Origin of the sequence: Psychrobacter sp. UBA3480 (assembly GCF_002377945.1) — a bacterium.
Lineage (GTDB): Bacteria > Pseudomonadota > Gammaproteobacteria > Pseudomonadales > Moraxellaceae > Psychrobacter.
Genome location: NZ_DFQV01000026.1, coordinates 11,404 through 69,074, shown reverse-complemented (window position 1 = coordinate 69,074; position 57,671 = coordinate 11,404). Strand labels below are relative to the sequence as shown.

The window sequence follows — 57,671 nt, the reverse complement described above, 5'->3', positions numbered from 1 at the left end:
TTTTAAGCTTAACAACGAATATAAGACGCTACTATAAACGGGTTTAAAAACATTCAAAGAAATACGCTTGACCTTACCATGATGTCAACCTATATGCTGTCACTATAGATTAAAAACAGAATTAAAAACGACAGAGGTTGTTATGAAAACAAAAAATACTAAAGCCCCTACTTATCAAGAAGTGCTGAGCATTGAAGGCATGAGTTGCGCCTCGTGTGTTGGGCGTATTGAAAAACAATTAAAAAGTATTGAGCACGTTGAAAACGCCGAGGTAAATCTTGCCACTGAACAGGCGACTGTTTACTCATCGCAGCCTGTAGATGTTGCCCAGTTAAACAAAGCGGTAGAGCGTGCAGGCTATAAAGTGACTGAAACCAAGCCTATCGAGCTATCTATAGAAGGCATGAGCTGTGCCTCTTGCGTTGGACGGGTCGAAAAATTCTTGGCCAAAGTCGCTGGCGTGCAACAAGCTACTGTAAACCTTGCGACTGAACGCGCTTGGATTAAAGGCGATGCTCAAATACAGATGAGTGAATTGATTGAGGCCGTTAAAAAAGCGGGCTACGAGGCCAAACTGGTAGAACAAGATCAAAGTGATCGACAAGATAAGAAAGCCTCGGAGCAAAATCAGCTTAAACGAGATTTGGGGCTTTCTGCGCTGTTGTCACTGCCCGTATTCATTCTAGCAATGGGCTCGCATATGATTCCCGCCTTTCATATGTGGGTAGTGAATAACCTCGGCACTCAGCAAAGTTGGTGGATACAGTTTGTTTTGACCACATTGGTACTACTTTTTCCAGGCCGACGCTTTTATCAAAAAGGCGTGCCAGCCTTATTGCGTTTTGCGCCAGATATGAATTCGCTAGTGGCGATTGGTACTATCGCAGCGTATGGCTTTTCTCTGATAGCGACTTTTATCCCGCAAGCGTTACCTGAAGGCACGGTGCACGTCTATTACGAAGCCGCTGCCATGATTGTGAGCTTGATTTTATTAGGACGCTATTTTGAAGCAAAGGCTAAAGGTCGTACTTCTGGGGCCATTCAGCATTTAGTAGGCATGCAGGCAAAGACTGCCCGTGTACAGCAAGATGGCAAAGTCATTGAAGTCCCTGTAGAAGATGTCACCGCAAAAATGATCGTTGAGATTCGCCCAGGTGAGCGTGTGCCTATCGATGGCGAAGTCGTTGACGGTCACAGTTATATTGATGAATCTATGATTACTGGTGAACCTGTCCCTGTGAAAAAACAAGCAGGTGATCAAGTAGTCGGCGGTACTATCAATCAAAACGGCACCGTGAATATTCGAGCAACGGCCATCGGTGAAGATTCTGTATTAGCGCAAATCATTCGTATGGTAGAACAAGCCCAAGGCTCTAAATTACCGATTCAAGCATTGGTGGATAAAGTCACCATGTGGTTTGTACCAGCGGTGATGTTTTTATCAGCATTAACCTTTATAGTTTGGTTGATTTTTGGCCCTGACCCTGCCTTAACCTTTGGTTTAATCAATGCGGTTGCCGTGCTCATTGTAGCCTGCCCTTGTGCAATGGGATTGGCCACTCCCACCTCTATTATGGTCGGTACGGGTCGTGGTGCAGAATTGGGCGTGCTATTCCGTAAAGGTGAAGCGCTACAAATGTTGCAAGACGTGAGCGTGGTTGCCGTTGATAAAACAGGCACATTGACTGAAGGCAAACCTACGTTAACGGATTTCCAAGTCCAACAAGGGTTTGAGAAAGAACAAGTCTTACGTGTGGTGGCATCGGTTGAAGCAAAGTCTGAGCATCCCATTGCCTTGGCCATTGTACAAGCCGCAGAACAACAGAATATTCAACTGCTTCCTATCACTGACTTTGAAGCGATGACAGGTTTGGGTATTCAAGCAAACGTGACAGGCCAAGTGATTCATATTGGCGCGGATCGTTATATGCAACAATTGGGGCTTGATGTTGCGCCTTTTGAACAAGATGCGCTACGTTTGGGGCAAGAAGGCAAAACCCCACTCTATGTATCGATTGATCAGCAATTGGCCGCTATCATTGCCGTTGCCGACCCTATTAAAGAAACAACTCATACCGCCATCGCTGCATTGCATCAGTTGGGCTTAAAAGTGGCCATGATTACAGGTGATAATCGCCATACCGCCCAAGCGATTGCCGCAAAACTAAATATCGATCAGGTAGTAGCAGAAGTATTGCCCGAAGGCAAGGTAGATGCAGTACGCCAATTGCAAGAACAATATGGCCGAGTGGCATTTGTTGGTGACGGTATCAATGATGCCCCTGCATTGGCTCAATCCGATGTTGGATTGGCCATTGGTACAGGCACAGACGTGGCGATTGAGGCGGCTGAAGTGGTGCTAATGTCAGGTAGTCTGCAAGGCGTGCCTACTGCGATTGCCTTGAGTAAAGCCACCATCAGTAATATCAGACAAAATCTGGCTTGGGCGTTTATTTATAATGTTGCTTTGATCCCGATTGCTGCAGGTGTCTTGTATCCCGCCTTTAGTATCCTGCTCTCACCCATTTTTGCGGCAGGCGCAATGGCGCTGTCATCTGTTTTTGTCTTAGGTAATGCGTTACGCTTGAAGTATTTCAAAGTACCCGTCATTACAAAGTGAATGTAGAATCGTAAAGGATATCCATATAGGGTTTAAACATTAATGCTTAAGCCCTTTCTAGGTTAGGAGGAAAAATATGAATATTGGTCAAGCATCAAAGCAATCAGGCATCTCTACCAAAATGATTCGCTACTATGAACAGATTGGCTTGCTAGAAACAGTCAATCGCTCGAACTCAGGTTATCGCTTGTATTCTAAAGACGATATTGACGACTTATGCTTTTTAAGACATTCTCGTGACTTGGGGTTCTCATCCAAGCAAATGAAGGAGTTACTGTATCTGCGTAAAAATGCCAATCGTCAGAGTGCAGATGTTAAGCAACTGACACAAGAGCATATTGAAACGTTAAACCAAAAAATCGCGCAATTGCAGGAGATGGTCGACTCGCTACAGAACTCTTTTGATCATTGCGCAGGCGATAATAATGCAGAGTGCGCTATTTTAGAGGATCTAGGGCAAGCTAAATAGAGCTCTTAACGAGCACTTCTCCACGAAGACGTTCTCGGTTATGTTGTTTTTTCACATCATTAAAAGAGAAGTGAGTATTAACACAGATCAAATATTAATAGTCATTTCAGTGCCATAAGCAGATGTTCGGAACTTTAACCTATAGTTATATCACGACTTCACTTAAGTGAGTTTTTATTCACCCCTTAAATCTAAATGTTTCACGCTGATTATTTCACTATTATCTTCATTTAGTTCAAATACTGAGTCAGTAAAGTCTAGTTCTGAAATTTCAGCATTAGCTCTTATCCCACTCATGTAATCAATACTGACATAGGCTGAAAAAACTTCAGTATGTTTCTTCACAATATCGTTACGCAGTACAAACATATAAACTTTATCTTCAGGATCCCACGGTGAGCGACCGTAATCAGCAATTGAATAATAGGCCTTTAGAACAACCTCAAAATCTATTTCATACTCAACATTCTCATCTGACACCGAAATTATATTCTTGTGATTTATACAAACTGACTCAATATCTATTTGGTATATTTCATCATCAAATTCATTCATCTCGTCTGAATAGAATTCTGATGAATCAATTTTCTCTTTGGCATTTTCAATTAATTCTTCTTTCAGCTGCTCAAGAATACTATCTGCAAATTTGACAGGTTCTTTCAACTCTTCTTCTTTACGAACAACTAAATCCAAGAGATCATCAACTCTCCTTAAATGAATCAAATTATCTAAAGTGTTCGCATATTTCTCCATATCACCATCATCACTGATGACATATAAAGTATGCCCTCTATCTTTGCTTACCTTAGCTACGGCTTCGAGAACAAAGGCATCAGGAAATTCAGATTTTTTATTTGCTCCACCGAAGGGAGGTTCTGATTTAAAATATTTATCGAAAACACTAGACGCATTAACATTTTTTATGTCAACAATTTCAGCTGAACTTTTATCAAGAAACTCTTCAAAACTTGCTAAAGCAATTTGGTAAATCTCTTCGGCTTTGACTTTCTCAAAAATTCCATGGCAAGCAAGATTAGGAGTATTTCTCAAGAACATTGCATCTTTTTGTATTTTCTTTATAGCTCTTGCTGATTCTTCCGATTTTAATAATAAATGAGCTTTTATTTCATTAATTGTAATTTGAGTAATAAGGAGATGGAGCCTTTCAGATTCAAGAAAATCACAAAGCTTACCTAACGCATGTTCATTAAATTGGAAATTTTTGCTTTCATACGCAGAAGTATCAATAAATACCAATCTACTCTCTAGTTCTGTGCTCATGAGTTACCTTCTTAATATAACGCCTCAATAACCAGCGCAGCCTTACTGCGTATGGGCTTTCAAGAGCGTAGTTAATTTGTTTGTTATGACTTGAAAGTTCAGTGTCTTTAACTTGATAGTAGGAATCATACCAATGCAGAGTGCACGAGTGGCCTTTTAAGAGCATCACCGAATTGTATCATTCTAGAAGATCTAGGACAGAGCAAATAACTTATATCAGATGTACGAGATACATGATGAGGCTAATACAAATACTCAGCACATAAAAAACCCTTTAAGCGACAGATGATGCTTAAAGGGTTTATATTTTGTCTTAACCAAAACTACGTTAACTGTCTTTAACTACGAGTTAACTCAAAAATAGGTTGCCCGTATTCAACTTTCTGGTCATTTTCAACCAAAACTGCCGTGACCACACCTTCTTTATTACTAATCACTGGCTGCAAACGGGTCAACTCATTAATGAAGCAAACGGTCTGACCTTTTTGAATATGGTCGCCTTCTTTGACCAAATTGTCTGTTGCATCGTCTTCACTTAAGTAGACCTGCCCCACATAAGTGGCACATACTTGCAAGACATCACTACCCTGTTGTTCAGGCTCATGAGTAGTCGTGGCCTCTATAGGACTAGCGCTAACATTATTCTGCGCACCTAGATTGTTAACCACCGTAATAGACTGCCCGTTGTCTGCAATCGTGACTTCGTGTAGCTGACTGCTTTCAACCAGTTTGACCACACGTGTTATTTGCTCTATATCCATAATACATTCCTTATCTTAATTTTTTAACTCATGCCCAGATATTTAGCAATGGTCATGACACTTAGGATACTCATCACGATGGCGATTAACCAACCAAATGCCGCAATCCAAATCGGATGCTTATAATTGCCAACGATATTTTTTCTGTAGGCGGCAATCAGAATGATGACCATAGCGATAGGTAGCACTAAGCCATTTAACGTACCGACCAATACCAATACTTGAGCCGGTTTACCGACAGTGGCAAACACCAACGTTGAGATAACGATGAAACCTATAATGAAGTAGCGTTTATAGGTCTCAATGAACGGATGAAAGTTGGTCATAAAAGACACAGAGGTATAAGCAGCACCAATCACCGAGGTCACAGACGCAGCCCAAATCACCATACCAAAAATAACTTTACCTGCGTTTCCTAAAATGTACTGAAACGGCGACATGGCTGGGTTGGCAGGATCCAATGCAAAGCCTTGAGATACCACGCCTAATACGGCAAGGAATAAAAATACGCGAATAACAGAGGCAATCAAAATACCAGAGACCGAGCTTCTGGTTACTGATTTTAAATTCTCTTCTCCGCTGACGCCTGCTTCTAATAAGCGATGCGCACCTGAGAAAGTAATATAACCGCCAACCGTACCGCCAACTAGCGTCACGATAGCCACTGCATCAATTTTGTCAGGCATGATGGTTTTGCTGACGGCTTCTGCTAATGGTGGATCAGATTTAAAGACCACATAAATGACCAATACAATCAGGATAAAACCCATTAACTGAGCGAATTTATCCATCATAGGCCCCGTTTCTCGGCCTAAAAATATGGCGACGGCAATCACACCACTAATCAGGGCGCCTGTGATGGGCGACATATTGAACATGGACTGCATGCCAAGTCCGGCACCGCCAATATTACCAATATTAAAAGCCAGACCACCCGCAATGATTAAGAACGCGAGCAAGTAACCGACACCAGGGAACACCAAGTTGGCGATTTCCTGCGCGCGTTTTTTGGAGACTGCGACTACTCGCCAAACGTTAAGCTGGACGCCGATGTCCATAACAATAGATATTAAGATAACAAAGCCGAAACTTGCCATTAGGCTTTCGGTGAATGTGGCCGTTTGGGTCAAAAACCCTGGCCCTACTGCTGATGTGGCCATCAGGAAGGCCGCGCCTAAAATGGCGGTATTATGTTTTTTTATGGTGCTCATAAACATCCTTGTTCTATATGGGATTATTTAATCAAATGATTAGGGCGTGTCCTCATTTTAAAAATGGTGGTAAAAATGAGATAAATTGTAGTCAAACAAGGAAAATAGCGCAGATAATATCGAGATATTAGTCAGCTATTTGACGCTGTTTGGCAAGATTTAGCCATTTTTAACCCATTTAGATGACCATCGATTGAATTGAGGACATGCCCTAGCGTGCGGATATTTAGTAGGCAGAGATAGTGATACCTTTGAGCTCTAGTTGTTTCTTTATTTCTTGCGCAAACAAAATGGCGTGTTCACCATCCCCATGTAGGCAGATACTTTGTGCCTCTACGGGTACGGTTTGACCGCAGACACTGGTGACAGTCCCTTCAGTTATCATCTGCAATACATGCTTAATCGCATCATCCGTATCGGTTATTAGCGCATTGTCTTTGCTACGAGAGACCAATGAGCCGTCTTTTTCATAGTTCCTATCGGCAAACACTTCTGATATCGAGGCTAAACCCTGCTTTTTGGCTGCTTTAACCAGATAACCACCAGACAGACCCATGACTTTTAGATTTGGATCAAATCGTTTGATTTCACTGGCCAAAATGTCTGATAAATCTTCATCAATGGCCGCTTGGTTGTACAACGCACCATGCGGTTTTACATAGTCCAAAGTCACACCAACCAAGTCACAGAGCGCTTTGGTTGCACCCAACTGATATGCTAACAAAGCACGATACTCAGATTCGCTTAATGGCTGATGAATACGGCCAAAGTTTTCTCTATCGTTTAGACCAGGATGTGCGCCTACGCTCACGTTGTTTTCTTTTGCCAATTGCAACGTGGCTAGCATCTCGCTGTAAGAACCAGCATGAAGACCGCAGCAGACATTGGCTGAGCTGACTATCGTCAATAACTTGTCGTCTTGCCCGCAGCCTTCAGCCACATCAGCATTTAAATCAATTTTCATTGGCATACTCCTTTATTTGATCGATGTAATGTTGTCTTTTCTGTTGTTCACGCAGCGCCTGCTCTAACGACACAACGACGAACTGACAGGCTTTGCCAAATCTAATCTGTGCCATCAGCCCTATGTCTGCGTTAATAACGGTTGCAATTTTAGGGTAGCCACCCGTCGTTTGCCCGTCTGCCATTAACACAATCGGTTGTCCTTGTGGTGGCACCTGAATCATTCCAATATCAACGCCATGTGAGCTCATTTCTACTGGCTTACTAAATTCAAGCGCTGCTGTCCCCTCTAAGCGGTAACCCATACGGTTGCTACTGCTTTGTAGTTTCCATGGCTGGGTCTCAAATGCTTGTTTAGACGACTCAGTGAAGCAATCATACTCACTGCTTTTTATCACTCGAATAACCTCGGTTGGGGCAAGTCGAGCCACCCCAATGACAGGCAGGCTGGATTCAGATTTTACCGTTAAGCTGTCATCGGCTTTTAAATATCTGCCTTCAAATCCGCCAAACCCTGCTTTGAGATTGGTGCTAACTGACTGCAATACTGGCTCGATATCAAAGCCGCCATGCACACATAAATAGGTATACATGCCTTGTAGCGGGCGCAAAAGTTTGAGCGTTTGCCCAGCTGTTGCATTGATACGCCAATAGCAAGGAACACGCTTGTCGTCTAGATAGGCCTCGTATAAAGAGCCTGTTAAGCAAAAGCTGACGCTTTCTTCAAACTGTATGGTTAGCTCACCGAGTGCTATTTCAATAGCGGGTTCGTTGGCTTCGTTTTTCATCAAAGCATTGCCGGCTTGTAGCGCCCAGCTGTCCATCACGCCATTTCTACCCACGCCCATGCTTCGGTAACCCAGTCGTCCCGAATCTTGAATACTGGCAAGGGCGCTTGCAGTTAAAATTTTCATTGATACCACCTGTTCATTTGTCTTTTTGATTCATGCATCTTTTATTTATCGCTTATTGATGAATATCAATCGCTTTAAATGTCAAAGTATCGCCTGCGTTAAGCAACGTCGGAGAAGACTTGGTTAAATCAAATAAAGCAGTATCCGTCTGGCCGAGTAACTGCCAGCCGCCTGGAGACTCAAAAGGGTACACCCCTGTCTGCTCGCCGCCGATACCCACTGAGCCTGCTGGCACTTGAGTTCTAGGGATGGCGTGTCTTGGGAAATACAGCGACTCAGACAAGCCGCCAAGATAAGGAAATCCTGGCTGAAAACCGATAAAGTAAACGGTATAAGTGGCTTTGGTATGTAGCTCAACAACGGCTTCGACCGAGAGTTTTAGCTCATTCGCCATGGCCGCTAGATCAGGGCCATATTTTCCACCGTAATGTACTGGTATCTCGACGTGCTTGCCATGGATGGTTTTTGAAGGGATGTCATTGAGCAAATCTGACAGCTTATCTTTAAAGGTAGTAAGCTCAGCCCAAGTTAATGGCACGATGAATACACTGAGCGTATTCATACCAATCACCACTTCGATGACTTCTGGCATTTTCTGGATGCTGTCTGATAAAGCCCAGCACTTTTGTTGTTTTTCTAAGGTGATCGGTTTAGGGAAAAACAACGCGAGATTGGTTTCACTGCATAGTTGCCATTGTAGTTCCATTAGCACGTGCTCCATTATTTTTATCTACTACAGTCAAATCATCTATAAATTGGATACGGTGTCAGGCTCGCTTAGTCTACTACTTGTAGTACTTTCACTCGCCTTCCTTGTATCCAAATTATATTGAACCGACTGTATCTTGATTCTGACGCTTCTGACGCTAATGTCAGATTTGGTTTTAATTTTTGCGGGTCAGACCTGATTTATATATTGTCTTGTATCCACTGTTCTAGATAATGGATGCTCATTTGACCTTCACAAAACACCTTATCCTCAAAGAGTCGCTGATGCAGACCAATATTGGTATCAATCCCGGTGATTTGCGCTTCTGATAATGCCGCACGCATTTTTTCTATCGCTTTTTCTCTTGAACGATCTTGTACACATATCTTGGCAATCAAACTGTCATAAGATGGCGGCACGGTGTAGTTCGACTCAGCATGACTATCTACTCTGATACCAAACCCTGCTGGCATGTGGCAGTAGTCTATGCGTCCAGCATTTGGCAAAAATGTCTGCGCGTTTTCAGCATTAATACGGCACTCAAAAGCGTGTCCGGTAATGGCGATATCACTTTGCTTGTATGCCAGTGGAAGCCCTGCCGCCACTCTGATTTGTTCTTGCACAATATCAACACCCGTCACCATCTCAGTGATGGTGTGCTCAACTTGCACACGAGTATTCATCTCGATAAAGAAGAATTCGCCATTTTCATATAGAAACTCAAACGTGCCTGCGCCTCTATACTGCATTTGCTCGCAAGCTGTGACACATGCTTGTCCGATTTTCTGGCGCTGCTCTTCAGTAATACCGGGTGCTGGCGCTTCTTCAATAACTTTTTGATGACGACGCTGCATAGAGCAATCACGCTCGCCTAAATAGATAGCATTACCGTGGGTATCGGACATGACTTGCACTTCGATATGACGCGGTGCTTGTAGGTATTTTTCAAGATAGACAATGGCGCTACCAAAATTGGCTTTGGCTTCTGTTTGCGTCATAGAAATCGCAGAGAGTAAGTCGGCTTCTTTTTCGACCACGCGCATCCCACGACCGCCGCCACCGCTTGCTGCTTTGATAATGACTGGATAACCAACGTCACTGGCAATCTTGATAACTTGCTCTGAATCAGCAGGCAATGCACCATCAGAACCAGGCACACAGGGCACGCCCGCCATCGTCATTTGTTTTTTGGCTTCAACCTTGTCGCCCATGTTTCTGATATTGTCAGCCGTTGGGCCAATAAAGGTGAGACCTGAGTCTTCAACCAAAGCGGCAAAGTCTGAGTTTTCAGACAAAAAGCCATAGCCTGGATGGATGGCTTGCGCATTGGTGATTTTTGCAGCAGAAACTAGCGCTCTTTGATTAAGGTAGCTGTGCGTGGCATTGGCAGGCCCGATGCATACTGCTTCATCGGCTAGGCGTACAGGCAATGAGTCTTTGTCTGATTCAGAATGGGCAATGACGGATTTAATACCCAACTGCTTACAAGCTCGGATAATACGTAGCGCAATCTCGCCGCGATTGGCAATTAAGATTTTTGTGAACATGTTTATTCCCTTAAAAATATAGTGTCAAATACAGTGTTTGTGCAGCGTCTATACAATATTGAGCGGCTTTAACTGTTTGGCTCTATAACAAATAAGGGCTGGGCATACTCTACGACATCACCTTCATCAACCAAAATCTCTTTAAGCGTACACGCAGTTTCTGCTTTGACCTCGTACATCATTTTCATGGCTTCAATGATGCATAGTGTCTGCCCTACTTCCACCTTATCTCCTACCTGAAAAAACACTTCTGCTGTCGGCTCAGAGCGACGATAAAACGTACCTAGCATAGGCGCTATTATTTGGGATTTCTCCACCTCTGTAGTCACAGTTTCATCACTACGATCACTGTCTACATTGGTATTATTATCCGTACTATTTTGAGTGGTTTCGGTTTGAGACTCTGAATGAGACGCCCTTGGGTTGGGAGTATGAGCGATATGATTGCCGCTACTTTGGTTGCCGTCAGATTGGCAAACGATAGAAATACGTGCATCACCATCAGTGAGTTCTAAAGATTTTATATCGGCGCATTCTGCAAGTTTGATCAGTTTTTCCAGATCCGTAAAATTGATATTCATATGATTGGCTATTCCATTAGAGTGAAAGTGAACAATTATTTTTTATAAAAAATTCGTACCTAGTGATGTATGTAAAGTGTGATTGTTGAACGATATGTGACAATTTATTGATTGGCTTATTAAAATAATAGTTTGAAATTAATTATCTCTATGCGTATTAAAAGCACTTTTGTCATCAGAAATTATAGAACTGCCAAGTCTTCATCTCTTGGGTCGCAGATAAACATATGTCCTGGTGAATGCGTTATCATCAGCTCTGGCTTACTAGTCATAGCGATACTTTGCGGCGTCACACCGCAAGCCCAAAATACAGGGACTTCGCCTTCTTTTATGATGGATGCATCACCAAAATCAGGCACATGAATGTCGGTTATACCGATGACACTAGGGTCTCCGATATGAATAGGCGCGCCATGTACTTGCGGAAATCGAGAGGTCGCTTGGACGGCTCTGGTGATTAATGGATAAGGTATTGGCCGCATGCTAACCACCATTTTCCCATGAAACTGTCCTGCAGGCTCAGTTTCTATGTTTGTGATATACATTGGCACATTGTGATTGTCTTCAATATGTCTAATAGGAATAGACGCATTTAGCATGGCAGACTCAAAGGAAAAACTGCATCCTAAAAGAAAGCAGACCAAATCCTCTCTCCAGTAGTCTTTTAGATCTGATACCTCAGCCACTAATTCGCCAAATTTGTATATCCGATACTTTGGGACATCAGACCTCAAGTCTGCGCCTTTTGCCATGAGACGTGGCTCTGCACTACCGACATCTGTTACATCTAAAATAGGACAAGACTTTGGGTTTCTTTGTGCAAACAATAAAAAATCATAGGCCAAATTTTTGGGCACTATGACTAGGTTTGCTTGTATATGACCTTTACACATGCCGGAAGTCGGCTTGTTAAGTTCATTGTTACTGATTAACGCTCTGACCTCTGTCGGCGTCATATTTGCTAAATCTAACATTATTACAACCTCTTACGCTTTATTATTTTTAGCAGATAAAAGTTTATGATTTGTTTTATATTGGTATGGCTATTTATAATTTTATTTCATATATCGAGAACTATGATTATCGTTATGTAACTTATCAGAACACCTTCGATATGACAAGATATGAATACAGAAATATGTGATGAACATGATGAGTGATCTTCTTGAACGCACAGTTAAGGATGCAAATTGAACTATGAATAATGTCAAAAAAAAGGGCTCAAGCGTCGAGCGAGTTTTGCAAATCGTAGAAGTATTGGCCAAATCTGCTAAGCCTATGGGCGTTATTGACTTAGCAGAAACATTGGACATCCCTGTACCTAGTATGTACCGATTGTTAAATCAGCTACAACCGCTTCAATTTGTCCAATTAGATTTGCATGGAAAAGTAACCTGCGGAAAAAGAATGCATGACCTAGCTTTAGACCTGTGGAAAAACAGTCCTTTTAAAGCGGAAAGGTTGGCGATATTACAACAGCTTTCAGCCAAAATTGGTGAGTCGGTAGGGATTGCAGTGTTGCAAGACTTAGAAGTGGTATATATCGATCGTGTGATATCTGACTGGCCTGTCCAAATACAGTTACCTACCGGAACCAATATACCTATCTGGGCCTGTGCCAGTGGCAAATTATTGTTGACGCAGTTGGCAGATAATAAGTGCGAGCGTATTGTAGAAAAACTATCGTTACAGGCGCTCACGACCCATACTCAGACTGATAAAAAACAACTCATGACGTCCATTGCTGAAGTACGTAAGACACAGATAGGGACAGATAATGAAGAGTTTATTCCTGGTATGGTCGCCTGTGCCGTCCCGATTCCGAATGGTGAACAGCCCGCATTTGCTACGGTATTTACTCATAGTCCTATCGTCAGAAAATCTTTGGATGAGCTACTGAGCTATGTGCCTGTCATGCAAGAAGCTGCCAATGAGCTATCTGTTATTTTCAATCAGGAATATAATGAGTAGCCTGTCATAACATGCTATAACGATTGTATCTCAAGCCTCTTAAGTGTCGATAAGAATATGAATGTAATGAGGTTGTAGATAGCACACTTCCCTTACATCAACGCTCATTTCCTACTTTTATCCTCTCAACCAAGAAATCGACGGCGGCTTTTACTTTTGGTACTAGATAGCGCTGCTTTTGATACAGCAGATATACGGCCATATCAGCGTGCTGCGTGATTGCTAATGGATGCTCAAATTTAATCTCTTGCAATGCGCCTGACTTGAGATATGAGGATAGCGCCCATCGAGTGGACATCAAAATCCCTTCACCATTACAAGCCTTTTTGGCTAGCCATGGTCCATTGTTTGAAATTGCGACTGCTGGCCCTGAGACATCATGCCACTGATCGTCCACATAGCAGAGCCAAGGTGTTGGCCCGTTTGGGGCTTTGAAATACAGACCTTTATGTTCTTTCAACTCCATCACATGACTAGGTTCGCCATGCATCTCTAAATAACTGAGCGACGCAACCGGAATAAACCCATTGTCCATGAGCCTAATGGCAAGCACTCGCTCATTTGGTGCATAACCCCCGCGAATCGCAATATCGACATCGTCACGTCCCAATGCGGATAATTCATCACTGAGACTGACATCTAGCACAATCTCTGGATACAACTCACCAAACTCATCCAACAGTGGTAGCAGTATTTTTTCACCAAAGCCCACCATAGAGCTGATGCGTAAGCGCCCCATTGGCGTCGTTTGATAACTGCGGACTGTTTCTTTACTTTGCTCGATCTGATCCAATACTTGCTGCATATCGTCGTAATAGACCTGCCCTACTTCGGTCAATTTAACGATTCGGGTCGAGCGCTTTAACAGTGTCGCGCCCAAGCTCTTTTCTAAATCAGATACTCGTCTCGATAGTGAGGATGGCGGTACATTGAATGCACTTGCCGCCTTAGTAAAACTGCCCGTTTCTACGACTTTGCTGAAATACTTAATGGCACGTAATTGATCCAACTGACCTCTCCATTTAGATGAATGTTTAAGTATTTTCGCTTTATTATTGTCTTAAAAGCAATAGTGATTCACGTTATTCCTTATATATAACCACATTAAAACCAGTAATAATGTGTTTAACTTAGGGCGTGCTTGATATTCGACCATGGCACTGACAGAGACTATTTTTTAGACAGTTCGACGTTAAAAATAGTAAGTTTAGTCATTCTAAGCGTCTATGTTTTAACAATGAAGTGGCAAAAAATAGTCCTGTCTCCTTCTGTTTATATTGGAGCTGATGCTAAAACTGCCCCATACTGTGTTGTAAATCTAGCTAAGGCACGAGCATTACCATCGTTTTACGCCTTGTCTGGAACCGTTTTAGCAATCAGCAGTGCCTATTTGTGAATATCAAACACGCCCTAAACGTTGCAATGAAAACACGATTAAAAATAACTTTTACGTCAACAATGGAAGAATGACTTATGATTACTTTGCATGGCTTTGCTGCAAGCAACTATTACAACATCGTAAAACACGCTCTTTTATATAAGGGTATCCCGTTCCAAGAGGACCTTTTGTACGCTGGTAGTGATGATCTACTGACCGTCAGTCCAGTGGGTAAAGTACCTGCGATCACCATGCCTGACGGTTTTAATCTGTCAGAATCCAACGTGATTTGTGACTTTTTGGAAGAAACCTATCCAGAAAAGCCGCTATATCCTGCCGATGCAGCAGAACGCGCGTCTGTACGTCAGATTATGAAAATAGCAGAGCTATATTTTGAGCTACCAAGTCGTCGTCTGATTCCATATGTATTTTCTGGTACTCAAGCACCTAACGCAGTCAAAGAGGAAGTCCGTCAAGTATTGGGCCGCGGTATTATTGCCATGAATCGCTTATGTCAATTTTCGCCTTGGATTGCAGGCGAGCAATTCACCATGGCTGACATCTATGTGCATCACGTCAACACTATTGTCAACGCTTTTGGAGCGACTCAGCTTGAGTGGGATGTACTGGCAGAAGTGGACGGCATGAAAGAATGGAACAAAGCCATGAGTGAAACCGACATTGCAAAAAGCGTTCAGGCAGACAGTCAAGCAAACATGCCTGAATTTATGCAACACGTTAAAGCTCAAATCCAAGCCGCAAACGCTAAATAACATATGACAGTGTGGCCACTAAAAATGAGCCACATTAAGAAAATTACTAAAACTCGATAATCTAAAGAACGACCAATGCCGTAAAGGGATTGGTCTAAAAATCCAACTATTTGCAGGAGCAAATCTTATGACCGATAAAAATAAACAACTGGTTTCAACCATCAGTGATGACAACAAATTAACCCTGTCTTTAAAAGACATCGAGATGCCACAGCCCGGTGCTGACGAAGTTGTCGTTCGCATGGAAGCCATGCCATTGAACCCCTCTGATTTTGGTGTGATGTTCAGCGCCGCTGATATGTCAACCGCTGTACAATCAGGCACTGATGACAGCCCGATCATTACCGCTGATGTGCCTGCGAAATTCATGCCATCACTCAAAACGCGGGTAAATAAAGATACGCCAGTCGGTAACGAAGGCGCTGGTACAGTCGTCGCAGCAGGCTCATCAGAAGCCGCACAAGCACTCATGGGCAAAATGGTTGCGGTGATTGGTGGCGGTACATATCGTCAGTATCACTGTGTGAATGTGAAAAGCTGCATAGAGATGCAAGATGGCACGACTGCTACCGAGGCCGCATCGTCTTTTGTAAACCCGCTCACCTCACTGGCAATGGTCGAAACCATGCGCGCTGAAGGTCACAAAGCCATCGTACATGCAGCAGCCGCTTCTAGCCTTGGCCAAATGCTAAACCGTATCTGTATGGCAGACGGTGTTGATTTGGTGAATATCGTCCGTAAAGATTCGCAAGAAAAGCTATTGCGCGATATGGGCGCAAAGTATGTGGTGAACTCAAGCAGCGAGACGTTCCTTGCCGATTTGACCGCCGCGATTACTGAAACAGGCGCTACGATTTCTTTTGACCCTATCGGTGGCGGTAAGCTCACCAGCGATATTCTAAATTGTATGGAAGCAGCTATTACTCGTGACGTAGAAGAATACAGCGTCTATGGCTCAAATACCTTTAAACAAGCTTATATTTATGGCGCCTTAGACCGTGGTCCGATCACCTTAAACCGTAACTTTGGTTTTGCGTGGGGTGTGAATGGATTCTTATTGTTCAATGCACTTGGCAAACTTGGTAGTGAAACGGTTCAGTCCATGCGCAAACGCGTGGCAGAAGAAATCACCACCACCTTTGCGAGCAGCTATACGCATGAAGTGACCCTAGAAGAAGCGCTACAGTTAAAATCAATCGCCGCTTATGGCAAACAGGCGACTGGTGAGAAGTACTTGATCAAGCCTCAAGCTTAATAATGTCTAAAAAGCTGTTATAACTTAAGATATAGCAACTTTCTCATAGACTGATTTTTGATATAAAAAGCAGATACTGATAACGGTATCTGCTTTTTTTGTACTTAATTGTTATTGAACGATGTAAGTAAAAGGCGGTAACTTAGCCTTTTTAAATGCTGACTCTATGAACATTGTCTTTTCGAGTATTGCCTTTCTGTAGACTCCTTATCTGAAAATCAAAGCGTCCTTGTAGTTATATGACTTCTTTGTGATAATTAAAATCCAGACACGCTAACTTTTAAATAAAAATATTAGACATTTTAAACTATCTACTTTTTGAGAGATGACTATGAAAAATACAATGAAAATAATGATGGCCTCCACGCTTGTTATGAGTGCACTTGCGACTGGCTGCCAAACAACGACTAGTGTTACCAAGCCAGCCGTACAGCCAATCACAGTAGAGACGTTAGAGGCGAATAATTGGCGCCTTATAGATGCCAAGCTTAATAATGGAGACTTGGTTGAAGCGTTATTTTTTGATCCATCAAGACCATTAACGCTGGATTTTATGACTGTTGAAGGTCGCAATATGGTAAGCCTTATGAATACTTGCAACAATATGAGCGCAGGATACAGTGTGACGAATGGCGAGGTAGAACTGAGTGCAATCAGAAGTACTCGAATGGCCTGCCCTGAACACTTAGCACAGTTTGATAGTGCTGCTGCCACAACAGTACAAGGCAAATACAGCTTTGGTAAAAATAGCGATAACAACCCTGTGCTAGTCATTAAGAATGACAATCAAACGGCTCACTTCAAAGCCGTTCCTAAAACAAAAACACCTTAAGGACTGTTACGTAGCTCTATCTTAAATTTATGAATAATGCCTCACTATGAATCAGCGAGGCATTATTTGTATCAACAAACTGCTAGCCTCAGCATCAAAACAATAACAGTAACAGTAACAGTAACAAAAATCGCTCTAGGCAGTTTCATCGAGCATTAAAAATAAATATATAAATCAACCATAATAAGGATATGTCATGTCGTTTATTAAATTTTGCACTTTGGCACTCATTGCCACATCCTCTCTAACTGCGTGTAGCAGTCACAACCAAGCCAACTCGAATGCTAAAACGAGTATTAGCCAGATTGAAGACAGTAACTCATTCCTAAGCACCCTAAAACCAAGCAGCGCTGAAGCGATAATCGGTCAAGTAACAGGTATTACTTCGCAAGATAGAAATCAGCAAAAAGTCACTATCGTAGCCCAAGATGGAAAGTCCTATACCGCGTCTATTAGCAAAGCTAATTTTGGTCAGCAGAATGCTTATCAAATGCAAAAATTGGCGATGGGTGACTATATAGAAGTCGAAGGTGACATAGAAGTAACAGACGAGCAATCAAAGCCAGATGGTGAGCATCAGCTAACTGTACATGCCATGCCATATGTATTACGCAAAATCATTGTCGCTGACCATCAAGTAGACTGCGTAGGCGTTGCGCCACAATCCTGCCTTTTAACAAAGCCAGCTGACCAAGTCGATAGTCAAGTAGATTGGCAGTATCGATATAGTGGTATAGAGGGTTTTGATTATGAGACTGATTATGAATATACCTTGCTTATAAAAAACACAGCCGTTGCTAGACCACCTGCTGATGCATCGTCAGTGCAGAGCAAACTGATTCAAGTCATTGAAAAGAAAAGAACCTAGCCTTAGTATCTAAGGTATACCTCCTCTAAACAGACAAGCAACCACACGATTAATTGTTATCATTATTCAACCTGTGGTTGCATCTGACGCTTATTACGCCTAGTATTTCGCTCCTTAAAATAATTCTGTTTTTAACAATAGCACCTCTACAGGTTCGTCTACTCACAATAAAGAAGGATTCGTTATGCCAATAAATACAACCACAATTATTGATGGTGGCATGGGACGAGAACTGGCGAAGCGTGGTGCACCGTTTCGTCAACCTGAATGGTCAGCACTGGCAATGATAGAAGCGCCAGAGATCGTTCGTGATGTACACCGTGCCTATATCAAGAGCGGCGCGGCTGTCATTACGACAAACAGTTACGCGCTAGTACCCTTTCATATCGGCGAGGAGCGTTTTGTGGCGCAAGCACAAGATTTGGCAGCAGCGTCAGGTGAAATGGCACGTGCAGCAGTGACGCTGGAAGGCGCAGCAACCAAAGTAGCTGGCTCTATCCCGCCACTGTTTGGCTCCTACCGTGCAGATTTGTTTGATGCTGACCACGTAGAAGATATCGCCACCCCACTGATCAAAGGTCTAAGTCCGTATGTCGATTTTTGGCTCGCTGAGACTCAGAGTCTAATCGCCGAGTCTATCGCTGTTCGTGAGCTACTTAATACGCTAGATACGGACAATAAACCGCTATGGGTCGCTTTTACCTTAGAAGACAGTATGGATATCGATGTACCACGTCTGCGTTCAGGAGAAACCGTCGAGGAAGCCGTGGCAACGATGGCTGCTCTCGATGTCGAGGCAATACTCTTTAACTGCTGCCAACCTGATGTCATCGAACAAGCACTAGATGTCGCACAGACTGTCCTGCAAGCAAAACAAGCGCAGCATATCGAACTTGGCGCTTATGCCAATGCCTTTCCGCCGCAACCAAAAAATGCCGCGGCAAATGATACGCTTAATGAAGTACGTGATGATTTGACCCCGCCTGCCTATCTGCTCTGGGCACAAAAGTGGCAAGCACAGGGCGCTTCATTAATCGGTGGCTGCTGCGGTATTGGCCCTGAGCATATTCAGGAATTAAGCCAACATTTTACTGCTACTGCCTAGACATAGGCTGATCCGAACATAGAAAATGTAAGGTAATTAGATCGTTGAGTTCATCATGCTGACGACCATCGAATGTTATTTGATGGTCGTCATATTGCTGGTCATGGAGCTAGTGCTGTAAGCGTATCGAAAAATTCAGTAGCAGTTGCAGGCTTGAATGAAATCATCGACTAGCTTGTCATAAATATGCGTATTGTATTCTTAACAGCCTACCCCTCCTACCGCTAACCTGAAGCCTGTCTACCCGTTTGTATTAGTAGGACACCACTTAAAATCAGTACCAACGCTATAATTTCTAAGCTGGTGATATCCTCGCCAATTATCGCGCCAATGATGACAGCAACGACTGGAGCAATATAAGTAGCACCAGCAGCCCGCACTGAACCTAACGTCTCAATAATAAAATAATAAATCAAAAAAGCAGCGCCAGTACCCAAAGCACCCAGACCAAGTATTGTTCCCCACATTGCCCTAGTATCTGTCGACAGCTGGGTTATACCATCGAAATCGATGAGTATCGAAAGCGTTATGACAGCTAAACCCACTTGCCAAGTGGCTAACGCCAGTGGTGGCAATCTCAGAGGAGACAGATAACGCCGCGCATACACAAAAGACGCACCAACACTCAAAGACCCTGCCAACATCCACAAAACGCCAACGAGAGAGACACCAGTAGCGCCTTGCCATGGTCGCGCACTTAATGCGATACCAGCAAATCCTAGCGCAAGTCCAATCGCCATTTGCTTGGTCGGACGCTCATCAGGTAAGAACAGCGCCGCGCCCAAAAAGGTAAATATAGGGATTGAACCACTTAATAGACCTGCAATGCTACTGGGCAATAGCGCCGTACCTGCGACAAATCCATAATAATAAAAAGACGTTGCGAGCACTGACATCACTATAAAGTGTGGCAAATGCTGTAACTGCGCCCGAGTAATTACTTTGCTGTGCCAAGCAACTGCAACCAATGGCAAGAACCCAAATAGCAGGCGTAAAAATACGGTTTGTGAGGGGCTGATTAGAGCCGTCGCCCATTTCATAAAAATAAAATTCGACCCCCAGATGATACCAAGTAGTACCAGTGCAGCATATGCTCGAAACATAACATTGGCCTTAACAAATAGGTGAGCTGCTTTTTTCAAGCAGCTAGCGTCGACAGTGTTTTATTGCTTGTATTAACAGTCTTGTATCAATAGGCTTGTATTGATTGACTCGTTACACAGAGCGAATGACGCCACCATCAACCCGTATATTCTGACCAGTGATATATCCAGCAGCTTCGGATAATAAAAAAGCAATCGTTGAGGCGACCTCTTCAGAGGTGCCATAACGCCCCATCGGTACACTCTCACGTCGCTCATCGACTTCAGGCAAGCTATCAATCCAGCCAGGCAAGACATTATTGATACGCACACCTTTTGCTGCATAGTCATCTGAGAAAATCTTGGTAAAAGCGCCAAGGCTGGCACGAAAAGCCGTTGACGTAGGAAAAAGCGCAGTCGGCTGCGTTACCCAAGAGGTAGATATATTGACGATAGCACCGCTACCCTGTGCCACCATGATGGGCGTGACCAAACGAATTGCACGTACCGCACTAAGAAAGTAAACCTCTAGCCCTTTATGCCAATCCTCATCAGTGATGTCTAAAATAGGTGCGCGCGGGCCGTGACCAGCAGAGTTCACAAGCGCATCAATACGTCCCCACTGTTGCATCGCCGAATCAACCAAACGTTGTACATCTTCATTAATAAGGTTGGAGCCAGTAACACCAATGCCGCCCAGCTCCTTTGCTAAAGCCTCACCTTTCCCAGAGGAAGACAAAATAGCGACATGATAACCATCTGCTGCAAGTTTACGAGCAGCGGCAGCACCCATGCCTGACCCACCTGCTGTGATAAGCGCTACTTTTTTTGTCGTTATAATATTATTCATCTGTCTTTCTCCATTAGTTATCGTTTCATTTATCATAACCAATAAAATCAAATTCCTAACATCATAATAAAAGATGCTAGACTGTAGAAAATCTATAGTCTAGGAAAATAAAGTGACAAACAGTCATCGTACGTTGCCACCGCTCAATGCCTTACGCGCATTTGAGGCTGCTGGGCGTCATCTTAATTTTCGGGCGGCGGCGGATGAGCTGTTTGTGACACAAGGCGCGGTCGCTCAGCAGGTAAGAATGCTAGAGGAGCATATCGGCTTTCCTTTGTTTCAAAGACTACCAAGAGGCGTGGCGCTCACCAGCCAAGGTTCTGTTTACTTTGCAGAAGTTACTCGAGCTTTTAAGATTTTGGATAAAGCAACAGCTCAGCTACTCAGAGAACCTAAGACTGTCACTATCAGCGTGACGCCGACTTTTGCCACTAAGCTATTACTGCCGCGCTTATCTGCTTTGACTGCTGCGGTCCCTGATGTCGAGTTGCGTACTGTAGCGACCGAGTCCGTTGCAGATTTTGACCGTGATCAGGTAGATATCGCGGTACGCCTGACACGCCCACCATTCCCTGCGGCATTTGATACTCAGTTACTGTTTAAACAAACGCTTGTAGCCGTGGCCAGCCCTCACTTAATGGCCAATAGAGAACTGCCCATATCACTTGAAGTGCTACAAGAGATGCCATTGCTCCATGACTCACATCATCATTGGCCACGATTTTTTGGTACCACAGATAAGCTAGCTGGCGCTGTATTTAATCAAACCGCTTTGGCTTTAGATGCAGCGCTAGCGGGTCAAGGTGTTGCGATTGCTTGTCAGGATTTTGTACAAGCGGATTTGAATGCAGGAAGATTGGTTCAGGTAAGTGAGTCAACGCTAACAGTCGATCTAGATTATTATCTCGTTCGCAAAAAGAGTTCGTCATCAACACCGACTGTCGACGCTGTCTGGAACTGGTGTATCACTCATTTAGCACTGGCTTGATTTAGTCAGGGATAGCTAAGCATTAAGCTAAACGTCAATATAAATAATCTAATCTCAAACTTATTAACGTAATTAGCTTCTGAGGCTAACTACGATTTTAGTCGTGCTTTTCTATCCCACTACAGCCGTTCTTCAGCATAACGATGCAGACCTTCCTACTTTCTTATCCTCATTTTTCTTCCTTGTTTTTCCGTTTACTAACTACCCTAACTCAAAAATAAAAATAGTTACCTACCCCCTTCTCAATCAAAAAACGCCCTATTTTTACGCGATTAAAATACTAAATTTTTATGTCACATTACGTACAACTTACACAGTTAATTTATCATAAACAATTATCGGCTAAATCATTACTTAATTTTGTATTAGTATGCATTGGTATTCAATAAAAGATTGAAGATACAAGTACTTACATTGTCTATAAGCCATTCTTTTTATATAAATTTCACTTGTTGTACCTGCTTAAGGACCAGACATGACTGCTAACACACAAGAAGCTTTGACTAGCGCAGCACTCAGTTTTCAATTAATGACGCGAGCTGAGCCTCCAGAGTTGGTTATTGCCACGATAAAGTCGTTATTAGCAGTAAAAGAAGCACGCGATGAGATTTTGATTATCGATAATAATAATAAAGAGACGTCGTTATATGAGCCGTTGGCAGCATTTTGCCAAAGCTTAAACGCTGAGCTGAATGTCCATTTTTATCATATTGATCGTGTCGAAGGATTCAAAGCGGGTGCTTTAAACTTGGCACTTGGGTTGATGAGTCCAGACTGTAGTCACATTGTGGTGGTCGATAGTGATTACCAAGCATTACCACATGCTAGAGCCTCTATTACGCGGGCTATCGCTCAATATCCTGAACATACCCTACTGCAGTTTCCGCAGTTTTATCGTAATGAAGGACAGCTAGATACGCATAGCGAGTTGAATCACTATTTTAATCATCATCTGTATCGCTCTTTTAATCGCAATCGCACCTTATCAACGGGTACTTACGCAGTCATTCGACGCTCAGATCTTTTGAGTATAGGAGGCTGGTCAGGCGCCTCTATCACTGAAGATGCTCAGATGGGCGTGCTTATGCATCGACAAGGTTTTCGCAGTCAGTTTGTGCCAGAAGTTATTGCCACAGGCTTACTACCTAACACGCTAGATGACCTGATATGTCAACGCCGACGCTGGATCTACGGCAATATGCAAGTGCTCACGGATTACTTGTCAGTCCCGACCAACTCTACGGTTCAGTATGTCTCGCAACCCAAAAGTATGAGTGAACGTCTAGCCTATATACGCGCTCATCTGTCTCAATTAAGTGCTTGGGTAAATTTCACAGGGTTCTTTATTCTTTTACATATCTGCTCATTACTGGTGATGGTTGATATGCTTTTAATAAATAACGCTGACGTGTCGATGCTTGCACCTTTATATCTGGTTTATGCAGGCTACACATTTTTTATCCTTAGAAGGTTGTGGGCTTACTACCGTGATCAATCGCCTCTCAATCAACAAATAGATGACAACCATCAGCCACGTTTTGGCAGAAAGATACGAGCATGGTTGATGCACTTAAACTTTTGGGAGATTGGCGCCTTGTCATGGCTGCCGGTACTGTGGGGACGAGAGAAACCTTTTGTCTGTACGCCAAAACAAAACTATATCCAAAGTCGTCAGTCATTATTCCTTAAGAATATAGCAGCGTTACCAAAACTGCTGTTGGTGCTAAATATCATTACAGCCCTAGTCGTAGCACCGTTTTCACCGCTCTACTCACCAGTACTATTTATCTGTGCAGCGGCAGTTTGTATTCTCAAATTAAGCGCAGCTAAGGTCGCAATGGACAATTTCTCTGCTCCTAGAGCAGACATACCAAGTATGAGTAAGGTTCTGAGACAGACTTTAAAGGTAGCCCATGAAAAGAAGACGACTATCACGACATCTTATGCGACGTCTTTATTTAAAGATAAAAAAACCATCGATTCATAAAAATCAGTACTTATAAAACTAGTACTTATAAAGATAGCGGTTTATATAAGCCAATTTTGAAACAAGGTCATTCTATTGTCTTTTATCGTTTCTATACTAGGTTCCCTATACACCACTCTACCAACCAAAATGCTTATAGCCATGATGCTTATAACTATAAAGGTCTTAAAAACATGATTAGGTCTTCGAATTCACCGCTACGTATTGCCATTATCGCGCATTCACTGTATCCCATCGCCCAGCCATATGCGGGTGGTCTAGAAATGATTACCCAATTGATTTGTGATGAGCTAGTGGCGCAAGGTCATGAGGTATTGCTTTACGCTCATAAAGATAGCGAGACGAAAGCAACGTTGGTGCCATTATTGACTCGTCATGAGTTTAATAAGATGGTTTATGATAATGAGCATGAAACGGTCGCCATGGGCCGTGAAGAGATGTACCAATATCTCACCTATCAGATAGCCCTACGAGATATTATCGAACGTGATGAGCGCGGTGAGATTGATATCGTACATAACCACAGTCTGCATCATATTCCGATGATGACAGGCCAAGCGTTTGGCAAAAGGTTTTTTACCACTTTCCATACGCCTATTTTTCCGCAGTTACGTTTAGCGCTTTTAACACTGCGCTCTGGTACAACCACTCAATTTACAGCGATTAGTAAGCACCAACAGCAGTTATTCGCTGAGTTTGTCCCTTCACAAGTGGTGTATAACGGCATCGATGTCGAATCCTTTATTGCCAATACAGAATCGCTTGGCAATACTAATGGTAGCGATGACGAGGTATATTTTTGGTATGGACGTATTTGCCCTGAAAAAGGCACTCATTTAGCCATGCGGTACTGCATGGAAGCTGGAAAAAAACTTATCATTGCAGGACCTAAAAGCAACGAAGACTACTTCAATCAAAAAGTAGCCCCTTTATTATTTAAAGACAGTAAGAGTGGCGAAGACAAACTATTCAGTTACGTAGGTCATGTCACCAAGGACGAGATTAACAATTACTTGTGCCAAGCAACTGCCATGCTATTTACCAGTACTTGGGACGAGCCATATGGATTGACCTTAGCTGAGAGTTTGGCATGTGGCACACCAGTCATTGGTTTCGATGCAGGAGCCAGTGCCGAAATTATTACTCCAGAGACAGGAGTCATCGTACCTAAAAAAGACAAAGCCGCCTTCATCAATGGCTTTGCTACGATTAAAAATATATCACGCCAAGCTTGCCGTGACCGTGCTTTACAGTTTTGTTCAGTGTCAGCCATGGTAGACGGCTATCTGGAACTGTACCGAGCAGCGTTAAAAAATAGAACTGCGTTAATAGAAGACAGTTCAGAAAGTTATATCAACAGTATCAACAGCTATGAGCTGTCTGATTTAACAAAAGACTCTCTGCAGCTTTTCAATCAGGCCATTCAAGCGCCAGTTGAAACTGATAATAATCTTGTTAGCTTTTCTGAGGGGTCGTAATGATGCGTATCGGATATTATGCTCATCATCATGGCTCAGGACATTGCCGACAGGCAGATAAACTGGCTGCATTGCTGCCTAATGATGCAAGAGCGCAATTAACGGTATTTACGAGTTTAGATATAGATAGCTATCGTTTTACTGCTATTGATGAACAACAAATCGTACGTTTGAATGCGGAAGATGAACGCCCCGATGATATCTTAGCAGGTCGTGCAGGAGAATATTGGCAACCAGCCAGCTTACACTACTCGCCCGTAGGCAATGGTGACATTCAAGAACGCAGTCACCAAATACTAGACACTATCTTTCAACGTAAGATCGATCTGATGATTATCGATGTCAGCGTCGAGGTGGCGATGCTCTGCCGTGCGGCAAGTATTCCTTACCTTTACGTTAGGCTTCCGGGCATTCGCGATGATGCGCCACATTTGGGTGCTTTCGCTGGCGCGCTTGCCTTACTAGCGCCTTATCCTAAAGCGTTAGAGTCTGCCCACACATCTGAGTGGATCTGCGATAAAACGCTCTATCTTGACTTTATCTACTCTCAAAAAACCGAGTCATACACTTATGAGAGCTTTATAGATATTTTGGAAAAATTAAGCGTAGGTGGCGAAACTTCTGATCTTAAATCTACAAACCTACCATCTATCAAGGCTCAATTAACATACAATTCCGGAGCTACAACACCTATTATCACCGTCATTAAAGGCTACGGTGGACATAAAGCGATTGACGAAAAATTACCAGATTTACGCTCACTGCTACCCGATGCATTAATTGTCTCTCTCGGGCCTATAGACGATGACAAACGGTGTTATGTCGATATCTCAGCTGAGGTAGATGACGTCATACCATTTATTTGTCATAGCGATTATTTGATGATGGCCTGTGGCCTAAACGCTGTTGCGCAAGCGTATCATTACGATACGCCGCTCATAGTAGTGCCTGATGACAGGCCACATAATGAACAAGCCGTCATGGCCGAAGCGTTAGTCACTCAAAACAAAGCGCTAAATTGGCAGCAGTTTAAAACCTTAATGAGCGTCAATGATGGTCAATCTGAATCTATTGCCCAAACCATTCATGGCCGAAGCAAACCACACCTCACTACCTCGGTCGATAGCATTGAAAAGAATAACTTTGAGGAAGATAGCGGCGAGGAAACCAGCGCAACTACGCTAACAGCTGCTCAAGCGTTTATGCATAGCACCACTGATTATCCTACCACTAAGCGTTGGTTTGAAAACTGGCTGCTTCCTCGACTCAACTTAACATCCGAATCAACAATTAAAGACTGACTTATTAAAAACAAAAGGCAACCTGATAGCGAGGTAAAGACAAGCGATGACCATTCAGCCAACTAGTAACGCTAGCACGACTTCTAATACTGTATCGATGACCGTCATTACGACTTGCTATGGTCGTAATCGTCATCTCTACAACCTACTCAGTAGTCTAGAAAACAGTAGTGTAAAGCCAGCCGAAATCATTATCGTCAACGACGACGCTGACCCCAATCAGTTAGCTGAATTTTCATTAAATATCGTGAAATTACCGACTACGGTTAAATCAGCTGTGAATAACGGTGATGATATTAAAACTACAGAGTTTGATATCGGACATAATCGCAATCTTGGAGCGTTGCAGGCAACTCACGATATGCTGATTTTTTTGGATGTTGATTGTATCGTAGCGCCTACGTTTATTGAGCAAATGTATAAGAAGCTTCTGCAATATCCTAATGCGCTTTTGATGGGTCAACCACGCTATCTAACGCGACCTTTATCAGTAGAAGAAAATGCACAATTAAAAATCAATCATCTGCCTTTCTCTATTTTAGATAAGCTGTCTGTCTATAACCCTTATCGTTATAATTTTGATGAAGCTGATTCATATCCTACTGAAACAGAGCAAACCGCTATCAAACAGACTGATGATTACGGTGCATTTTGGAGCCTGTGCTTCGCTATCAAGCGACAGACTTTTGATAAAATTGGCGGTTTCGACACCCAATATACAGGTTATGGCGCAGAGGATACCGATTTTGCTTTTACAGCACGCCAATTAGATATTGATTTTTACCTCACTGCTGATATCGCTTATCATCAGCAGCATAGTGTCTACCGGCCACCTCTTAATCATTTAAACAGTATCATTGTTAATGCTAATTGCTTCTATCAAAAATGGCACTGTTGGCCCATGACAGGATGGCTGTCCCAATTTTCCGATATGGATCTGATTGATTGGACAGAAGAACAGTCATCATTGATAGCCGTCCGACGAGAGCCTAACGATAACGAGATAAAGCGCGCTCATTGTCCAAACGCTCCTTATGTTTAACTATTTCTAGCTAACGAAAACTTAGTTAATCAATATTCTAGTATCGATGAATAGTCACTCCTGTAGGTGGTCGACTCATTTCCTGACGTTCAAAAACCCAGTTATGCCCATGCCAAAAATGAGCAGTTTTATCATTGTCATTGAAACCGATCATTACTATCTCTAACGGTAGTTTCGTGTTTTGAATATGGTGTAAATATGCTCGAGCTGCCAGCATCAGCCGATATAACAGAAAACCTGATGAAGGTGCTGACGAATGAATATCGGTAAAGTATGGATAGTCAGTAACGACTTTGTGATGCTCTGACAGTACACTGTGATGAATGGTGCTTGATAATAATTTTTTCATGTTCGAAGGGATGTCTAAGATGCGCTGAGTAGTGACAGGATCGTCATTAGGGCTTGGTTCATCAGCTAATGTTGGAAACTGATAAGGCTGGTTGCTCGTCAATATCCCTAGAGAGGCGGTCTCTGCCATTTGCTCCATCACTGATATATGATTGCTTCTAGGCGGTAGGCCAAAATGCAACTTACTGTCACCAATCTGACGAAAAAACAACAGCTTAGGTAGTGAATTAGCTAACTGATGGCTAGCAAAAAAACCAGCGTGAATAAAGTGATTAAATAACACTAAGACATCATTGGGCTGTAATAGCATCTCAAGCTGCGCCGTGGTCACGGCAGGATTATTTGCAATCAGAACAACTCGCTTAGCTTGCTCTAGTGCAGTCTGTATAACAACTGGTAGTGTTAAGAAAGCAGATTGCGCTGTGCTTATATTATCAAATGTATATTTGCTATTCTCTGACAGCGCGATACTCTGTTTAAGTGTTGGTTTTTTTGTATTGAACTCTTTATTAGACATAGCAACCTTAGTTAATGTAAATTTTTGATTGCTACTTTAGCATTATTAGCGATTTTTATAGAAAAAGCTTTACCTCTATTATACTCGGATAAAGCCTTATCTTAATAAAAGTCTGCCACTTCTTACTTATTCAACTCAAAAATCATATTTTGCCATTATTTCAATTTTCTGACCTACCAGAATGAGATAGTCGCAACATTTCATAGTAGATAAGTACTATTCGTTGGCACTTCTTCTAAATCATATAGAAAACCTTTCTATATCACTGATACTCTAATTGAGTCATTCCTAGATGACGATTCTTTTATTTAGTAGATGATATATCATCAGCTATCTATCTCAGCTCATTGCCGTAACAACATCTTCCATTTATCTCACAATTAATCAGTAAGGAAACATAGGTTGATCTTCAGTAAGTATCATCTCTAGAGTGTTGCTAGTCTTCCGACCCTTAGCAAAAAGCTCCTAAGATTGTATTAATGGTTCAGTATCGGCTAGAAAAAGTCACCTTTCTTTAACTTTCATAAAAGTACGTAACGCTATAACTCGCTATTATCTACTTATTCAATAGAACGACGTTCAATTCAGATACCTTCAACCATTAAATAAACACGCTTACTTATAATTAGCCTAAAAGGACCTTACTATGAAAAACTTCAACATGAAAAAAATCGCTATCAGCTCACTATTGGCTGTATCTACTTGTTTTGCTATGATCGGTCCAGCGAATGCGGCCCAACAAGTTGTCGTGGTCAAAGACAAACATCAAACAAAACAAGCGGTCGTCGTTAAAGCAAAGCCCAAAGCGAAACAAGTGGTCGTGGTTAAAGCAAAACCTAAGGCCAAGCAAGTTGTCGTAGCGAAAGCGAAACCTAAAGCCAAAAAAGTAATCGTCGTTAAAGATAAACATCCAGCACAAAAAGTGGTCGTTGTAAAATCAAGATAGACCAAGCAAGACCGATACCGTATACAGCTTATATAGAACCCGCTATATTAAGCAGGGAACACCACTACCTCATCGCCTTCCTGCCATGGCTGAAACTTAGTCATGGCTTGTACAAATAACGGGTGTTCCAACCAGTGTTGTAGCCACAGCTGTAGCTTGGGATAAGGCAATTCATAAAAGACATCACGATCTACATGGGCAAATTGGCGAACGAACGGCATGATACCGATGTCAGCAACCGTCACGCTATTGCCTAGTAGATAGGTATTCTTAGTCAATAACGCTTCTAAATCCTGCAGAAAAATTTCACCTTTTTGTCGATATTCTATTTGAGTCATCTCAGGGTGACGATCGGCATATTTGTAGCGATCGAGCCACTGCTTAAACTCATTGTCGTTTTGTGCTATCAGTGCATTAGCCTCAGATGAAACCTTTTCATCCAGTAGTCCCTGAGGATCGTTTTGCTCAAGCGCCCACATCATAATCTCTGCACTCTCTTCAATGACTGATCCATCTGAAAGCTGTAACACAGGAACCGTGCCTTTTGGACTAATCGCTAGCATCTGATCTGGCTTATTCTTTAACGTGATTTCTCGTAGCTCTACTGGTAACTCGGCGAATATTAGACCGAGACGAGCGCGCATAGCATAAGGACAGCGACGAAAAGAGTACAAGCGAGGCAACGAGGTGTTCATAGATTCCTCCATAGTTGAATAGGAATTAAGCAATAGGTAAAAAGCAAACGAAGAAAAATTAGCAGACGCAAACCTACTGACATCGATAGTTATTAAGGCGCTGTTGAATAGGTGACAGACTTATAATTGGCCATAGTTTCTACCAACGACTGTGGCAAATAGGCATTTTTCAGGTGCGCGTGCGAATAATGCTGCTCAATCCACGATTGATAGTTATAGACAGTTAGCGTACCACAATATAATAAATATAAAACCTGTACACCGATGCTACGCGACAGCCCCATCACGCAATGAAAATTGATAAGTGTGATGAAGCTATCCTTTACCTGATTACCTTCTACCTGACTACCCTCTACCCAACTCTCATTATTAGCAGTTATCGCTTGTGTCTCTGCCGATTGTATCAACGCATCAATTTGTTGAAATAGATCAATGTAGTCTTGGAGCAATACATCATTTAATGGCTGCAAATCCAACAAAGGTAAATACAAGTAATGAACTGTCGTACTCACGCTGCTATTAGCAGCTATTTTAAGATTATGAGCGTGGCTAGATATCTCAGCAGCCAAATCAACAACAATAATTTGATAGCGAACTGTAGGCCGATTGCTTTCTGGCGAACTCGGCAATTCTAATGAGCTGGAGCCAAATAACCAATACGTTAAATAACTACTTAGATCCGTCTGCATCAAGCGAGCTGAAGCAACAACTTTGACCTTGTCATTAATAGCATACGGCGTGAGTGGATACTTTTGACTTTTGGAGAAAACTTTAAAATACCACTGCCCTAAAAGTGACATGCCATTGTAAATAATAATGATTGGCGCAAACTTCATCCAAGTATATACCGTGAGTCGACCGCTACTGGATTTTTGAAACCAGCGTGTATCCCGCATTTGCTTGACCTGTTGATAGGCACAAGCCAACATCGTAAAACTAATCAGCCAATATGCAGCAATGATGATAGCTAAAGTTTCTATAGACTCAGACGCTATCATACTCATATTAGCAAAGTAAAACCCTGCTATCGCTATCAATAAGAATCCTATTACTCCTAGTGTCAGATGCTTGATTACCAGTGCATTACGGATTCGATTTGAGAGTATCAGCACCAACACTGCCAACACTGCTCCGCCGAACATATCTAGCAAATGGTGTTGATACGTCAACACTGTCGACAGGGCAATCAATGTACATATGCCAGTCAGCAATAATCGATAAGCCGCTAAAATCCATCTCTTTTTAGACGCTACAACATCCCATAATGATACGCCAAGCAACATGGCATAACTGACATGCAATGATGGGAGCTGATTGAATGGCTTGTCCACCAATTGCAAAAACTGATAGCCAAATTGCGTCCAATCGTCAGGTATCGAACGATTGTATGAGAAACGAGCAGGATAAAAACAGAAAATTAAACAGGCAAAAATGGTCGTCAAAATTAAGCGGTAGGTCAATAGAGATAATTGCGTGGACGTCCGCACTAAGAAAAAACTAGCCACAAATAAAATCAATGACCAGCTATAAGGAACAATCATAGCGGGAATGAAAGGAACCATGCTGTCAAATGGCGTGGCAAGATTATGAATTTGCGATGGGTAGAGTGTATATAAAGATACGCTATAGGCAGTCATCAAATTATAAAGCAAATAAAATATCGATAACGCAAGACCTAGGTGTTTGAATCTAGTTAAATTTGATGGAGTTTGCAACACCTAGTACCTCGTTTGGCTATTGAATAAACATTTCAAAAAACTTTGGCAATATAATCATAGTTAAAGTTGTCATAATAGCAACTTATTGTTGGCTAAAAACTGCTCAAACCCATTGGAAATACAGTGATTTTGAACTTATACTTGACTATTTTCTGGACTTAGAAGGATTTGAGAAATGCAGTTTTTGAAGATGATAAGTCAGCAGTTAAGTCGATTTACGGCATTGGTTATTATTTTAGCGGCCGCAGTGACATTTATAGAGCCTGCGACTTTTTCTTGGGTGACAGGTGATACCCAAGTCATCGTTCTGGGTGTCATTATGCTCGCAATGGGTATGACATTAGGTAAAGAGGACTATAAGGTATTAGCCCAGCGCCCGCTTGATATTTTTATCGGTTCAATTATCCAATATACCATTATGCCGATTTTAGCGATTAGCGTGGCTAGATTGTTTGATTTATCGCCTGGGCTGACACTGGGTCTAGTATTGGTTGGTACTTGTCCTGGTGGTGTATCTTCAAACATTATGAGCTACCTTGCCAAAGGTGATGTGGCATTTTCGGTAGGTATGACCACCGTATCAACCATCATTGCACCGTTAGTGACGCCACTTTGGCTCAATTATTTGGTTGGTCAATCTGTAGAAATGGATGGCTGGGGTATGTTCCGCTTTATGCTATTAGTGACATTGTTGCCAGTCGCTATCGGCTCTATGTTAAACATTCTATTTCAAAACAAACACTGGTTTAATGATGTACGTGCAGTGATGCCAGGCGTGGCCGTATTAGCCTTTGCCGCTATCGTCGGTGGTGTTGCCGCTGTATTTGGCGATCAGTTCTTGCAGTCAGGGCTAGTCGTTATCTTGGCCATTGCGGTACACAATATCGTCGGCTATATATTGGGTTACTACTCAGGCGCCTTATTTGGTATGAGTAAACCCAAAAAACGCACCATATCTATCGAGGTTGGCGTACAAAATGCAGGTCTGGCCACGGGCTTAAGTACGAAGTTTTTCCCTGGCAATGCAGAGTCCGCCATCGCTGCCGCCGTCGCTTGTATTTGGCACTCTGTTTCTGGCTCTATATTGGCCAATATCTTCGCTTGGTGGGATAAGCGTCAGGAAGCGAAAAATCCTACCGTCATCGAGACTGAAGAGACCATGGAGCTTGGTAAACCAATCAGAAATCATTAGTACTAATAAAGATAATACTAAGCTAGGTAATACTTAACTAGCTAATAAAGTTAAAACGCTATGAGTTAAAATACTATGCTAGATTATTGTTTCTAGCATAGTATTTTCTAACAAAGCACCTTCTAACTAATACAGAGTCTTTCAACATAGTGTTTTTTAACATAGAGTCTTTTAACATGGTGGCTTCTAATATAGCGCTCTCCAGCATAGTATTTTTAGAACAGCACTGTCGACAATTTGCATGAACTACTAGCCTCTCTTCTAGGTTCTCACTTAACGTAGTCTACCGTAACTCATTTCCAAAACGTTTACGCACCTGACGCAAGTATAGAGCTGGCGCAATACGCCACAGTAAACTGCCAAAGCGTGAGATAGGGTCCGGCAATATCCAACGTTTGCGCCGCTGCAAACCTTGATTGATCTGTTCGGCCATCCACTCAGCACTACGCATATTACCGATCATTGACCGTGGATGCTTTGCGATACTGCCATCACGGCCGAGCGCGTGGTTCTCGATAGGTGTATCAAGAAAGCTGGGATAGACCATAAGGATATGTATACCTTCAGATTCTAGTTCCAAGCGCAATACTTCAAAGAACTGTGTCAGCGCACCTTTTGCCGCACAATACGCTGCTCGTCCAGGAACTGGCATCCAGCCAGCCATTGAGCCGATACATATAATTTGACCTTTGGACTCTCTTAGCATCGGTAGCGCAGCCATAGTCAGCTCCACTGCCCCCTGCCAATCTACCGCCATTACTTTGCGAAACACCGCAGGATCAGTCTGATGTGCTGGTGATCGATGGGTAATCCCAGCATTATTCACCAATAGATCAAGACGGCCAAAGCGCTCGCTAACTTGCTCAATAAGCGCAGCAATATCATTAACTTGAGTGATATCAGTGACGACTGTCATGACTCTAGCAGAGTCCTCTAACTCACGAGCGCGGGCGATCAGCGCTTGCTCATCTATATCAGCGAGTACTAAGTGATGTCCAGCAGCATACCAGTGCTGTGCCATTGCCCAACCAAGTCCTGATGCAGCACCAGTGATTAAAGTAATATTTATTGATGACATTGGTGGCATTGATGATTTTCTCCCTATCAAGGTTTACGCAATCCATTGCATTCGATGAAGTACTCGAAGGTTTCGGCAGACGTTTTTTCTAAACAATAACCAAACTCTTCTTTGAGTCGCCTGTTACTCAGTACTGGGCGATAACGCAAAAAATTAACCTGTTCTGGTCCTGTTGGCTTACCGGCCCACTTTGCCACCTGTAAGCCAGCTTTAACCAAACCCACTGGCAGGGTCAATAGCGGTTTATTAAGTCGGTTTGCGACATCCCTCATCGTCAGTGCGCCATCGCCTGCCATGTTGTAGATGCCAGTTTTATCCTCGCGAATACCTATTTCCATAGCACCAATCACATCTTGATCCCAAATAAACACAAAGGGCGACTCACTGCCTTTGAGCGCAAGCACACGCGGTGCCATAAACAGACTGGTAATTTGATTGCGCGTATCAGCGCCTAGTACCGTGCCAGGTCGAAAAATCAGCTGCTGTAGTTGCGGATGCTGCTCGCGAAAATCTGCAAGCATTTCCTCGATCTGCCTTTTGTGATCTGAGTAAGCAAACTCAGGGTTACCACGTAGGGCATCTTGCTCATCAATCCATTCAGGATTGTCAGCATGATAGCCGTAGGCAGCACCCGAGCTGGTGAGCGTTATATGTGCGACACCTGCTTTGATGCAGCAATCAAGTACGTTGCGCGTGCCATTGACATCCATATCATAGTCACGAGCACGATCTTTTGACGCTTGCAAGATAGAAGCGAGATGCACGACATGGGTGATGCCCTCTTCTTTTAGTAGCGTTGCCAAACCCTCATCGCGCACATCTAATACGTGGATTGGAAAGTCTAAGTCATCGCGCTTGCGAATATCTGTGCCGACGACATGGTAATGCTCAGCCAGACGATTGCCCAGTTGATGGCCGATGTAACCTGCGGCACCAGTGATTAATATCCGTTTATTCACTATGCTTTTATTCATTACGCTTTTATTCATAGGGTATCCGTGCCCAAACTTGTGAAAGTGTCAGTCCTGACACCAAATGCCATACGCCCCAGAATGCCGTGATCAGCATCATGCCGCCTGCCTCTGGGAAAAAAGTAAATAAAATAACCAGCCCTAGCCCTGAGTTTTGTATTCCTACTTCTAAAGTCACCGCGCGACGATCAGCGACTGGCAACTTGAGCATCAGCCCCATGCCATAACCTAAAGAAAGTGCCAATAAGTTATGACCAACGACCAGCCAAAAAAAGCTATGAAAACGCTCTAAAAATAGCGCGAAATTGCTAGAAAAAGCGATTGCCACAAAAGCCATCAGCACGAGTAGGGAGAAAATACGTAATGGCTTTTGGATACGTACGACCAGATCAGGTAAGCGTCGCCCTGTTACCATCCCTAGCACTAAAGGTAACGCTAACACTAATAGAACCAGTATCAGAATACTACTAGGCTCAATCGTTATCTTTGTCAGATACTCACGCGTGTGTGGGTTAAGCCAACCGTAAAAGGCAAAATTGACTGGTGTTAATATAGCCGCAGCGAGACTTGATACCGCAGTCATACTGACTGACACCGCAACATTACCGCGTGCCAGCCAAGTCATAATGTTAGAAAAACTACCACCTGGGCAAGACGCGACCAAAATCATTCCTAGCGCCAACTCAGGATCAATATTCAACGCCCACGTAAACAGACACGTGGCTAGCGGCAATAGAAAGAATTGAGCGAACAGACCTGCTATCGGCGCAATGGGAGACAAAACGATACGCTTAAAATCTTCGAGACGTAAGCTCAATGACACGCCGAACATCATCAGCGCCAAGATGAGATTGAGCAGAATCAAGCTCCGTGGCTCAAACGCCACTGCCGCTATCATACCTCTGATGCCAATACAGGCTGTTCTGTTTCAAGTTCGGCAATATGCTTGGACAGCGTTGCTAAGTATTCATCTTTATTCACATAATATGCCATACGCGCAAGCTTAATATAATCATAGCCACCATCGAGCGTTTTGCCTGCTCGCTTACGTTTCACTTTATTGAACTGTTTAACGGCTGCTGTATTTTGCTGACGCTGCTGAATATATAGTGCAACGAGCCGCGCTTGTTGATTTCGACCCTCCCAGCCTAACCCTGCTGCCTCAACCATACCCATCATAAATAAATTATCATGCTCAGGATGAAAGACATTCATATAAAGCTGCGGAGCATCATGATTGGCAGGCCAATTGAGCTGCGCGCGCTCAATAAACGGATAGTTTAGTAAATACCCAGTCGCCATAAGAATCAAATCATAATCCTGACTTTCACCATCACTAAAGCTCACCGTATGCCCATCGATGCGGCGAATATCACGACGCGCTTTAATATCGCCATGACCCAAATGATGTAATACCAATGAATTGACCACAGGATGTGATTCATACATGCGATAGTTTGGGTTTGGCAGTCCATAATCAGAAGGTTTTCCGATGACCATACGAATCATCGCTGCATCCATACGCTGCTTAACTGGACGCGGCAACTTTAGTTTTCCGCCTAGTGTGTCAATCGGCTGACCCTTGATAAATTTGGGCAAAAAGTAATAGCCGCGGCGCAGACTGATATCCACCGATTTAGCATGATGTACCGCGTCAACAGCGATATCAGCGCCCGAGTTACCACAGCCAACGATCAACACACGTTTGTCTTTAAACACTGACGGGCTACGATATTCGGAAGAATGCATCAACGTGCCTGCAAACGTACCCGGCAAACTTGGTATATTAGGGGTATGTAAAGTACCATTTGCCATGAGCACACCATCAAACAGTCGCGATTGCTTTTGACCATTACACTCACTGACTAAGCGCCAGCCGTCGCCTTCAGGCACCATGCTGACCACGCGCGTGGAGAATTCATAATGTGATTTTAGATTGAACGTATCTGAAAAGTCGCGAAAGTATTGACGGAGCTGGGTATGATGAGGATACGCCGCGACTGAGTCATTCATAGGAAACTCTTTGAACTCCGTCATACGCTTGGACGAAATCAAATGGGCACTTTCATACATGGTACTGTGCGGATTGTCGATATCCCATAGGCCCCCTACATCTGTATGTAGCTCAAAGCCGATAAAAGAAATATTGAGTTTTTGCAGATTTCGGGCTGCAGCGAGACCCATTGGACCTGCTCCAATTACTGCGTACATAAGCGCCACCTTTAAAATCCATTTCAATTATATAAATCAGTCAATTCCGTTTGACTGCACCTCTGGTGGGCGATACCAGCGTACTCCATGCCCGTGATAAAACAATAGCATACATTGATACATGAACTGGCTCAAATGAATAAATTGTCCATATAGACTACTTATAATAGGTAAACCAATTCTCTGCTTTATACTTCTTTTTTACTGATCCTAAAGAGCCCACCCTACGTCCAAATGTAGCAGCACTGTCATATTTATAGATGATGCTATTAGCACCTTATCGAGCAACAGCCGTACTTTACCAAACCTAGTATATTTAAAATTGACTCAGTAATTCATTGTAATAGAAATGATTATCATTATAATAACGATTTAAATTACATGCTGGAAATATTCATGCAACTGTCTCGCTTATCTGCTGCTTTGTTTCGTCTTAACTCTCTGAATGTGTCTGGCGCTTCTCTACGACTAGCGTCCATACCCTCACGCTTGCTATCGACGAAATCGCTACCTCTAAAATCACTATGTTCAGTAATCATCCTAACCACAAGTCACTCGGCATGGGCGCTAGTAGATGATGCAGATACTCAAACCACCCCTAATGTGGTACTGGACACTATCGTCGTGACCAGTAGTGCTGATGCGTCAGCAGATGGGCTACCTAGCGCGTATGAAGGTGGACAGGTGGCAACAGGCAGCCGCGTCGGAATCTTGGGTAACCAAGACATCATGGATACGCCGTTCTCTACCACCTCATACACCAATGAATATATCGCCAATCAGCAAGCGCAAAGTGTAGGCGATCTACTCAAAAAGGATCCTACTGTTCGTGTAGCAAGAGGTTTTGGTAACTTTCAAGAAGCATATTTTATGCGTGGCTTTATCACCACATCAGATGACACCATGTACAACGGTCTATACGGCATCTTACCAAGACAGTACATTGCAACTGAGTTGTTCGAGCGCGTCGAGGTTCAGCGCGGTGCTTCTACCATGCTAAATGGTGCAGCACCCAGTGGCGGTAACGCAGGTGGTACAATCAATTTGCTACCGAAACGTGCTGGTAATGAGCCACTACGTGAAGTGACGCTTGGTTATGGTCAAGGTGACCAAGGTAAGGTCGCGGTAGATGTCAGTGATCGCTTTGGTAGCGATGATGCTATTGGGGTTCGTTTTAATGCTGCTTATCAAGATGGTGACAGTGCTATCGATGATGAGTCTTCGACATTGGGTCTGGCGGCCCTCGGTTTGGATTATAGAGCGGATCAGTACCGACTATCAGCTGATTTGGGCTGGCAAGACAACAAACTCAAAGAGACTCGTCCTAGTGTCAATCTTGGTGGGGTGTCTAGTGTACCAAAAGCACCAGACGGCTCAAAAAACTGGGCGCAGCCTTGGAGTTATTCAAACGAAGAGGATGTCTTTGGTACGATTCGAGGAGAATATGATTTTACTGATAACATTACCGCTTATGGTGCTTACGGTGTGCGAAGTGGCGAGGAAGAAAACTCACTAGCCAATTTAACCGTCAACAACGTTGATGGTGCGGGCACGATTTATCGCTTTGACAATACTCGAGAAGATAAAGTACAAAGCGCCGAGCTCGGTCTGCGTGGTAAATGGCAAACAGGTAAGATTGATCACAATTGGGTACTAGCCGCTGATCTTTATGATCAAGAAGAAAAAGGCGCCTACGCTTTTGACTTTGGTAACCAACTTGCGACCAATTTGTACCACCCTACCGACTACGCTGAGGTCCCTTTTACAAGCACAGCAATCTTCGGTGGTAATTTAAATGACCCAAAATTAACCAACAAAAAGCAGTTTCAAAGCTTTGCGCTAGCAGACACCATATCACTGTTCGACGATAAGCTAAAAACCACTTTAGGCGTGCGTCATCAGAACTTAAAAACCACCAGCTATGATGCTAATACACAAGCAGAAACTGGTAGTTATGATGAAAGCGCATGGACACCAAGTGTCGGTATCGTTTATCAGCCAACGATGGACTGGTCTGTGTATGGTAATTACATCGAAAGTCTAGCACCAGGAAAAAGAGCGCCTCTAACTAACGATAATGACGCTGTCACTAATGGTGGTCAAAATCTAGATCCGTACGTGAGTGAGCAAACTGAACTGGGTGTGAAATACGACAATGGTATGATTGGCAGTAGTCTCGCTGTCTTCCGAACTGATGAACCGCGTGCTTATATCAACAACTCAAATACGTTTACTGCTGCTGGAGAAAATCGTCATCAAGGTGTGGAGTTGACTGTCTTTGGTAGCCCAAGTGAAAACATACGCCTCAATGCTGGTGTTACTTACTTAAGTGCTAAGCAAAAAGACACTGGTGATAGTGCATTAGATGGCAATCGAGTGATTGGTGTGCCTACCTTACAGAGCAATGTCAACCTAGAGTATGATTTAGCCGCCGTTGAAGGACTGACATTAACGGGCGATATTATCCACACAGGCTCTCGTTATTCGGATAATGCCAATACCTTAAAGGTTGATGGTTATACTACCTTAGACCTTGGTGCACGCTATCGCACTATGCTGGCAGGACAAGACGTTACTCTAAAAGGTATGGTAACCAATGTCACAGGTGAAGATTATTGGCAGTCAGTGGGCGGTTATGCAGATTCAGGCTATCTAGATGCAGGTGAACCAACGGCCTTAAAAGTATCGGCAACGTTCGATTTTTAAGCTTTATTAGTAGGCTTTCTTAGGTTCTATAAAAGGGATTAGGCGCGGCCTACTCCCTTTTCTGCTATCAAAAATTTATTTTATTACTGAGTTACTATGTCTTCTCGTACCACAACGTCTTCTCATACCACAGTGTCCTCTCGTACGACCGCTTCTTTATATCATATGATTTGGGCGAATTATCGTCTGCCTTTTCTCAAAGTCATTCTGCTAAATCTGGTCAATGCTGCTGTCAGTGTCGGTATTATTGCTTATATCAATCACACCTTTATCAGTCAGCCAGTATTTGTTACTTTATCTTGGCTCAGCTTGGGGCAGTTTTCCCTGCTGATACTATTACTGCTAGTGACGACGTTTTTGTCGCAATATGCCTTAACGCGATTGGGGCATCGATTTGTCTATGAGCTTAGAACCAAATTGGTCAAACAAATCATTGATACCACCGTTCCTCAGATAGATCATTTGGGTAGTGCACGCTTACTTGCCAGCTTATCTTCAGACATTCAATCGATTACCGTCGCTTTTGTCCGTATGCCAGAGCTGGTACAAGGCATTATTTTATCTGTTGGCGTTGGACTATATCTGGGCTGGTTGTCGTTGCCATTATTGTTTATTGTTATGTTTTGGATTGTAATGACGATTTGGATAAGTACTATATTGGTCAAGCATGTTTATACCCATTTGACCGAATTGAGAGAGATTAATGACGCGTTATATCAGGATTATCAATCGATAATAGAAGGTCGTAAAGAGCTGGCACTTAACCAACACCGAGCAGAAAAACTGTATACAGATGACTTCTTGGCTCATGCCAAATCGTACGAGAAGACCGTAACCAAGTCTGATACTTTTCATTTATCAGCGGTGAACTGGTCCAATATTATGATGTTCGCATCGATTGGTATCGTGTTTGCAGTGGCTAATTATCTCGATATTCCGATGGGAGTTGCCACTACCTTTTCTTTGACGATTTTGTTTATGCAGTCGCCGCTCCTACATGCGGTTGGTGCTTACCCAACATTGCAAACCGCTCAAGTTGCGCTAGAAAAGATACAGTCTTTAGAATTGGCCGAGCATCAGCCGAGCTTTGCGACAGACACGGTTACACAGGACTGGCAGTCCATAACTCTAAATAATATCAATTATCGCTATGTAGGCAGTAGTAATAGTAGTCATGCACCAGACATAGCAGTTAATGCTCAAAATAGCGATAATAGTGATAGCAATCAAAACCCTACCAATAACATCTTAAAGTCCGTCAATTTAACCTTACAACGAGGTGACGTGGTTTTCTTAATCGGTGCGAATGGTAGCGGCAAATCTACCCTTGCCAAAATCATTACTGGTATCTTTACCCCCACTACAGGGACGGTACAAGTCGATGGACAGAGCGTCGACTCAGAGAACAATGACGATTTTAGACAGCTATTTTCTGCGATTTTTAGCGACCAGCATTTATTTAAGCAACTGATTGGAACTCAAGGCAATGAGCCTGATGCTGACCTAGTGTCTGACTGGATGCATAAGCTCAATCTACAAGAAAAAGTAAGTGTGTCCGACCATAAACTCTCTACAGATAAGCTGTCGCAAGGTCAGAGAAAACGCTTGGCCATGCTAATCGCTGTCGCCGAACAAAAAGACATATTACTGCTCGATGAGTGGGCAGCCGACCAAGACCCTGCTTTTCGTCGCGTGTTTTACCAAACGCTCATTCCTGAGCTAAAAGCCATGGGCAAGACACTGTTTATCATCAGTCATGATGACGGTTATTTTGAGCATGCTGATCGATTATTACTGATGAAAGAAGGCCGTCTCATTGAGCTAAATGCCGAAGAGCGACAGCGTGCCAGCAAAGATGCCATTGCTATGCTTAAGTAAGCAATGCTTTAACTACTAGCATGGACCGGACTATTTCAATCCCATAAAACGTTTGATCAACTTTAAGCTAAGTAGCAGTTAATCTGAGCAGTTTTTGAAATAATCCGTTCTTAAAATAGGCAATTTTTAAGCAAAAAAAGGAGCGCCTTACTATAAGGCGCTCTTTTACTATATTGAGAACAACGATATCTTACCGTTCGCTTATTTTAACCATTTCTGTAAAAACCCAACTCGAGAAATCACAAAGAAGTCTAATAGTGCGATAGCTATAATCGCGATAATAGCAGTCGGGAATATGATAGCCACAACTAATAAAGGAATGGCAAGCGGCCACCAGACGGAAATATTTAAGCCGCGAGCTGGTGGGTTTAATCCCGCGCTATCACTCGCATGACGAGGGCGACGCTGCCACCACATGATATAGCCACTGACACAAATAGCGATTACTGCTAGGCAAAATAGTACATTAGCCAATACGCTCCACCATCCAACCGTACCCATATGCAGCGCGATACCGGCCGCCATAAACTTACCAAACGCATTATAGTCGTCAAAATGAATATCAGCTAAGACATTACCCGAATAACGGTCGATATGTACCGTACGATCTGCTGTCGGACTTTTCATATCATAGCTCATTGAATCTTGGCTAATGGTCCAGACGCCCGTACTACCGTGTGGTAGGTTCAATTGATAACGCCCTTCAAAACCGATTTCACGAGCGTAGCGATCCACCGTATCAATCATAATCGGTATATTAGCGGCGATACCATCTTTGCCCTTGGTCGTGCCTGATACAGGCATTGGTGTCAACTCAAGTACCCAAGGAACTTCTTTGGTGTCGCCTGAGTTTAGAGCACTGCCATGCGTGGGTGCTTCAGTATGCGCTTCAGACGCTGCCGCACCATGTACATGCGGCGCTGGTGTAGACTCTTGCATCGTAGCGTGTTGACTGTGGTCAATCGATACCGGAACAGGCGCAACTCCCCACTTACCCGCAGGAAACTGGCTCCATGCTTGCACCACTCTTTCGCCCCATACACCTGTCCATGCCATGCCTGATATACAGAAAAACAGTAGCAGCACAGATATCCAACTACCCAATGTCGCATGAATCGTACGTATAAAAGAGCGCTTTTTCTTATTGGTTACCCTTTCATTAGGTATCAGCATCGCTTTGACTGATTTACGTTTTTGCCACCACAGATACCAACCAGACAGAATCATCAAAATGGTCAATGATGCCGCCGTTTCTAACAAGTAATCACCAACTTTACCAATCAGCAAATCACTGTGAATATCGTTAAACGTACTATAAAGACCGCTACTGGTAGGCACACTTTGGACGATATCAGCCGTATAAGGGTTGACTGCCACCATATTGCTTTGGTCGTCTGATTTTATCTGAAATAAAGCCACCGTATCGGTATCACGAGGGGCGATATATTTAATCAGCGTGCTATCAGGCAAGGTGCTCAGCGCGTTTTTTGCTTGAGTAGAGACAGGTGCTTGAACCGTAGACTCTGGCACGACAACCGTTAAGCGGTCGTTGTCACGTCCTACTGTGTTGGACATAAACAGCATACCGAGCGCCGTTATCGCCAAAACAACTAAAAAGGGAGCAACAAAAATGCCTGCATAAAAATGCCAACGCCACACTGTAAAATAGCGCTGGTTGTTGGTGGATTGGTTGGAGAGTGTGTCCATAAATGTGACCTTAAACAATCTTTGGTTGCTCAATGAACAACGTAAACCTATCGATAATAATGGTATATCTACTTGCAAGACCAATCTTGAAAGGTCTCGCAAAGAACTAGCATGACGCCGATACAGCGATGTAAAAACTCTACTGTAAATAATTGTATTCAGAATGCTGCTGCATAATACGAGAAAAGTCTGGTAAAAACCATCGTTTAAAATACATCGTTCAAAACAGTAAGTCCGCATGACTCTATTCGTAATACTGCTTCATTTGCAACACTGCGTCTCTACCTTTTTAAGTTCTGAAAATACTTCCCAAAACTGTCTCGTTGTAATTTTTTAATGATAATAATTATCATTAGTGTTATTATTAGCGTCGTTATAATTTTGCTTCAACTGTTATACATAATATTTAATCATTTCAGTCCAAGAGGAAATCTGATGCGGTCTCATCTAACCACTAACGTCATTCGCAAAAAATATCTCACCACAGCAGTACAAATTGGCCTGATCATGGGTATGAGTCACGCCGCTTACGCTGTAGAGGCGACAAACAATACTGAAAACGATGAGGCTGCTACACCATCAGCCACCTTAGATGCTATTACCGTCTACTCAGATGGCTATCGTAGTACTGGTACCAAAACTGCATTGGACCCAAACGATGCGCCAATGAGCTATACCAGAATCGATCAAGACCTGTTGCAAAAGCGTCAGGCAGATAGCGTCAATGCTGCATTACGTTATGAGCCAGGCGTAAGCTCTGAGAGCCGCGGTACGGTATCTGTCTTTGATGAGTACAATATCCGCGGGTTTAAAACCTATTCAAACTTTTATGACGGACTAAGACTGCCCTACGATGGCGCTTGGAATCTGATGCCACAAGTCGATGTCTATGCGACTGAAGCAGTAGAAATCGTGAAAGGTCCGGCATCTTCCCTCTATGGCTATGCAGCACCCGGCGGTATGGTGAGCCAAATAGCCAAAGCACCTAAAAGCACTCAAGAAAACGAAATCCAGCTACGCTTTGGTACTCAAAACCTAAAAGAAGTGGCTATCGATAGCACGGGGCCTATCACCGACACCTTGGATTATCGATTTGTGGCGCTAAAACGCCAAAAAGATGGCCAAATGCAAACTACGGAAGAAGAGCGTCTATTGATAAATCCATCGCTTAAATGGCAAGCGACTGATGATGTCTCGGTACTTGCTAACCTCTTTTATCAAGACGATCCCGACATGGTACCCTCTACCCCATTGCCTGCTGTCGGTACTGTCTATAATGCCAGCTATGGCAAATTGGGTAGCGACGCTTATGCAGGTGATGAATGGAATAAATTTAGCAAAGAAGTATTTATGCCAAGCGTCACCGTAAACTGGGACATCAATGATAAGTTAACGTTTAAACATATCACGCGCTATACCGATGCCGAGGCGCAGCAACGCAATATGTATAACAGTGGAGGGTTTGTAGAGGGCAGTGACACGATTCTCAATCGCGTGGCTTATACCACGGATGAGAGCATGAATAACTGGACCACGGACAACCAGCTTGCCTATACATTCGATACAGCTAACACCTCACATAATCTGTTGTTCGGTGCTGAGTATCAAGAGACAGACAGCAGCGCGATTTACTATGATGCTGGTGCAAATGGCACGCCAAATCTTGACTTGTCTAATCCAGACTTCTCACAAATAAATACAGCTACGCTACCGCTAGACACCTATCGTCAGACGCAAGATATCGAACAAAGCCAGCTTGGATTCTATGTGCAAGACGAGATGAGGTGGCAAGATTTGACCGTTGTAGCCGGACTACGTCACGACAACTTCGAGAGTACGACCGAGCAAACTGACGCCTCTCAAGGTGCAGTTTATAATAATGAGACGTTTGGTAATGATGCATCAGAAACTAGCGGCCGTTTTGCTGCGATTTATGATTTTGACAATGGTTTATCACCATTTGTCAGCTATTCAGAGTCATTCCAGCCCGTTGTTGGTAGCAACTTTATTACTAATGAACCTTTTGAACCAAGCACTGCTGATCAGCTAGAAGCAGGCCTCAAATATCTGTCTTCAGACCGTGCCACTCAAGGAACGCTTGCCGTATTCGATATCACACAGAAAAATGTCGTAGTAACCAATCCCGCTGATTATCGACAGAAAGTTCAAACTGGTGAAATTGAATCAAAAGGCTTTGAGATATCAGGCAGTCGCATGCTCAATGACTGGGTAGATCTCGCGGCAAGCTACAGCTACACCGATGCTGAGATCACAGAAGATGAGTTCAACCTTGATGTAGTCGGTAACACCCCTGCCCAAACTGCTAAACACAAAGCCACGCTATGGGCAGACTACTATGCTACGGACAAACTCACTCTTAATGCTGGCATTCGCTACGAAGACGGCATGCAGATTGACAAGCAAAACTCTGATGACTTACCAAGTGTGACGCTGGTAGATGTCGGCGGCAGCTATCAAATAAACCCAATGCTCGCGGTGGGCGCTAGTATCAACAATCTGTTCGATAAGACCTATGTCGGTGCTTGTTATGACATCAATAACTGCTGGATGGGCCCTGAACGTCAAATGTCAGTCAGCCTAAAAGCTAATTTTTAATAAATATTTACCCGCAGCGGGTTGGTTCTATTAGTAAGCTAACCCGTTGTTAGAAGGAAAGCACAATATGGCAAAACCTACTCCAAGAGTACTAGAAGTTATTGGCACTAGATACATTACGCCAAATATGTGCCGTGTCACGCTTGGCGGTGCTGGCATGGTTGATTTTCCTATCGACCAAGAAAGTGCTTATATCAAACTTATATTCCCTCAAGATGCAGGTAGCCGCCCACTGATGCGTACTTATACGGTAAGCGTGCAACGTGATGACGCAATAGATGTTGATTTTGCTTTACATGAGACGGAAGGACCTGCATCGGCATGGGCACGACATGCGCAAGTCGGCGATCAAATTCTGATAGGTGGTCCAGGACCAAAAAAACTCATCAACAATGAAGCAGATTGGTTTTTATTAGTCGGTGATATGACCGCGCTACCAGCGATTACGGTCAACCTAGCCCAGTTGCCTACTGATGCTCGTGGTTACGCAGTACTTGAAGTGACGACTGAGGCAGATCGTCAGACGCTCAAAAAACCAGAGAACGTCGAGATACATTGGGTGATTAATGCGCATCCAAACGCAGACGATAGCCCTTTACTGAACTGTGTTAAATCATTGAACTGGCTCGATGGTCAACCTGCCGTTTGGGCTGCGTGTGAATTTCATAGTATGCGCGCACTGCGCCAGTACTTCAAAGTTGAGTGCGCAATACCAAAGACGCATTTATATGTTTCTAGCTACTGGAAAGTCGATAGCACTGAAGATCAGCATAAAATCGTCAAAAGTCAGGATGCGCAAACGGAAGAGCAATAAATATCTACTTTCAAATCAAAAAAGGAGGGGCTAAGATTAGCCCCTCCTTTTTTATAGCCTGCTGTTTATCACAATTCAGCGGTCTTCATATTCCCTTCTTTTACTCGACTAATCGTCAGCCCCGTAAACCCAAACAGTAGCGTCAGCAGCAATGACAAATAACAGAAGAATGCATAAGGCAAATAATCTAATACCGGTACCCCTAACGCCTGACTGATAAACACCCCGCACACGCTCCAAGGCACCAGCGGATTAATCACCGTTCCCGCATCCTCAATCGTCCGAGATAAATTCTTAGGATGTAAGTGTAAGCGCTCAAACGTCGAACGAAATGCCGTACCTGATAATAGAATACTCAAATACTGCTCACCGATCAGCACGTTAATGCTTAGTGCCGACATCGCTGCGGCAAATATCGCTCGCCCTGATGTCGTCAATGTGTCCTTAATACCAGATAGCAGTGCTGGCAGAATACCTAGTGCCGTTAACAGACCACCTAAGCTTAATGCCAGTATCACAATCGCCTGCGTAAAGAACATACTCTGTACACCGCCGCGCGACAGCATACCGCCTACTTCCCCTAGCTCTAATGACTCAGCAGGAGCATACCCTGCAAACAAGTAACCGCCCAACTGTCCAAAGCTTGGTGAACTATAGATATAAGTAATAATCAGTGCCGCGGCAATGGTACAGATAATCGTATAAATCGCATTGACCCGAAACAGTGCCAATGCAACCAATATTACAAAAGGTAATACCGAATACCCATGTATCAAACCACTGTCTATCAGCTGACCTTGCAATATAGTCACGTGACTCAGATCAGCACTGGTCGTCTGTCCTGAGAACATCCAAAACAATATCACCGTCAATATCCACGCAGGGACTGTCGTATACATCATATTGCGAATGTGCTCAAACAGATCGATACCAACGACAGAGGAAGCAATAGTACAGGTATCAGATAATGGCGACATTTTATCACCAAAGAACGCCCCTGATACTACCGCCCCCGCTGCTATCGCCACATTGGCATCAAACGCATTACTCATACCAATAAACGCCACACCCAAAGTAGCTGCAGTCGTCAAACTACTACCTAGAGCAATACCAATAATAGAGGTGAGGATAAAGGCAGAGATATAGTAGTACTCAGGCGAGATCAGCTGAAAGCCTACATACATGAGTGTAGGTATAGCACCTGACATCATCAAAGCCGCAACCATCAGTCCGATAAAGAAGAACAGGTAGATAGCACCAATACCACGCATGACACCTGAGGCCATTTGTGCCTGCATGTCATCAAAGCTAAGTCCTTTATACATACCAATAGCCAGTAACACACAGATGGCAAGGATAAGAGACAGGTGCGGTACCCAGCCAAAGCCGATCATGGTGATACCCATGATACCGATGACGATGGCGGATATGATAAAGGCGAGCTTGGCACTGATTAATGTGAGGGGTTTTGGTGGCATGACACATCCTTAAAATGCCAGTAAACACTGGCACTAGATTGGGTTTTATTTTAATTTTGATAATAGAAGTATGATTGAAGTGATTTGCTAGTGAAGCAACTTATTACTACCCAGTAAGTCATCGGTCTTAGCTGCCATGACAAAATCATTGCGATGCAAGCCCTTAATACTATGCGACCACCAAGTGACCGTAGCCTTACCCCACTCTACCAATATACCCGGATGATGCCCTTCTGCTTCAGCGATTTCTGCCAGTTGATTGGCAAATGCCATTGCTGTAACGAAGTTTTTAAATTTATACTGACGCTGCAATTGCTGAATACCATCTACTTCGATCAATGACCAATCAGGAATTTGCGGTAATAATTCTTTTGCTTCGGCTTCATCGACTTTCGGTGCGCCAATGCGGCAAGCTTCGCAGCTGTTTTGTGATAGTGCTGTCATAATAAAATCCTTTTATAGTGGCTGTTTTCGATGTCAGTTTTTAATGGTTGTTTTGATAGCTAGTTTCTAATACTCGTACGTTCATGTTGATATAGCTTTTCTGCTATCTCAATACTTCGTACTGAAGCGATGGTTTTCACGTTTAATTTTGAATTGATATCTTTAACGAGTTTTTTCTGGATAGGTCGGCTCAAATAGTCCAAGCGACATAGCTTTTTTGACCGCACCCATAATGTCACTATTGACGATATCAAATAAGGTATCTAATTCATCAATGACATAGTAAATCGGCTGTATCTGATCGATACGATAAGGCGTACGCAGTACATCAAGCAAATGAAACGCTCGGTATTCAGGTTGCGGTTTAAGCTGATGCTGTGTTGTATATTGAAGGTTTGATTGCTCTTGTGCTGTATGATCAAGCGCATAGACCGTTTCAGAAGGTGAACTTAATATACCGCCGCCGTAAATTCTACGATTTTCTACGCGACTGCCAACCAAGCCAAACTCGATGGTAAACCAATACAGCCTTGCTAGAAACCAGCGCTCCTCTTTTGTTGCGCTCAAACCAAGCTTACCATACGTTTCATTGAAGGCTGCAAACGCAGGATGGGTCAATAGCGGACAATGCCCAACGATTTCATGAAAGATATCAGGCTCTTCAATATAGTCCATGTCATCAAATCGACGAATAAACGTCGCCACAGGAAAGGACTTATTGGCCAGTAGTTTAAAGAATTTACCGAAGCTGATTAATGCAGGCACAGCGGCAGTTTGCCAACCTGTGGTCGCTTGCAATACCTCATCGATATCATGCAGCTGCGGGATATGCGTCGTCGGTAAATTTAACTTAGTCAAACCCTCTAGATATGCAGTACATGCACGATTGGGCGTTTGTTCCGCTTGACGTGCCAGCAGCGCTTGCCACATTGCATGCTCATCATCACTATAGTGAATATGACCATGGCTATCGGGTTGGTGTGAGATATAGGGCTGTTTTTTATTTGTCGCGTTAGAATGACTGGACGCATCGTTGCCTTGCTTATTAGTAGCAACGCTGTTGGTACCGATGGCAGTATTAAGAGAATCTATCTGTGATAGGCGTTCCATGCCTGTATTCCTTTTATCGCAATGAGAGCATTACCTTTGCAGTATGCTTTTAGGTAATGCACTTATTAAGGACAACACAAACTCCTTTTGTCTTGTCCGTTGATTAAACGTGGGCTAAGCGTTAGGTGACTTTATAGGGTTTCAGTCTCTGGCTGACCGACTGTGCCGCGACGTACTTGGTCGCGCTCTATCGACTCAAACAACGCTTTAAAGTTACCTTCACCAAAGCCATCTGCATAATCGCCTTTACGCTGAATGAACTCAAAGAAAACTGGGCTACCCAAAATAGTTTCAGAGAAAATCTGTAGTAGCAGACGCGGTGCACCGCCTTCTGTTGTGCCGTCTAACAAGATACCGCGCGTTTGCAAGTCAGCAACATTTTCACCATGGTTTGGTAAGCGCTCGCTCAGCATTTCATAGTAAGCAGCATTTGGTGCGGTCATAAGCGGAATACCAGCCGCTTTTAGCTTATCGATACTGGCAAACAAGTCATCACTGGCTAGCGCAATATGTTGAATACCTTCGCCATTGAAATGCATTAGGTACTCTTCGATTTGACCACCGCCCTGTTTGGCTTCTTCATTCAGTGGAATACGGATTTTTCCATCAGGTGCGGTCATGGCTTTACTGGTTAGTCCCGTGTACTCACCTTTGATATCAAAGTAGCGAATCTCGCGGAAATTAAAGATACGCTCATAGAATTTTGCCCAGTACGCCATGCGTCCGCGATAGACGTTGTGCGTTAGATGGTCGATAACTTTGAAGCCATAGCCGACAGGGTTTCTGTCGATATCTGCAAAGAATTCAAAGTCGACATCATAGATAGATTCGCCATCTTTATAACGGTCAATCAAATAGATTAATGAGCCACCAATGCCTTTGATAGCAGGCAACCTAAGCTCCATCACCCCAGTTGGTACGTCAACTGGCTGCGCGCCCATTTCAACCGCACGCTCATACGCTTTTTTGGCATCTTTTACCCGAAAGCCCATGCTACAAGCACCAGCACCATGCTCTTCAACGAAGTAACTGGCTTGGCTTTTTGGTTCGCGGTTTAGAATAAGGTTGATATCACCTTGGCGATATAGCGCAACGTCTTTCGAGCGATGATTGGCGACATGGGCAAAACCAAGCTGCTTAAACAATGCGTCGACTGCATCAGGCTGCGGAGAAGCAAACTCGACAAAATCAAATCCATTTAGTCCCATTGGGTTGTCAAATAAATCTGCCATTGTAATTATCCTTAATTTCAATTGGTAATAGAAAATCGATGAGTAGTAAAAGTCGATTAATAGTAAAAGTCTATAAAACGATTAATAATCAATCTTTATTGTTGACGTTGTATTTATATTAGATTAGCTTTATTTATAAGACTAATTGTTTTTTATGATTTATTTATCAGGTTTACTTATGAATATCAGCATTCGCCAATTAACCGCATTTATCAAAGTCGCTGACAACGGCAGTTTCACTCGTGCCAGCGAACAGATGTATCTGACTCAATCTGCCGTCAGTGGATTGATTAAAGAACTAGAGACTGGCCTCGGTATCGTGTTGTTTGATCGCACCACTCGCCAGTTGTCTCTGTCAGCAGTAGGACGGCACCTACTACCACAAGCGCGGCGTATCTTGAATGAGATGCAGCTGTTTGAAAATGAAGCAAGTAGCTTGACCAGCTTGGCCCAAGGTCAGGTGCGCTTGGCGGTATCACAGTTTGCAGCATCATCCCTACCTGCCGTCATCGCCCAATTTGCCAAAGAATACCCAAATATCGGCGTCTCACTATTGGACTGCTCAGCCGAAAATTTACTTAAGCATATTCAAGATATCGAAGTCGATTTAGGCGTTGGCACCGAGCTTGGTTTTATAGAAACTGATGATGACATCAGGGCTGACTTGTTATATCAGCTACCATTTTGCGTGGTTATGCCAGATAATCATGCACTGGCACAAAGAGACGAAATTACTTGGCAAGATTTATTAGAAACGCCGCTGATTACTTTACAAGGTCCGTTCCTAGATCAAGTAACCGCAGAGCTCGACGACTCTATCTCCGCTCATGTCCAACAAGCTCGATACAAGGTGAATTTTATGTCCACCGCGCTTGAGATGACACGCCAAGGCTTTGGTATCACCTTATGCCTACCCTACATGCCTGAAGTTATTGATTGGGTCAGCGCCAATAGTCTGCTGATGCGTCCACTCACTCAACCAGTCAAAATGCGGCAATTCTTTATTTATCAACGTGCTTCACGGGCGCTCTCTCCGGCGACAATTGCTTTTAAGCAGTTTTTGCAAACGTATTTTGCGACCCATTATAACGACCTACATCATTCTGACTCATCGTCTAGCGAATGACATATAGCATGTCAAATGCGCTTGATAGATGGATAAACAATCTATTTAGCTATTTATTTTATTAATTGCCGCATATAACCCACTCTCGTGTTGAGTTCAGCCGCGATTTGCTCTATGATTTTCGGCTGCTCGATTTATATTTTTATAAGGAAATGGCATGTTTGAACGTATCGATTATTACGCTGGTGATCCAATCTTAGGTCTTATGGAAAAATACTCAGCAGATAGCAATCCTAACAAGGTCAATTTAGGCATTGGTATTTATTATGATGAGAGTGGCGTATTGCCTGTACTCGACTGTGTAAAAACAGCCGAAGAGCGTATTGCTGATCCTATCGCACCGCGTCCATACTTGCCAATGGCAGGTCTACCAGGCCACCGTAAAGGCTGTCAGGAATTACTGTTTGGTAAAGACGCCCAGATTTTAAAAGATGGCTTGGTCGCGACCATCGCTACAATCGGTGGTTCTGGCGCGTTGAAAGTTGGTGCTGAATTTATTCATGACTGGTTCCCACAAGCTAAGTGCTATGTGAGCGATCCTACATGGGGCAACCATATTGCTATCTTTGAAGGCTCTGATGTAGAAGTGGGGAAATACCCGTATTACGACAAAGCCAACAGCAGCATCAAATTTGATGAAATGATTGCGTTTTTTGAAACATTAAACAAAAACGACGTCATTTTGCTACACCCATGCTGCCACAATCCAACCGGTATGGATTTGACCCAAGCGCAATGGGATACCGTACTCAACGTCGTGAAGGCGCGTGAGCTGATTCCATTCATGGACATCGCTTATCAAGGGTTTGGCGAAGACATGGACAGCGACGCTTACGCTATCCGTAAAGCGGTTGAGATGGGCTTGCCATTGTTTGTTAGCAACTCATTCTCTAAAAACTTATCGCTATACGGTGAGCGTGTCGGTGGCCTATCAGTTGTATGCCCAACCGTAGACGAAACCGATCGCGTATTCGGTCAGCTAAATGCGACCGTACGCCGTATCTACTCAAGCCCGCCATCACATGGTGGACGTGTGGTCGATATCGTTATGAACGATGAAACACTACATGAGCAGTGGGTTGGCGAAGTTTATGCCATGCGCGACCGTATCAAAGCGATGCGCCTAAAGCTAAAATCGGTATTAGAGGCTAAAATCCCTAACCGTAACTTTGATTACATCACTCGTCAAAACGGCATGTTTAGCTTTACTGGTCTCACGCCTGAGCAAGTCGAACGCCTACAGACCGAGTTTGGTATCTATATGGTTTCTAACTCACGTATGTGTGTGGCTGGCCTAAATACCAGCAACATCGACTATGTAGCCAATGCCATGGCAGACGTCTTAAAAGATTAATTAGTCCAAGTTACTTAACATATTACTCAATATGTAACTTTATAAAAAATAAACATAGATAAGAAAGGCTGAGCGATTGCTCGGCCTTTTTTTGTGCCTAGCATTTAATCAAAATTATTTCGTCACAATTATTTTATTAAAATCATCTAGTCAGAACCGTTTAGTCAAAACAACGACAACCACTTTTCAAAGTAGCTTTTCACAAAAGACGTTAGACGTTTCATAAAAAACTTGCAATCCATATATCAATAAATTACATTATACGTAAGTAATTAATTATAACGTAATTCATAATTTATATTAGCAAGGAGCAAATCATGTCAACGACTGACAGCACCCTCACCTCTTTTATCGATATTGCTGCTGACTCTGACTTTTCTATTCATAATCTCCCTTATGGCATCTTTAGCGAGACCAAAGACGCTGCTGGTGATAAAAATCGCCGTGCAGGCATTGCCATCGGTGAGCATGTACTGGATCTATCTGTACTCGAAGCCGAAGGTCTATTAAGTTTGGAAGGTGGTCCTTATTTTAACCAATCCACGCTAAATGCTTTTATTGATTCTGGTCGAGACAATTGGACGCAGGCACGCACGACCATTCAAACACTGCTGTCTAGCGACACTGACACCTTACGTGACAATGCAGACTTGCAAAAAAAGGCGCTATTTAAGCAAGCAGACGTCACCATGCATTTGCCAGTGCAAGTACCGGGTTTTACCGATTTTTACTCATCGAAAGAGCACGCGACCAACGTCGGCACCATGTTCCGCGATCCAAACAACGCCCTACTGCCTAACTGGACCGAAATGCCAGTTGGCTATAACGGACGCGCCAGCACCGTTATCGTTAGTGGAACTGATATCGTACGTCCATCCGGTCAGCTAAAGCCTAGCCCTGATGAGCGTCCTATCTTCTCAGCCTGTAAGCGCTTGGATTTCGAACTAGAGACCGCCTTTGTCGTTGGTAAAGGTAATCATATCGGTCAGCCAATCGCCGTAGATGATGCCGCTAATCATATCTTTGGCATGGTGTTGCTCAATGATTGGTCAGCACGAGATATCCAAAAATGGGAATACGTGCCATTAGGTCCATTTAATGCCAAGACCTTTGCCTCCGAGGTTTCTCCTTGGATTGTCACCATGGATGCATTGGCTCCGTTTAAAACAGCTTGTCCAACTCAAGAACCCAAGCCACTTGCATATTTAAATGAAAAAGCGAGCGACAACAGCTTTGACATCAATCTATCGGTTGAGTTACTGCCTGAAAATGCAGAAACAGCGACAGTCATTTGCGAGACCAACTTCAAATACATGTACTGGTCAATGGCACAGCAGCTTACCCACCACACTATCACTGGTTGCAAAGTCGAAGTTGGTGACATGATGGGCTCAGGTACGATTTCAGGGCCAACGCCTGACTCTTATGGCTCGATGCTAGAGATTGCTTGGAACGCTACCAAACCAGTCACACTAAAAGGTGGCGAAACACGCAGCTTTATCGAAGATGGTGACACGGTCATCATGAAAGGCTATAGCGAAAAAGACGGCATCCGTGTTGGCTTTGGTGAAGTACGCGGCAAGGTATTACCAGCGCTGAGCTTTGATTTTGACAAGTAGTATTTGGAAAGTATTGACTGATAAATAGTATTTAAAAAAAACATAGACAGAGAAATAGCAAAATAGGCGTGAAAATTCTCATGCAGGCTGATAGGAAAACAAACACATTCACCTACTTGTCGTTATGTGAATAAAGCCAAATGAGTGACGCGCCTTATCAAAAGGAGTTTGATATGAGCTTTCAAATTGAAAAAATTCATCATGTGGCTTATCGCTGCAAGGATGCCAAAGAAACCGTCGAATGGTACAAGAAAAACCTTAATATGGATTTTATCTTGGCATTTGCAGAAGATCACGTACCTTCTACCAAAGCCTTTGACCCCTATATGCACGTCTTTTTGGACGCAGGTAATGGCAATGTCTTGGCATTTTTTGAAGTGCCCAACCAGCCTGAAATGGGCTTTGATCCCAACACCCCAAACTGGGTGCAACATCTAGCGCTAAAGGTTAAGGACCGTGAGGCGCTAATCGTTGCCAAAGAGCATTTGGAACAAGGCGGCATCGATGTCATTGGCGTAACCAATCACGGTATATTCCATTCTATTTACTTCTTTGATCCCAATGGTCATCGTCTAGAACTAACCTATGACGATCCAACCTCAGAAGACAAAGTCTCGATGATTACAGATGCCATCAAGCAAGACATGTTAGATGAATGGTCTCGTACCAAGCGTGCTCCTGCACATACACATTTTTTGCATAGTGATGAGTTGGCTGAAGCACGCGAAACTGCTCCTGTCGGCGAGTAACTCTTCTGTAATCCTGTTTACTGCCTTTTTACATGATCAGTTAATCATCGCTTTAATTATAAAGTAGCTAATTGACGACATACCCTAGGTGTCAATAGGTAGTAAACAATACCGAACCCTATCTAACCATCATGAAAGGATTCTATGATGAAAATAAGAACCCCGCTAGGAATACTCTTAGCCGCCTCGCTTGCGATGACTGGCTGCTCCAATAACGACCAAGCAGCAGGCGCGTCTACAGATGTAGGTGAAGTGACAACGTTGCGGTTCTCGCACTTCATGACTGCCACTGACAACATAAACACCGAAGCATTGGAACCATGGGCGAAAAAAATTGAAGCCGATTCAACAGGCCGATTAAAGGTTGAGATCTACCCTTCTGCGACGCTCAGCAAACCAGGTGCTACCTATGACGCTACGGCGAAAGGTAGCGTGGATATTGGTATGCAAGCACAAGGATATACAGCAGGACGATTTCCTTTAACGCAAATTGTAGAGTTGCCTGGTATCACAAATACCGCACAGCAGCAGAGCTGTATACTTCATAAGCTATATGATGATGGTGTTATTAAAGATGAGTATGAAGACACTCACTTGCTCGCGTTGATAGGAACTGGACAAGGTGCGCTTCATACGGTTGATAAACCGATTCGCACACCAGCTGATATGAAAGGTCTGCGTATTCGCCAACCTTCTGCGGTTGCTAGCCACATTATTGAGGCGACGGGCGCTGCACCTGTCGGCATGCCTGCCAGTGATACCTATACCTCTCTGCAGCGCGGTGTCATTGACGGGCTCAGCTTTACTTGGCAACCCATTCAAGCGTTTCGCCTTGATGAGCTGATCAATACGCACACCAACATCCCTTTTTATAATTCTACCTTTGTGATTAGCATGAACAAAGAGAAATATAACAGCTTGCCTGATGACCTCAAAAAAGTGATTGATGATAATTCTGGCCCAGAGCTGGCAGCGCATATCTCTAAAGTATTTGACGTCAGCAATGCCAAAGCAATGGCCGCTGCCAAAGAAAAAGGCGATATTATGATTGATATCCCTGATCCACTTAATGATCCAGATTGGAGAGGTCCATTAATGGAAGGCTCTCAGCATTACCTTGATGAAGTAAATGCAACTGGCCTAGATGCTGACAACGTATACGAAAAAGCAAAAGCGGCCAGTAGCGCCTGTATGGT

Annotated in this window: 48 protein-coding genes; 24 read left to right on the top strand and 24 right to left on the bottom strand. The window is 43.4% G+C overall.

Going from position 1 to position 57,671, the window contains the following annotated elements:
- The first annotated feature begins 142 nt into the window (after nucleotides 1-142).
- The gene (locus B2863_RS11065) at nucleotides 143-2,620 is read left to right on the top strand and encodes a heavy metal translocating P-type ATPase (RefSeq protein WP_296210490.1); all 2,478 of its coding nucleotides are present in this window, start codon (nucleotides 143-145) and stop codon (nucleotides 2,618-2,620) included.
- Nucleotides 2,621-2,696: 76 nt separating this feature from the next.
- Nucleotides 2,697-3,089 carry a Cu(I)-responsive transcriptional regulator gene (gene cueR / locus B2863_RS11060; RefSeq protein WP_296210488.1) on the top strand — a complete coding sequence of 131 codons (393 nt, stop codon included), beginning with the start codon at nucleotides 2,697-2,699 and terminating at the stop codon, nucleotides 3,087-3,089.
- Nucleotides 3,090-3,263: 174 nt separating this feature from the next.
- Here the strand turns inward: cueR and B2863_RS11055 are convergent, their stop codons facing one another.
- From B2863_RS11055 to B2863_RS11015, 9 genes are all read right to left on the bottom strand, one after another.
- The gene (locus tag B2863_RS11055; RefSeq protein WP_296210484.1) at nucleotides 3,264-4,370 is read right to left on the bottom strand and encodes a PIN domain-containing protein; all 1,107 of its coding nucleotides are present in this window, start codon (nucleotides 4,368-4,370) and stop codon (nucleotides 3,264-3,266) included.
- A gap of 338 nt (nucleotides 4,371-4,708) precedes the next feature.
- Entirely contained in the window at nucleotides 4,709-5,131 is a 423-nt protein-coding gene (locus B2863_RS11050; protein ID WP_296210482.1) for an acetyl-CoA carboxylase biotin carboxyl carrier protein, read from the bottom strand.
- A 23-nt stretch (nucleotides 5,132-5,154) separates the two neighbouring features.
- Nucleotides 5,155-6,342, bottom strand: a complete 1,188-nt coding sequence (locus B2863_RS11045; RefSeq protein ID WP_296210479.1) for an NRAMP family divalent metal transporter — start codon at nucleotides 6,340-6,342, stop codon at nucleotides 5,155-5,157.
- A gap of 226 nt (nucleotides 6,343-6,568) precedes the next feature.
- Entirely contained in the window at nucleotides 6,569-7,306 is a 738-nt protein-coding gene (gene pxpA, locus B2863_RS11040) for a 5-oxoprolinase subunit PxpA (RefSeq protein WP_296210476.1), read from the bottom strand.
- Nucleotides 7,296-8,219, bottom strand: a complete 924-nt coding sequence (locus tag B2863_RS11035; RefSeq protein ID WP_296210473.1) for a biotin-dependent carboxyltransferase family protein — start codon at nucleotides 8,217-8,219, stop codon at nucleotides 7,296-7,298. Before B2863_RS11035 ends, pxpA begins: the two co-directional genes overlap by 11 nt.
- Nucleotides 8,220-8,271: 52 nt before the next feature.
- Nucleotides 8,272-8,925 (bottom strand): 5-oxoprolinase subunit PxpB, encoded by a 654-nt coding sequence (gene pxpB / locus B2863_RS11030; RefSeq protein ID WP_296210470.1) that lies wholly within the window; start codon nucleotides 8,923-8,925, stop codon nucleotides 8,272-8,274.
- 203 nt (nucleotides 8,926-9,128) lie between these two features.
- Nucleotides 9,129-10,475, bottom strand: a complete 1,347-nt coding sequence (accC, locus tag B2863_RS11025) for an acetyl-CoA carboxylase biotin carboxylase subunit (RefSeq protein ID WP_296210468.1) — start codon at nucleotides 10,473-10,475, stop codon at nucleotides 9,129-9,131.
- Nucleotides 10,476-10,543: 68 nt separating this feature from the next.
- Complete coding sequence (accB, locus tag B2863_RS11020; protein WP_296210465.1) at nucleotides 10,544-11,056, bottom strand: acetyl-CoA carboxylase biotin carboxyl carrier protein; 513 nt, start codon at nucleotides 11,054-11,056, stop codon at nucleotides 10,544-10,546.
- Nucleotides 11,057-11,238: 182 nt separating this feature from the next.
- Nucleotides 11,239-12,030 carry a putative hydro-lyase gene (locus B2863_RS11015; RefSeq protein WP_296210462.1) on the bottom strand — a complete coding sequence of 264 codons (792 nt, stop codon included), beginning with the start codon at nucleotides 12,028-12,030 and terminating at the stop codon, nucleotides 11,239-11,241.
- 223 nt (nucleotides 12,031-12,253) lie between these two features.
- Here B2863_RS11015 and B2863_RS11010 point away from each other — a divergent pair, with 223 nt between their 5' ends.
- On the top strand, nucleotides 12,254-13,027 hold the full coding sequence (locus B2863_RS11010; RefSeq protein WP_296210459.1) for an IclR family transcriptional regulator: 774 nt from the start codon (nucleotides 12,254-12,256) through the stop codon (nucleotides 13,025-13,027).
- 97 nt (nucleotides 13,028-13,124) lie between these two features.
- Here the strand turns inward: B2863_RS11010 and B2863_RS11005 are convergent, their stop codons facing one another.
- Nucleotides 13,125-14,036, bottom strand: a complete 912-nt coding sequence (locus tag B2863_RS11005; RefSeq protein WP_296210456.1) for a LysR family transcriptional regulator — start codon at nucleotides 14,034-14,036, stop codon at nucleotides 13,125-13,127.
- 464 nt (nucleotides 14,037-14,500) lie between these two features.
- Here B2863_RS11005 and B2863_RS11000 point away from each other — a divergent pair, with 464 nt between their 5' ends.
- The 5 genes from B2863_RS11000 (at nucleotide 14,501) to B2863_RS10980 (ending at nucleotide 19,238) form a co-directional block, all read left to right on the top strand.
- On the top strand, nucleotides 14,501-15,178 hold the full coding sequence (locus B2863_RS11000; RefSeq protein WP_296210454.1) for a glutathione S-transferase family protein: 678 nt from the start codon (nucleotides 14,501-14,503) through the stop codon (nucleotides 15,176-15,178).
- Between the two features lie 127 nt (nucleotides 15,179-15,305).
- Nucleotides 15,306-16,433: a zinc-binding dehydrogenase gene (locus B2863_RS10995; protein ID WP_296210452.1), complete on the top strand. Its 1,128-nt coding sequence runs from the start codon at nucleotides 15,306-15,308 to the stop codon at nucleotides 16,431-16,433.
- A gap of 331 nt (nucleotides 16,434-16,764) precedes the next feature.
- Entirely contained in the window at nucleotides 16,765-17,265 is a 501-nt protein-coding gene (locus B2863_RS10990; RefSeq protein ID WP_296210449.1) for an META domain-containing protein, read from the top strand.
- Between the two features lie 196 nt (nucleotides 17,266-17,461).
- On the top strand, nucleotides 17,462-18,133 hold the full coding sequence (locus B2863_RS10985; RefSeq protein WP_296210447.1) for a DUF4377 domain-containing protein: 672 nt from the start codon (nucleotides 17,462-17,464) through the stop codon (nucleotides 18,131-18,133).
- Between the two features lie 184 nt (nucleotides 18,134-18,317).
- Nucleotides 18,318-19,238, top strand: coding sequence for a homocysteine S-methyltransferase family protein (locus tag B2863_RS10980; protein WP_296210445.1), 921 nt, complete (start codon nucleotides 18,318-18,320; stop codon nucleotides 19,236-19,238).
- Nucleotides 19,239-19,462: 224 nt separating this feature from the next.
- Here B2863_RS10980 and B2863_RS10975 read toward each other — a convergent pair whose 3' ends face one another.
- The gene (locus B2863_RS10975; protein ID WP_296210443.1) at nucleotides 19,463-20,341 is read right to left on the bottom strand and encodes a DMT family transporter; all 879 of its coding nucleotides are present in this window, start codon (nucleotides 20,339-20,341) and stop codon (nucleotides 19,463-19,465) included.
- Nucleotides 20,342-20,453: 112 nt separating this feature from the next.
- Entirely contained in the window at nucleotides 20,454-21,170 is a 717-nt protein-coding gene (locus B2863_RS10970; protein WP_296210441.1) for an SDR family oxidoreductase, read from the bottom strand.
- A 112-nt stretch (nucleotides 21,171-21,282) separates the two neighbouring features.
- Between B2863_RS10970 and B2863_RS10965 the strand changes: the two genes are divergently transcribed.
- The 5 genes from B2863_RS10965 (at nucleotide 21,283) to B2863_RS10945 (ending at nucleotide 27,966) form a co-directional block, all read left to right on the top strand.
- Complete coding sequence (locus B2863_RS10965) at nucleotides 21,283-22,158, top strand: LysR substrate-binding domain-containing protein (RefSeq protein ID WP_296210439.1); 876 nt, start codon at nucleotides 21,283-21,285, stop codon at nucleotides 22,156-22,158.
- A 475-nt stretch (nucleotides 22,159-22,633) separates the two neighbouring features.
- The gene (locus tag B2863_RS10960) at nucleotides 22,634-24,145 is read left to right on the top strand and encodes a glycosyltransferase family 2 protein (RefSeq protein WP_296210436.1); all 1,512 of its coding nucleotides are present in this window, start codon (nucleotides 22,634-22,636) and stop codon (nucleotides 24,143-24,145) included.
- Between the two features lie 173 nt (nucleotides 24,146-24,318).
- The gene (locus B2863_RS10955) at nucleotides 24,319-25,623 is read left to right on the top strand and encodes a glycosyltransferase (RefSeq protein WP_296210434.1); all 1,305 of its coding nucleotides are present in this window, start codon (nucleotides 24,319-24,321) and stop codon (nucleotides 25,621-25,623) included.
- Nucleotides 25,623-26,924, top strand: a complete 1,302-nt coding sequence (locus B2863_RS10950) for a hypothetical protein (protein WP_296210432.1) — start codon at nucleotides 25,623-25,625, stop codon at nucleotides 26,922-26,924. Before B2863_RS10955 ends, B2863_RS10950 begins: the two co-directional genes overlap by 1 nt.
- A gap of 46 nt (nucleotides 26,925-26,970) precedes the next feature.
- Nucleotides 26,971-27,966, top strand: coding sequence for a glycosyltransferase family 2 protein (locus tag B2863_RS10945; protein ID WP_296210429.1), 996 nt, complete (start codon nucleotides 26,971-26,973; stop codon nucleotides 27,964-27,966).
- Nucleotides 27,967-28,003: 37 nt separating this feature from the next.
- Here B2863_RS10945 and B2863_RS10940 read toward each other — a convergent pair whose 3' ends face one another.
- Nucleotides 28,004-28,831, bottom strand: coding sequence for a hypothetical protein (locus B2863_RS10940; protein ID WP_296210426.1), 828 nt, complete (start codon nucleotides 28,829-28,831; stop codon nucleotides 28,004-28,006).
- Between the two features lie 646 nt (nucleotides 28,832-29,477).
- Between B2863_RS10940 and B2863_RS10935 the strand changes: the two genes are divergently transcribed.
- Nucleotides 29,478-29,777 (top strand): hypothetical protein, encoded by a 300-nt coding sequence (locus tag B2863_RS10935; RefSeq protein WP_057759939.1) that lies wholly within the window; start codon nucleotides 29,478-29,480, stop codon nucleotides 29,775-29,777.
- Between the two features lie 47 nt (nucleotides 29,778-29,824).
- Here B2863_RS10935 and B2863_RS10930 read toward each other — a convergent pair whose 3' ends face one another.
- Together B2863_RS10930 and B2863_RS10925 are read right to left on the bottom strand one after the other, a co-directional pair.
- Nucleotides 29,825-30,472, bottom strand: a complete 648-nt coding sequence (locus tag B2863_RS10930; RefSeq protein WP_296210423.1) for a glutathione S-transferase — start codon at nucleotides 30,470-30,472, stop codon at nucleotides 29,825-29,827.
- 92 nt (nucleotides 30,473-30,564) lie between these two features.
- Nucleotides 30,565-32,109, bottom strand: a complete 1,545-nt coding sequence (locus tag B2863_RS10925; RefSeq protein ID WP_296210421.1) for a phosphatase PAP2 family protein — start codon at nucleotides 32,107-32,109, stop codon at nucleotides 30,565-30,567.
- 256 nt (nucleotides 32,110-32,365) lie between these two features.
- Between B2863_RS10925 and B2863_RS10920 the strand changes: the two genes are divergently transcribed.
- Nucleotides 32,366-33,382 (top strand): bile acid:sodium symporter family protein, encoded by a 1,017-nt coding sequence (locus tag B2863_RS10920; protein WP_296210418.1) that lies wholly within the window; start codon nucleotides 32,366-32,368, stop codon nucleotides 33,380-33,382.
- Nucleotides 33,383-33,665: 283 nt separating this feature from the next.
- Here B2863_RS10920 and B2863_RS10915 read toward each other — a convergent pair whose 3' ends face one another.
- From B2863_RS10915 to B2863_RS10900, 4 genes are read right to left on the bottom strand one after another with little or no spacing between them, the layout of a single operon-like run.
- Nucleotides 33,666-34,469 (bottom strand): SDR family oxidoreductase, encoded by an 804-nt coding sequence (locus B2863_RS10915; protein WP_296210416.1) that lies wholly within the window; start codon nucleotides 34,467-34,469, stop codon nucleotides 33,666-33,668.
- Nucleotides 34,470-34,486: 17 nt separating this feature from the next.
- On the bottom strand, nucleotides 34,487-35,449 hold the full coding sequence (locus B2863_RS10910) for an SDR family oxidoreductase (RefSeq protein ID WP_296210413.1): 963 nt from the start codon (nucleotides 35,447-35,449) through the stop codon (nucleotides 34,487-34,489).
- Nucleotides 35,442-36,329, bottom strand: coding sequence for a bile acid:sodium symporter family protein (locus B2863_RS10905; protein WP_296210411.1), 888 nt, complete (start codon nucleotides 36,327-36,329; stop codon nucleotides 35,442-35,444). The genes B2863_RS10910 and B2863_RS10905 overlap by 8 nt, the downstream gene beginning before the upstream one ends.
- Nucleotides 36,326-37,642 carry a flavin-containing monooxygenase gene (locus B2863_RS10900; RefSeq protein ID WP_296210409.1) on the bottom strand — a complete coding sequence of 439 codons (1,317 nt, stop codon included), beginning with the start codon at nucleotides 37,640-37,642 and terminating at the stop codon, nucleotides 36,326-36,328. The genes B2863_RS10905 and B2863_RS10900 overlap by 4 nt, the downstream gene beginning before the upstream one ends.
- A 396-nt stretch (nucleotides 37,643-38,038) precedes the next feature.
- Between B2863_RS10900 and B2863_RS10895 the strand changes: the two genes are divergently transcribed.
- Both B2863_RS10895 and B2863_RS10890 read left to right on the top strand, forming a co-directional pair.
- Entirely contained in the window at nucleotides 38,039-40,348 is a 2,310-nt protein-coding gene (locus B2863_RS10895; RefSeq protein ID WP_296210406.1) for a TonB-dependent receptor, read from the top strand.
- Nucleotides 40,349-40,444: 96 nt separating this feature from the next.
- Nucleotides 40,445-42,226 (top strand): multidrug ABC transporter permease/ATP-binding protein, encoded by a 1,782-nt coding sequence (locus B2863_RS10890; RefSeq protein ID WP_296210403.1) that lies wholly within the window; start codon nucleotides 40,445-40,447, stop codon nucleotides 42,224-42,226.
- A gap of 201 nt (nucleotides 42,227-42,427) precedes the next feature.
- Here the strand turns inward: B2863_RS10890 and B2863_RS10885 are convergent, their stop codons facing one another.
- A complete protein-coding gene (locus B2863_RS10885) occupies nucleotides 42,428-43,933 on the bottom strand; it encodes a PepSY-associated TM helix domain-containing protein (RefSeq protein WP_296210400.1) in 1,506 nt (501 codons plus the stop codon).
- Between the two features lie 435 nt (nucleotides 43,934-44,368).
- Here B2863_RS10885 and B2863_RS10880 point away from each other — a divergent pair, with 435 nt between their 5' ends.
- On the top strand, nucleotides 44,369-46,549 hold the full coding sequence (locus B2863_RS10880) for a TonB-dependent siderophore receptor (RefSeq protein WP_296210396.1): 2,181 nt from the start codon (nucleotides 44,369-44,371) through the stop codon (nucleotides 46,547-46,549).
- 67 nt (nucleotides 46,550-46,616) lie between these two features.
- On the top strand, nucleotides 46,617-47,363 hold the full coding sequence (locus tag B2863_RS10875) for a siderophore-interacting protein (RefSeq protein WP_296210393.1): 747 nt from the start codon (nucleotides 46,617-46,619) through the stop codon (nucleotides 47,361-47,363).
- A gap of 68 nt (nucleotides 47,364-47,431) precedes the next feature.
- On the opposite strand, the gene B2863_RS10870 is transcribed toward B2863_RS10875, so the two are convergent.
- The 4 genes from B2863_RS10870 to hppD form a co-directional block, all read right to left on the bottom strand.
- On the bottom strand, nucleotides 47,432-48,841 hold the full coding sequence (locus tag B2863_RS10870) for a Na+/H+ antiporter NhaC family protein (RefSeq protein ID WP_296210390.1): 1,410 nt from the start codon (nucleotides 48,839-48,841) through the stop codon (nucleotides 47,432-47,434).
- 87 nt (nucleotides 48,842-48,928) lie between these two features.
- Nucleotides 48,929-49,285 carry a 4a-hydroxytetrahydrobiopterin dehydratase gene (locus B2863_RS10865; RefSeq protein ID WP_296210388.1) on the bottom strand — a complete coding sequence of 119 codons (357 nt, stop codon included), beginning with the start codon at nucleotides 49,283-49,285 and terminating at the stop codon, nucleotides 48,929-48,931.
- 162 nt (nucleotides 49,286-49,447) lie between these two features.
- Nucleotides 49,448-50,395, bottom strand: a complete 948-nt coding sequence (gene phhA / locus B2863_RS10860; RefSeq protein ID WP_296210386.1) for a phenylalanine 4-monooxygenase — start codon at nucleotides 50,393-50,395, stop codon at nucleotides 49,448-49,450.
- A gap of 131 nt (nucleotides 50,396-50,526) precedes the next feature.
- Nucleotides 50,527-51,627: a 4-hydroxyphenylpyruvate dioxygenase gene (gene hppD, locus B2863_RS10855; RefSeq protein WP_057759888.1), complete on the bottom strand. Its 1,101-nt coding sequence runs from the start codon at nucleotides 51,625-51,627 to the stop codon at nucleotides 50,527-50,529.
- 178 nt (nucleotides 51,628-51,805) lie between these two features.
- On the opposite strand from hppD, the gene B2863_RS10850 reads away from it, so the two are divergent.
- The 5 genes from B2863_RS10850 to dctP form a co-directional block, all read left to right on the top strand.
- Complete coding sequence (locus tag B2863_RS10850) at nucleotides 51,806-52,753, top strand: LysR family transcriptional regulator (protein ID WP_296210383.1); 948 nt, start codon at nucleotides 51,806-51,808, stop codon at nucleotides 52,751-52,753.
- A gap of 157 nt (nucleotides 52,754-52,910) precedes the next feature.
- A complete protein-coding gene (locus tag B2863_RS10845; RefSeq protein WP_296210381.1) occupies nucleotides 52,911-54,107 on the top strand; it encodes an aromatic amino acid transaminase in 1,197 nt (398 codons plus the stop codon).
- 317 nt (nucleotides 54,108-54,424) lie between these two features.
- Entirely contained in the window at nucleotides 54,425-55,726 is a 1,302-nt protein-coding gene (fahA, locus tag B2863_RS10840; protein WP_296210375.1) for a fumarylacetoacetase, read from the top strand.
- A gap of 173 nt (nucleotides 55,727-55,899) precedes the next feature.
- Nucleotides 55,900-56,475 carry a VOC family protein gene (locus tag B2863_RS10835; RefSeq protein WP_296210374.1) on the top strand — a complete coding sequence of 192 codons (576 nt, stop codon included), beginning with the start codon at nucleotides 55,900-55,902 and terminating at the stop codon, nucleotides 56,473-56,475.
- Nucleotides 56,476-56,622: 147 nt separating this feature from the next.
- Nucleotides 56,623-57,671, top strand: a 1,049-nt coding sequence (gene dctP / locus B2863_RS10830; protein WP_296210370.1) for a TRAP transporter substrate-binding protein, incomplete at its 3' end; no start/stop codon positions are given.

Coding starts and splice junctions, on each gene's coding strand:
- B2863_RS11065 (WP_296210490.1), top strand. CDS start 143: ATGAAAACAAAAAATACTAAAGCCCCTACTTATCAAGAAGTGCTGAGC.
- cueR (WP_296210488.1), top strand. CDS start 2,697: ATGAATATTGGTCAAGCATCAAAGCAATCAGGCATCTCTACCAAAATG.
- B2863_RS11055 (WP_296210484.1), bottom strand. CDS start 4,370: ATGAGCACAGAACTAGAGAGTAGATTGGTATTTATTGATACTTCTGCG.
- B2863_RS11050 (WP_296210482.1), bottom strand. CDS start 5,131: ATGGATATAGAGCAAATAACACGTGTGGTCAAACTGGTTGAAAGCAGT.
- B2863_RS11045 (WP_296210479.1), bottom strand. CDS start 6,342: ATGAGCACCATAAAAAAACATAATACCGCCATTTTAGGCGCGGCCTTC.
- pxpA (WP_296210476.1), bottom strand. CDS start 7,306: ATGAAAATTGATTTAAATGCTGATGTGGCTGAAGGCTGCGGGCAAGAC.
- B2863_RS11035 (WP_296210473.1), bottom strand. CDS start 8,219: ATGAAAATTTTAACTGCAAGCGCCCTTGCCAGTATTCAAGATTCGGGA.
- pxpB (WP_296210470.1), bottom strand. CDS start 8,925: ATGGAACTACAATGGCAACTATGCAGTGAAACCAATCTCGCGTTGTTT.
- accC (WP_296210468.1), bottom strand. CDS start 10,475: ATGTTCACAAAAATCTTAATTGCCAATCGCGGCGAGATTGCGCTACGT.
- accB (WP_296210465.1), bottom strand. CDS start 11,056: ATGAATATCAATTTTACGGATCTGGAAAAACTGATCAAACTTGCAGAA.
- B2863_RS11015 (WP_296210462.1), bottom strand. CDS start 12,030: ATGTTAGATTTAGCAAATATGACGCCGACAGAGGTCAGAGCGTTAATC.
- B2863_RS11010 (WP_296210459.1), top strand. CDS start 12,254: ATGAATAATGTCAAAAAAAAGGGCTCAAGCGTCGAGCGAGTTTTGCAA.
- B2863_RS11000 (WP_296210454.1), top strand. CDS start 14,501: ATGATTACTTTGCATGGCTTTGCTGCAAGCAACTATTACAACATCGTA.
- B2863_RS10995 (WP_296210452.1), top strand. CDS start 15,306: ATGACCGATAAAAATAAACAACTGGTTTCAACCATCAGTGATGACAAC.
- B2863_RS10990 (WP_296210449.1), top strand. CDS start 16,765: ATGAAAAATACAATGAAAATAATGATGGCCTCCACGCTTGTTATGAGT.
- B2863_RS10985 (WP_296210447.1), top strand. CDS start 17,462: ATGTCGTTTATTAAATTTTGCACTTTGGCACTCATTGCCACATCCTCT.
- B2863_RS10980 (WP_296210445.1), top strand. CDS start 18,318: ATGCCAATAAATACAACCACAATTATTGATGGTGGCATGGGACGAGAA.
- B2863_RS10975 (WP_296210443.1), bottom strand. CDS start 20,341: ATGTTTCGAGCATATGCTGCACTGGTACTACTTGGTATCATCTGGGGG.
- B2863_RS10970 (WP_296210441.1), bottom strand. CDS start 21,170: ATGAATAATATTATAACGACAAAAAAAGTAGCGCTTATCACAGCAGGT.
- B2863_RS10960 (WP_296210436.1), top strand. CDS start 22,634: ATGACTGCTAACACACAAGAAGCTTTGACTAGCGCAGCACTCAGTTTT.
- B2863_RS10955 (WP_296210434.1), top strand. CDS start 24,319: ATGATTAGGTCTTCGAATTCACCGCTACGTATTGCCATTATCGCGCAT.
- B2863_RS10950 (WP_296210432.1), top strand. CDS start 25,623: ATGATGCGTATCGGATATTATGCTCATCATCATGGCTCAGGACATTGC.
- B2863_RS10945 (WP_296210429.1), top strand. CDS start 26,971: ATGACCATTCAGCCAACTAGTAACGCTAGCACGACTTCTAATACTGTA.
- B2863_RS10940 (WP_296210426.1), bottom strand. CDS start 28,831: ATGTCTAATAAAGAGTTCAATACAAAAAAACCAACACTTAAACAGAGT.
- B2863_RS10935 (WP_057759939.1), top strand. CDS start 29,478: ATGAAAAACTTCAACATGAAAAAAATCGCTATCAGCTCACTATTGGCT.
- B2863_RS10930 (WP_296210423.1), bottom strand. CDS start 30,472: ATGAACACCTCGTTGCCTCGCTTGTACTCTTTTCGTCGCTGTCCTTAT.
- B2863_RS10925 (WP_296210421.1), bottom strand. CDS start 32,109: ATGACTGCCTATAGCGTATCTTTATATACACTCTACCCATCGCAAATT.
- B2863_RS10920 (WP_296210418.1), top strand. CDS start 32,366: ATGCAGTTTTTGAAGATGATAAGTCAGCAGTTAAGTCGATTTACGGCA.
- B2863_RS10915 (WP_296210416.1), bottom strand. CDS start 34,469: ATGCCACCAATGTCATCAATAAATATTACTTTAATCACTGGTGCTGCA.
- B2863_RS10910 (WP_296210413.1), bottom strand. CDS start 35,449: ATGAATAAAAGCGTAATGAATAAAAGCATAGTGAATAAACGGATATTA.
- B2863_RS10905 (WP_296210411.1), bottom strand. CDS start 36,329: ATGATAGCGGCAGTGGCGTTTGAGCCACGGAGCTTGATTCTGCTCAAT.
- B2863_RS10900 (WP_296210409.1), bottom strand. CDS start 37,642: ATGTACGCAGTAATTGGAGCAGGTCCAATGGGTCTCGCTGCAGCCCGA.
- B2863_RS10895 (WP_296210406.1), top strand. CDS start 38,039: ATGCAACTGTCTCGCTTATCTGCTGCTTTGTTTCGTCTTAACTCTCTG.
- B2863_RS10890 (WP_296210403.1), top strand. CDS start 40,445: ATGTCTTCTCGTACCACAACGTCTTCTCATACCACAGTGTCCTCTCGT.
- B2863_RS10885 (WP_296210400.1), bottom strand. CDS start 43,933: ATGGACACACTCTCCAACCAATCCACCAACAACCAGCGCTATTTTACA.
- B2863_RS10880 (WP_296210396.1), top strand. CDS start 44,369: ATGCGGTCTCATCTAACCACTAACGTCATTCGCAAAAAATATCTCACC.
- B2863_RS10875 (WP_296210393.1), top strand. CDS start 46,617: ATGGCAAAACCTACTCCAAGAGTACTAGAAGTTATTGGCACTAGATAC.
- B2863_RS10870 (WP_296210390.1), bottom strand. CDS start 48,841: ATGCCACCAAAACCCCTCACATTAATCAGTGCCAAGCTCGCCTTTATC.
- B2863_RS10865 (WP_296210388.1), bottom strand. CDS start 49,285: ATGACAGCACTATCACAAAACAGCTGCGAAGCTTGCCGCATTGGCGCA.
- phhA (WP_296210386.1), bottom strand. CDS start 50,395: ATGGAACGCCTATCACAGATAGATTCTCTTAATACTGCCATCGGTACC.
- hppD (WP_057759888.1), bottom strand. CDS start 51,627: ATGGCAGATTTATTTGACAACCCAATGGGACTAAATGGATTTGATTTT.
- B2863_RS10850 (WP_296210383.1), top strand. CDS start 51,806: ATGAATATCAGCATTCGCCAATTAACCGCATTTATCAAAGTCGCTGAC.
- B2863_RS10845 (WP_296210381.1), top strand. CDS start 52,911: ATGTTTGAACGTATCGATTATTACGCTGGTGATCCAATCTTAGGTCTT.
- fahA (WP_296210375.1), top strand. CDS start 54,425: ATGTCAACGACTGACAGCACCCTCACCTCTTTTATCGATATTGCTGCT.
- B2863_RS10835 (WP_296210374.1), top strand. CDS start 55,900: ATGAGCTTTCAAATTGAAAAAATTCATCATGTGGCTTATCGCTGCAAG.